The following is a 56,878-nucleotide window of genomic DNA, read 5'->3' as shown; positions in this document are numbered from 1 at the left end:
CGTGCAGATCGCGATGACGACGAACGGCATCCGCCTCCCGGAGTTCCTGCCCGGTCTCGTCGCGGCGGGGCTGAGCCGCCTGAACATCTCGATCGACACGCTCGACCGCGAGCGGTACCGGGAGCTCACGCGCCGGGATCGGCTCGGCGACGTGCTCGAGGGCATCGCTGCGGCCGCGGCGTCGCCGTTGCGTCCGCTCAAGCTCAACGCCGTCGCGATGCGCGATGTCAACGTCGACGAGCTCGTCGACCTCGTCGCGTTCGCGGTCGGCCACGGCGCGCAGATGCGGTTCATCGAGCAGATGCCGCTCGACGCGGGCCACACGTGGTCGCGCGAGCGGATGGTCACGCGCGAGGAGATCCTCGACGCACTGTCCGTGCGATGGGAGCTCACGCCCGTGCCCGGGCGCGGGGGCGCGCCGGCGGAGACCTGGCTGCTCGACGGCGGGCCGCACTCGGTCGGCGTCATCGCCTCGGTCACGGCGCCGTTCTGCGGCACCTGCGACCGGCTGCGGCTCACGGCCGACGGCCAGCTGCGCAACTGCCTCTTCTCGACGACCGAGTTCGACCTGCTGCCGATCCTGCGCGCAGGGCACGCGCCGGGCGTCGAGGAGCAGCACCTCGACGCGATGCTGCGCGGCTGCATCATCCGCAAGCTGCCCGGCCACGCGATCGACGATCCGTCGTTCCTGCAGCCCGCACGCGGGATGAACGCGATCGGCGGCTGAGTCCCGGTCGCCGAGCCGGAGCCCGGCGACCGGGAGCGGTCAGCCCGCTGCCGTGACGCGCTCCCACTCCGCGCGCCGCTGCGCCTGCAGCACGGGGTCGGGCACGGGCAGTGACGCGATGAGCCGGCGGGTGTACGCATCCTGCGGCGCGCCCAGCACGTCGGCGGTGCGGCCCTGCTCGGCGATGCGGCCCCTGTGGAGCACGACGACGCGATGCGCGAGCAGGTCGACCACGGCGAGGTCGTGCGTGATGAACAGGGCAGCGAAGCCGAATCGCTCCTGCAGCTCCGTGAAGAGCTCGAGCACGCGCGCCTGGACCGAGACGTCGAGCGCGCTCGTCGGCTCGTCGGCGATCACGAGCTTGGGCTCGAGCACGAGCGCCCGCGCGAGGCTCGCGCGCTGCCGCTGGCCGCCGGAGAGCTCGTGCGGGAACCGCCGTGCGACCTCGGGTGGCAGGTGCACCGCCTCGAGCAGCTCGGCGACGCGGTCGTCGGCCTCGCTCTGCCCGACGCCGTGCACGCGCAGCGGCTCGGCGACGCAGGCGCCGATCGTGAGCAGCGGGTTGAAGCTCGACGCCGGGTCCTGGAAGACGAAGCCGATCTCCCGCCGACGCGCCCGGAAGTCCCGTTCGCGGATGCCGTTGAGCTCCGCCCCGAGCACGCGCAGCGAGCCGCCCGTGACGGGAGCGAGCGCGGCCATCGCCCGGCCGATCGTCGTCTTGCCCGAGCCCGACTCCCCGACGAGCCCGAGGACCTCACCCGGGCGGATGTCGAAGCTCACGCCGTCGACCGCACGGAAGCCGCGCGCCCCGAAGCGTCCGGGGTACTCGATCTCGAGTCCCTCGGCGCGGACGACGGGCTCGGCGTCGGCGTCGCCCGTGTAGGGGCGATCGGCGATGGCGAGCCGCGGCACGGCCGCGAGCAGGCGCTGCGTGTACGCGTGCTGAGGTCGGGCGAACAGGTCGACCGCGCGCGCGGTCTCGACGATGTCGCCGCGATACATGACGGCGACCCGGTCGGCGAGATCGGCCACGACCCCCATGTTGTGGGTGATGAGGACGATCGCGGTGCCGAACTCGTCGCGGGCCCGGCGCAGGAGGTCGAGGATCTCGGCCTGCACGGTCACGTCGAGAGCCGTCGTCGGCTCGTCGGCGATGATCACCTTCGGGCCCAGGACGAGGGCCTGCGCGATCACGATGCGCTGCTTCTGCCCGCCCGAGAACTGGTGAGGGTAGTCGTCGACGCGGCGCTCGGGGTCGGGGATGCCGACCTTGCGCAGGATCTCGACGGCTCGCTCGCGCGCCTCCTTCTTCCCGATGCGCTCGTGGGCCCTGATGCCCTCGGCGATCTGCCATCCCACCGTGAAGACGGGATTGAGCGCGGTCATCGGCTCCTGGAAGATCATCGCCGCCTCGGTGCCGCGCACCGCGCGCAGGCGATCGGGCGACAGCGCCACGACATCCTGCCCCGACAGCACGACGGCGCCGTCGACGCGCGCGGTCTCGGGCAGGAGCCCGAGGATCGCGCGCGCCGTGACGGTCTTGCCGCTGCCCGACTCGCCGACGACGGCGAGCACCTCGCCGGAGCGGACGTCGAGGTCGATGCCGTGCACCGCGTGGACGTCGCCGCCATCGGTCGCGAACGTGACGTCGAGACCCTGGATGCGGACCGCGGACTGCTCCTGCGTCATGCGCTCACTCCTCCTTCGGCCGCCACGGCGGCCCTTTTCGCGACCGCACGGCGCGTGCGCAGTCGCGGGTCGGCGAGGTCGTTGAGGCTCTCGCCGACGAGCGTGATGCCGAGCACCACGAGCACGATGGCGACGCCGGGGAAGATCGACGTCCACCACACGCCGCTCGTGACGTCCTCGATCGAGCGGTTGAGGTCGTAGCCCCACTCGGCCGCCGCGGTCGGCTCGATGCCGAACCCGAGGAAGCCCAGCCCCGCGAGCGTGAGGATGGCCTCCGATGCGTTGAGCGTGAAGATGAGCGGCAGGGTGCGGGTCGCGTTGCGCAGCACGTGGCGCATCATGATCCGCCATGGCGACGCGCCGATGACCTTCGCCGACTCGACGAACGCCTCCGACTTGATGCGCACGGTCTCCGCGCGGACGACGCGGAAGTACTGCGGGATGAACACGACCGTGATCGAGATGGCGGCGGCGAAGACGCCGCCGACGAGGCTCGACTGACCGCCCGAGATGACGATCGCCGCGACGATCGCGAGCAGGAGCGTGGGGAACGCGTAGATCGCGTCGCAGATCACGACGAGCACGCGGTCGAGCCAGCCGCCGAGATAGCCGGAGACCACGCCGAGCAGGATGCCGATGAAGATCGACATCGCGACCGAGACGACGATCGCGAACAGCGCGGTCTGCGTGCCCCAGATGACGCGCGAGAGCACATCGAAGCCGCCGGCGGTCGTTCCGAGGACGTGCTCCGCGCTCGGCGCCTGTCGCGCGCCGAAGGTGCCGTCGGCATCCGACAGCTGCGAGAAGCCGTACGGGGCGAGCACCGGCGCGAGGATCGCCGTGAGGAGGAACACCGCGCAGATCGCGAGGCCCGCGGTGAGCATGCCCCGCTGGAGACCCACCGACTGCCGGTACGAGCGGACGACGGGGAGACGCGCGAAGAGGGATTCCTTCGTCATGTCAGTACCTCACCCTCGGGTCGATGAACGCCGCGATGATGTCGACGATGAAGTTGGACAGCGCGACGATGACGGCCAGCAGGGCGACGATGCCCTGCACCGCGACGAAGTCGCGTGCCCGGAGGAACTCGGCGAGCTGGAAGCCCAGGCCCGTCCACTCGAACGTCGTCTCGGTGAGCACGGCGCCGCCGAGGAGCATCGCGATCTGGAGGCCGATGACCGTCACGATCGGGATGAGCGCAGGACGATACGCGTGCGTCGCGACGAGGCGCCGCTCGCGGACGCCGCGGGAGCGCGCCGCGTCGATGTACGGCATCGACAGCGTGCCGATGACGTTCGTCCGCACGAGGCGGAGGAACACGCCCGCGGTGAGGAGCCCGAGCGCCAGGCCCGGCAGCACCGCGTGCGAGAGCACGTCGGAGATGTAGGCGGGGTTGCCGCTGCGGATGGCGTCGATCGTGTAGATCCCGGTCGCGCCGTCGAGGCGGTTGAGCCCGATCTCCACGCGCGGGGACGCGCGACCCGAGGTCGGCAGGACGCCGAGCCAGACCGAGAAGACGAGCTTGAGCAGGATCCCCGCGAAGAACACGGGCGTCGCGTAGCAGAGGATCGCGAACACGCGCAGCACGGCGTCGCCCCAGCGGTCGCGGACGGCCGCCGCGATCATGCCGAGCGGGATGCCGACCGCGAACGCCACGATGAGCGCATAGACCGCGAGCTCGAGCGTCGCGCCGCCGTAGCGGAGCAGCACGTCGCCGACGGGCTGGTTGTCGAGCGTCGTGCCGAAGTCGCCCACCGCGATGCGGCCGAGGTACTCGAGGTACTGCACGAGGATGGGCCGGTCGTAGCCGGCCGCCTCGATGCGCTCCTGGAGCTGCGCGGGCGTGAGCTGACCGCCGAGCGCGGCCGTGATGGGATCGCCGGTCGCGCGCATGAGCACGAACACGGTCGTCACGAGGATGAGGACGGTCGGGAAGATGAGCAGGAAGCGGACGAGCACGTAGCGCCAGAGGCCGTGTCCTCCGCTCGCACGCCGGACGAGCGACGCTGTGGTCGCCTCCGGCGGGGTGAGGGTGTCGGTCACAGGAGGTTCTCCATCATGCCGGAGAGGGCGGGCCGGAGGTCGTCCGGCCCGCCCTCTCCTCGGCGGTCAGCGCGTCAGGGGTGCGAAGCGCAGCTTGAACGAGGCGTCGAGGAGCACGCCCTCGATGTCGGACGCGCTGACGAGGGTCTGCGCGCCCTGGAGGTACGGCACGGTCGAGAGATCCTCGGCGACCATCGCTTGGATCTGCTCGATGAGCGCCGTGCGCTCGCCCTCGTCGGGCGTGACGGCCTGCTGGAGGATGAGGTCGTTGACCTCGGGGTTCTCGTAGTGGTTCACGAGGAAGTTCTCCGTGAGGAAGAACGGCGTGAGGTAGTTGTCGGCGTCCGAGTAGTCGGGGAACCATCCGAGCTGGTACGCGGGGTACACGTCGGCGACGCGGTCCTCCGAGTACTGCGTCCACTCGGTCGAGTTCAGCGAGACGTCGAAGAGGCCGTCCGCCTCGAGCTGCTTCTCGATGAGGGCGTACTCGTCGCCCGAGTTCGGCCCGTAGTGATCGGGGCTGTACTGCAGGCTCAGCGCGACGGGCGTCTCCACCCCCGCGTCGGAGAGGATCTGCTCGGCGCTCGCCGCGTCGGGGCCGCCGTCGCCGTCGCCGTAGAGGTCCTTCAGGACCTCGGTCGCGCCGATGAATCCCTCGGGAACGTACGAGTAGAGGGGCGTGTACGTGCCGTTGTAGACCTGCTCGCTCAGCTCGTCGCGGTCGATGAGCGACGCGACCGCCTGCCGCACGGCGAGCGCCTTGGCCTCGTCGGCGTCCTCCGTCTCCGAGCCGTAGGGCTGCGTGTGGAAGTTGAACACGATGTAGCGGATCTCGCCGCCCGGGCCCTCGTGGACCGTGAGCGCGTCGTCGCCCGAGAGATCGGCGACGTCGGCGGGGGACAGGCTGCGGTACGCCACGTCCACATCGCCCTGCTGCACCGCGAGCTTGAGGTTCGACGACTCGGCGTAGTAGTTCAGGATGACGCCGTCGTTCGCGGGCGCGTCGATGAGGCCCTGGTAGGCCTCGTTCGGCGTGAACTCGATGATCTCGTTGAACGTGTAGGACGTGATCGAGTACGGTCCCGCGAACGCCTCGGCCTCGACGATGTCCTCGTCGGGCGTGAGCGCGTCGGCGGCGAAGACGTCCTCGTCGACGATCGCGCCGGGGAAGCTCGTGAGGATGTACGGGAACACCTGGTCGTTCTCGGTCTTCAGGTTGAAGACCACGGTCGTCTCGTCGGGGGTGTCGATCGAGTCCAGGTTGTAGAGCAGCGACGAGGCGCCGTTCGGGTCGGCGATCGCGATCTGGCGCTCGAACGAGAACTTCACGTCGCTCGAGGTGAGCGGGTTGCCGTTGGCGAACTCGAGGCCCTCGGGCAGGGTCACCGTGTACTGCGTCGGCGACGTGAACTCGGCGCTCTCGGCGAGGTCGGGCACGACCTCCGTGCTGCCGGGTGCGGTGTTCACGAGGTACGGGAACACCTGCGTCTGCACCGCGAGCGACCCGTTGTCGTAGGAGCCTGCCGGGTCGAGCGTCGTGACCTTGTCGGTCGTGCCGACGAGGATCTGGTTCTCGCCCGCTGCGGGCTCCTCGCCGCCGCCGCCCTGGCCGCCCGCGCAGCCCGCGAGGGCGATCGCCGCGACGGCGGGGACCGCCGTGATCCAGGCCCGACGTCGGACGCCGTTGTGGACAGTCGTCATGGAACTTTCCTCTTTCCTGATGCTTCGCACATCGAAAGGAGCGCCGAACGGGTTCGTCGGCGCTGACCCGAGAATCCTCGCACAGGGTTTTCACAGCGCCGGGACCTGGGAAGTGAGCCGCCGCGGGTGTTTACAAGACCGTCACAAACCGCGGCCCGGCTTAGCATTGCGCTATGGGGATGGCACACGGCGGGCGCGGCGGGATTCAGGGGCTCACGAGAGCGGCGGCCGCCATCGCCCTCACCGCGATCCTGCTCGGCGCGGCGCCCGCGACCGCGGCGCCCTCGGCCGCGCCGACGCCGACGCCGACGGCGTCGCCGACCGACACCGCAGCGCCGTCGGAGACCGACGCGCCCGCCGAGGAGGGCGCGACCCCCGCGCCCTCGGAGAGCCCGAGCGAGGCGCCCACCGAGGCGCCGGAGCCGCCCGCGGAGCAGACCGTCCGCGTCGAGGCGGCCGATGCCGACGCGTACACCCAGCGAGCGGCGCAGATCGTCGCGGACATGACCCCCGAGCAGCGCGCCGGCACGGTGGTGATGGGGCACATCCCCTCGCGCGACGCCGACACCGTGCGCGCCTATCTCGCCGACAGCAATCTCGGCGGGTTCCTGCTCATGGGCGCGAACGTCGGCTGGGAGGAGCAGGTGCGCTCGCTCACCGACGCCATGGTCGTCGACCCGGCGCTGCCGCCCCTCATCGCCGTCGACCAGGAGGGCGGCTCCGTGTCGCGGCTCTACTGGGACCGCGCCGACTCCGCGCGTGCGCTGCGCGACGAGTCGCCGGGAGCGACCGAGGACGCGTTCGCGACGCGAGGCGCCCTCGTGGCGCGTGCCGGCATCGGCGTGAACTTCGGCATCGTCGCCGACACGACCGCCGACACGGGGTCGTTCATCTGGCGCCGCGTGCTCGGCGAGACACCGAGCGACGCGACCTCGCGTGTGGCCGCCGCGGTGACGGGCGAGGCCCCGTATGCGCTCTCGGCGCTCAAGCACTTCCCGGGTCACGGGGCCGTCAGCGAGGACTCGCACTTCACCATCCCCACGACCGACACGACGCTGTCGCAGTGGCGCTCGCGCGACGCGCGTCCGTTCTCCGCGGGCATCTCTGCGCAGGTCCCGCTCGTGATGACCGGGCATCTCGCCTACACGGCGGTCGACGCCGCGCCCGCGTCGCTCTCGCCGGAGTGGTACCGCATCCTCCGGGAGGAGCTCGGCTTCGAGGGCGTCGCGGTGACCGACGATCTCGGGATGCTCGTGCAGAGCCGCGTGCCTGCATACCAGGACCCCGTGCAGAACGCGGTCACCGCGATCTCCGCCGGGGCCGACCTCGTCCTCAGCGTCGCGAGCTCGAACGCGCAGACCGCTCCGGACATGGCCGCGGGCATCGCCGCGGCGGTGGCAGCGGGAACGCTCCCCGAGGAGCGGCTCGCCGAGGCGGCCACGCGCGTCGTCGCGCTGCGCCTGCAGGTCGCTGGCTCCGGGCGGTCGTTCCTGCCGTGCGAGGGGGAGTGCGCGGCGCCTCAGAGCTGATCGGATGATGGAGGCGCGCCCTGCCACGCCTCCAGGATCCGGTGGCGCAGCGCGTTCCCGCGCTCCGCGAACGCGCGCTGGCGCCGCACGTACTCCGCCTTGCCCTCGGGCGTCTCGATCGGCACCGGCTCGAAGCCCCAGTCCGCGAGGTCGTACGGCGACGCCTCCATGTCGAGACGCCGGATGTCTCTGGCGAGCTCGAAGGCGTCGAGCAGGAGCTCGCCGGGCACGAGCGGGCCGAGCTTGATCGCCCACTTGTAGACGTCCATCCCCGCGTGCAGGCAGCCGGGCTGCTCGCGCTCGGGCTGCCCGTCGCGCGTGAGGGCCTCTCGGTTGCGCGGGACGGCCTCGGGAGTGAAGAACCGGAACGCGTCGAAGTGCGTGCAGCGCAGCTCGTGCGCGTCGACGACGGCGTCGGTGCCGTCCTGGCCGAGCCGGAGGGGCTGCGGATGTCGGTGCGCACCCTGCCGGTAGACCATCGCCCACTCGTGGAGGCCGAAGCAGCCGAACTGCCCGGGGCGCGCCGCGGTGCGGCGCAGGATCGCGTCGATGAGCCCGACGAGCTGCGGCTTGGCTGCCTCGAACCCCGCGCGGTCGACGACGAGCCCGCCCGGATGCGCCCCCGCGGCGTACCAGCGCCACTGCGCGCGCTCGTCCGTGGCCGCGCCGTCTAGCTCGACACCCGCACCGGGGTGCCAGCGCCTCAGCACGGCGGGCTTGTACGAGTAGTACGTGAAGAGGAAGTCCCACACGGGGTGCTTCTCTCCGCGGATCGCGCGCTCGCGGTGCCCGGCGGTGAGGGCATCGGCGCGCTCCCGATGCGCCTCCTCTCGCGCGCGCCACTGCGCGCGCGAGAGGCGCGCGGGAGCGGCGGTCGCGACGGCGGGCATGTCAGCGCGCGAGGACGGCGGCCATGCCGCGGGAGAGGTACCAGGGATCGACGACCGCGGTGAGCTCGCGGGCCGAGTGCATCGAGAGGATGGGCACGCCGACGTCGACCGTGCGGATGCCCAGTCGGGTCGCCGAGATGGGCCCGATGGTCGAGCCGCAGGGGATGGCGTTGTTCGAGACGAACTCCTGCGTCGGGATGCCCGCGGTGCGGCACGAGGCCGCCCAGGCCGCGGCGCCGTGCGCGTCGGTCGCGTAGCGCTGGTTCGCGTTGATCTTCAGGATGGGGCCGCCGCCGACCACGGGCTGGTTCGCGGGGTCGTGGCGCTCGGCGTAGTTGGGGTGCACGGCGTGACCCACGTCGCTCGACACGTGCAGCGACGCCGCGTAGGCGCGCGCCCTCTCCTCGGGGCCGGCCCCGAGCGCGGTCGAGATGCGCACGAGCACCTCCTCGTGGAACGGGCCGGCCGCTCCCGAGCGGGAGGCGCTGCCGATCTCCTCGTGGTCGAACGCGGCGAGCATCGCGATCGCGGAGACGGGGCGGGCGTCGCGGATGGCCGTGACGGCGGCGTGCGCCGAGAGCAGGTTGTCGAGACGGCCCGACGCGAACAGTCGGCCGTCGGCACCGAACACGCGCGGCTCCTGGGTGTCGGCGACGACGAGATCGTACCCGTCGATGCGGTCGGGCGCCGTGCCGGCGAGCGACGCGAGCGCTGCGAGGATGTCGGCGCTCTCGCGGTCACCGAAGCCCCACACGGGCTGGGTGTGGCGCTGCTTGTCGAGGGCGAGACCCTCGTTCACCGAGCGGTCGAGGTGCACGGCCAGCTGGGGGATGCGCAGGAGCGCGCCGGTGCGCACGAGGTGCTCGTCGCCATCCGACGTCACGACCCGCCCCGCGAGCTCGAGCTCGCGGTCGAGCCAGGAGTTGAGGAGCGGCCCGCCGTAGACCTCGACGCCGAGCTGCCACCATCCGCCCGGTCCGAAGGTCGTGGGCTTCGGCTTGAGCTTGAAGCCGGGGGAGTCCGTGTGGGCGCCCACGATCGCGAACGGCGTCGTGGCGCCGGCGGCCTCGGGCACCGCGAACGCGATCGCGGAGCCGTCGCGCACGACGACATACCGCCCGCCGGGCGCGATGTCCCACGCATCCGTCTCCGCGAGTCGAGCGAACCCGCTCGCGACGAGGCGGCGGGCGATCTCCTCGGCCGCGTGATACGACGACGGCGAAGCCGTGACGAAGGCGGCGAGATCCTCGATGTGGGCGCGTGCGGCGGCGGGGACGGTCATCCCTCCAGGGTATCGACCGGTTCGACGGCGGCGGTCGTCAGTCGACCGGCTCGATGAGCTCGGGCGAGTCGTTGCGCACGTTGCCCACAGCCGCGCTCACGCGGTGGAAGGAGAGTCCTTCTGCGACGCGCGGCGCGTCGTCGAGCGCCGCGTCGAGGATGTCGAGGGGGTAGTCCACGTCGGTGTCGAGCCACGCGTCGGCGTGGTCGGCGTCGAGGAAGACGGGCATCCGCTGGTGGACGGAGCCGAGCTGGCCGATCGCGTCGCGCGTGAGGATCGTGAAGCTCAGCATCCAGCGGGCGGGGTCGTCGTCCGCCTTCGACGGATCCTTCCACCACTCGTAGAGGCCGGCGAGCAGCAGGGCCTCATCCTCCGACGGGTGGATGAAGAGCGGGATCTTGCCGTCCTCCGTGACCTGCCACTCGTAGTAGCCGCTCACCGGGACGACCGCGCGCCGCTTCTGGAGCGCGGGAGCGAACATCCGCTTCTCCTCGAGCTCCTCGGCGCGCGCGTTGAAGGCGCGCGAGCCGATCGACGGGTCCTTGGCCCAGGAGGGCACGAGGCCCCAGCGCGCCGGCTCGAGTCTCCGCGTCGGCGGGTCGGTCTTCGCGGAGTCGAGGACGATCGCGGCGCGCGCCGTGGGCGCCACGTTGAAGGAGGGCGCCGGCAGGTCGTCGGACACGAGGTCCACGCGCAGCTGGCCGACCAGTTCCGAGCCCACCCGGGCCACCACGAAGCGTCCGCACACGCTGGCAGGCTACGCCTTCAGGATGCCGACGGCTTCGAGCCGCTCGGCGAGCCCCGCACCGTCGTCGGCCGTCACCCACGGCACGCCGGCCGCGCTGTGGTCGTCGACGACCGTGCGGCCGCCCGCGAGCACCGCCTGAGCGGGCGAGAGCCGGCGGATGGCCACGGCCGAGACCGATGAGGGATGCTCGCGCGTGAACTCGGTGTAGATCTCGTCGTCGTGCTGCCCGTCGTCGCCGATGAGCAGCCACGCGATGTCGGGGAACTCGTCGGCGAGCCGGCGCAGGTTCGTGCGCTTGTGGTCGGTGCCGCTGCGGAACCACCGGTCGTGCGTCGGCCCCCAGTCGGTGAGGAGCATGGCGCCGGGCGGGAAGAGATGACGCGACAGGAAGCCCGTCAGGGTCGGGGCGACGTTCCACGCGCCCGTCGAGAGGTAGAGCATGGGGGAGCCCGGGTTCTCGCGCACGATGCGCTCGAGCAGCACCGCCATGCCGGGCACGGGCTGGCGCGCGTGCGTGTGCAGGACGAACGAGTTCCACGCCGCGAGCAGGGGGCGCGGCAGCGCCGTGACCATGACGGTGTCGTCGATGTCGGACACGATCCCGAAGCGGACAGCGGGGTCGACGACGAAGACCCTGCCCGGGGTGGGCGTGCCGCCCTCGACCGACATGTGGAAGGTCTGCCATCCCGACGGGAGGTCGGCGGGGATGACCGCGTCGACGACGCCGCCGCGGTCGGCGACCACCTCGTGCGTCTCGCCGCCCACGGTCACCGTCACCTGCGCGAACGCGATGGGGATGCCCGCGAACGAGCGCCAGCCGCGCACGCTCGCCGCCTCGCCCTCGGGCGTGTGCTTGGGCGCGGGGACGATGAGCACGCGGCCGACGACCCGGATCCATCCCTCCCCGCCGTAGCCGGAGAAGGGGACAGCGGTCGGCGTGCGGCCCTTCCGGCGCGCGACGCGCTCGCGCCACGCATGGAAGCGGCGCTCGAGGCGGGCGACCCAGTGGATCTTGCCTGGGGCGGGCGTCGTGGAGGGCATCGCCCTCAGTCTTCCATGCGCCCGGGTGCTCCGTCGGCGCCGGGCCCGGCGTGGTCCCCGGATGGGTCGTCGTCGCCCGCGTGGAGGTGGCGGTGCTCGAGGCGCGCGATGATCCGCTTCCCGAGGAGCACGAGCAGGAGGAACACCGCGATCGCGCCGACGAAGAGGTAGCCCGCGTAGTGCGCCTGGTCGGCGATCTCGCGGAAGCCGGTCGCGGCGCCCGCCGCGATCGAGACGTAGAGCGACGACCACAGGACGCAGGCGGGCAGCGTCCACGCGATGAAGCGCCGGTAGCCGTAGCCGCTCATCCCGACCGTGAGGGGGACGAGGGAGTGCAGGACGGGCAGGAATCGCGAGAGGAAGATCGCGATCCCGCCGCGCCGGCGCAGATAGCGCTCCGACCGCTGCCAGTTGCGCTCGCCGATGCGCCGGCCGAGCCAGGAGTGCCGGATGCGCGGCCCGAGCCAGCGCCCGAGAGCGAAGCCGATGCTCTCGCCGACGAGCGCGCCGAGCACGACGGCGGCGCCGAGGACGACCCCCTCGACGGGCGAGGCGACCGCGGTCGCGGCGACGATGACGACGGTGTCGCCAGGGACGACGAGCCCGACGAGGACGCTCGTCTCGAGCATGATCGCGAGCCCCGCGAGCGCGGTTCTCAGGACGGGGTCGACCGACCCCACGACGTCCAGGATCCACAGGAGGATCTCGTTGATCACGTGCCGAGCATACGAGACGACGGCGCGCGCTAGCCTGGAGTCTCCCGATCTCCCGCCGCGCGGCTCCCCGCGCGGCGCGTTTCGATTCCGATTGGCTTCATCGCACCGTGTCGCAGAACCCCGCAGAGCATCCCGAGAACGACATCCACGCCGTCCAGGCGAAGTGGCAGCGCTACTGGAACGACCACGGGACGTTCCTCGCCGGCGGGGACGCCGACACCCGTCCGCGCAAGTACGTGCTCGCGATGTTCCCGTACCCCTCGGGCGACCTGCACATGGGGCACGCCGAGAACTACCTCTACAGCGACATCGTCGCGCGCTTCTGGCGTCACCGCGGCTACAACGTGCTGCAGCCGATCGGCTGGGACTCGTTCGGCCTGCCCGCCGAGAACGCGGCCATCCAGCGCGGGGCCGACCCGAGCCGCTGGACGTACGACAACATCGCGCAGCAGCGCGAGAGCCTGAAGGCGTACGGCGTCTCGTTCGACTGGAGCCGCGTGCTCCACACGAGCGACGAGGACTACTACCGCTGGAACCAGTGGCTGTTCCTGCAGCTGCACGAGCGCGGCCTGGCCTACCGCAAGGAGAGCCCGGTCAACTGGTGCCCCAACGACCAGACGGTGCTCGCGAACGAGCAGGTCGTCGACGGCCACTGCGAGCGCTGCGGCGCCGAGGTCGTGAAGAAGAAGCTCACGCAGTGGTACTTCAAGATCACGGAGTACGCCGATCGCCTGCTGGACGATCTGAACCAGCTCGAGGGATTCTGGCCGCACAAGGTGCTGCAGATGCAGCGCAACTGGATCGGCCGCTCGGTCGGCGCCGACATCGACTTCGAGATCGAGGGCCGTGACGAGAAGGTCACGGTCTTCTCGACGCGCCCCGACACGCTGCACGGCGCCACCTTCATGGTCGTCGCGCCCGACAGCGACCTCGCCGCCGAGCTCGCGGCCGGCTCGTCGCCCGAGGTGCGGATGGCCTTCCAGGACTACCTCGACCAGGTGCGCAAGCAGACCGAGATCGAGCGTCAGAACACCGACCGGCCGAAGACCGGCGTCTTCCTCGACCGCTACGCGATCAACCCCGTCAATGGGGAGCGCCTGCCGATCTGGGCCGCCGACTACGTGCTGGCCGACTACGGCCACGGTGCCGTCATGGCCGTGCCCGCGCACGACCAGCGCGACCTCGACTTCGCGATCGCCTTCGACCTGCCCGTGCGCGTGGTCGTCGACACCACGGCGCCCGTGACCGGCGCGATCCCTGTGATCGAGGTCGACGAGGACGGCGTGCCGATCGACCCCATGCCGCTCGACGACCCCAAGGAGACGGGCGTCGCGCTCACGGGCGAGGGCCGTCTCATCAACTCGGGCGCGCTCGACGGCCTGTCGAAGCGCAACGCGATCACGCGCGTCATCGAGCAGCTCGAAGCCGCGGGAACGGGGCGCGCGGCCAAGCAGTACCGCCTGCGCGACTGGCTGATCTCGCGTCAGCGGTACTGGGGCACGCCCATCCCGATGCTGCACACGGAGGACGGCCGCGTCGTGCCGGTGCCCGAGGACCAGCTGCCGGTGCGCCTGCCGAGCGCCGAGGGCCTCGACCTCAAGCCGAAGGGCAAGTCGCCGCTCGGCGCCGCGACCGAGTGGGTGACGACGACCGAGCCCGAGACGGGCGCGCCCGCGCTCCGCGACCCCGACACAATGGACACGTTCGTCGACAGCTCGTGGTACTTCCTGCGGTTCCTGTCGCCGGGGCTGAAGGACGCGCCGTTCGCCCCGCAGGACGCCGACCGCTGGGCGCCTGTGGACGCCTACATCGGCGGCGTCGAGCACGCCATCCTGCACCTGCTGTACGCGCGCTTCATCACGAAGGTGCTGTTCGACATGGGCAGGGTCGACTTCACCGAGCCGTTCTCGTCGCTCATCAACCAGGGCATGGTCATCCTCGACGGCGCGAAGATGTCGAAGTCGAAGGGCAACCTCGTGCTCTTCAGCGACGAGCTCGCCGCGCACGGCGCCGACGTCCTGCGCGTCGCGCTCGCGTTCGCGGGCCCGGTCGAGGACGACAAGGACTGGAAGGACGTCTCGACGACCGGCGCGCACAAGTTCCTGCAGCGCGCGCTGCGCATCGCGCACGAGGTGTCGAGCCCGACCGACGTGGTCTGGGCCGAGGGCGACGTGGCGCTGCGCCGGGTCACGCACCGCCTGCTCGCGGAGGCGCCGACGCTCGTCGAGCAGACGAAGTTCAACGTCGTCGTCGCGCGCCTCATGGAGCTCGTCAACGCCATCCGCAAGACGATCGACTCGGGTGCCGGTGCGGCCGACCCGGCCGTCCGCGAGGCCGCCGAGGTCACGGCGATGGTCCTCGACCTCTTCGCTCCGCACACGGCGGAGGAGATGTGGGAGATCCTCGGCTACGAGCCCTCGGTGGGACTCGTCACGTGGCGGAACGCCGACCCGACGCTCCTCGTCGAGGACAAGGTCACCGCGGTCGTGCAGATCGACGGCAAGGTGCGCGCGACGCTCGAGGTGCCGGCCAAGATCGACGGGCCGTCGCTCGAGCACCTCGCACGCTCGGACGAGCGCATCACGCGGGCGCTCGGCGACCGCGCCATCACGCGCGCGATCGTCCGTCCGCCGAAGGTCGTGAGCTTCTCGACGAAGTAGGACGCGTTCGACGAGGCCGGCATCCCACGCGGGGTGCCGGCCTCGCCGTGTGCACAGGGTCGTGCGTGCGGCGCGTCGCGGCAGGAGGCGCTGCACGCCCCGAGTACGCCGAATCGGCCGCCGTAGCGTGGCGGAGTGACGGCAGAGACGGGCTTCCGCTCGCCGCGCGCCCGTCTCGGCGCCGGCGCGGTCGTCCTGCTCGTGCTGGGCGCTCTCGGGGTGACGGTCGCGCTCGGCGTGTGGCGCGGCGCGGCCTCGCCCGTCGAGGAGGTCGTCGTCACCCCCGCTCCGAGCGCGAGCGCCGTCGCGGTCGAGCCCGGGCAGCTGTACGTGCATGTGCACGGCGCGGTCGCCGAACCCGGCCTGTACGTGCTCGAGGCGGGCGCGCGCGTCGTCGATGCGATCTCCGCCGCGGGCGGCTTCGCCGACGATGCGGACTCGGGGGCGGTGAACCTCGCGCGTCCGCTCGCCGACGGCGAGCAGCTCGCGGTGCCCGTCGTGGGCGAGGCCCCTCCCGTGCCGCCGGCCGGAGGCACGGCCGCCCCAGGCGGCACAGGCGCGCTCGTCTCGCTCAACAGCGCGGACCAGGCCGCGCTCGAGACGCTGCCGCGCATCGGCCCGGCGCTCGCCGAGCGCATCATCTTGTGGCGCGACGAGAACGGCCCGTTCACGGCGATCGAGGACCTGCTCGCGGTGCCGGGGATCGGCGACAAGATGCTCGAGACGCTGCGACCGCTGGTGACGCTGTGACCGGCGTGCGCGACGTGCGACTCCTCGTGATCGCCGGGGTCGTGTGGGGTGCGGCGTTCGCGAGCGTGCTGTGGCCCGACGCCGCGACCGCGATCGCGGTCGCGCTCTGGTGCGTGTCTGCCACGGCATGCGGATGGCTGTGCGCGGCTCGCGGACGAAGGGCGCGTCGCGCGGCGGCGCCCGTGCTCGCGATCGCTCTCGCCCTGGGAGCCGCCGTCTCGACGCACGTCGGGCTCGCGGCCCCCGCGCGCGGCGAGCTGGTCGCTCTCGTCGCGCGAGCGGGCCGCGTCGTGGAGATCGACGGTGTCGTGTCGAGCAAGGTCCGGCCCCTGCGGGACGCGCTGTGGTTCGAGGTCGAGACCACCGCCATCCGCGTGGGCAGGGAGCAGCGCGCGGCGGCCGCCACCGTGACGGTCTCGGTCGAGCGCGACGCGCTCGCGGGTGCTGCGCTCGACCTGGGGTCGACCGTCGCGCTGCGGGGAGGCGCTCGGGCCGCCGACCCGGGCGACCGAGCCGTGCTCGTCCTGTTCGCCGACCGCGGCTCCGTCGTGCGCGGCCCGCCGCACGTGCTCGGGGTGATGAGCGACCGGCGCGACGGTTTCGTCCACGACGTCGCGGCGGGGCTTCCCGAGCCGGGCGCCGGGCTGCTCCCCGGCCTCGCGGTCGGCGACACCCGCGCGGTGTCGGCCGACCTCGACGCCGCGATGAAGGCCTCGTCGCTCACGCATCTGACCGCGGTCAGCGGGGCGAACTGCGCGATCGTGACCGGGCTCGCCTTCGCACTCGCGGCGCTGCTCCGATTGCCCCGGTGGGCTCGCGTCGGGGCGGCGCTCGCCGCGCTCGGGGGCTTCGTGCTGCTCGTGACGCCCGAGCCTAGCGTGGTGCGGGCGGCGACGATGGCCGTGATCGCGATGCTCGGGCTTCTCCTGGGCCGCGCGGGCGCGGGCGCCGCGGCACTGGGAGGCGCCGCGATCGTCCTGCTGCTTCTCGACCCGTGGCTCGCGACGTCGTTCGGGTTCGTGCTCTCGGCGCTCGCGACGGGTGCGCTGCTGCTGCTCGCGGGGCCGCTCGCACGTGGGCTCGAGCGCTGGCTGCCTCGCGCGCTCGCCCTGGGGATCGCGGTGCCGCTCGCCGCGCAGATCGCATGCGCACCCGTCATCGTCTTGCTCGCGCCCGCGGTGCCCGTGTACGGCGTCGTGGCGAACATGATCGCGGCGCCAGCGGCCCCGCTTGCGACGGTGGTCGGGATGCTCGCGTGCGTCCTGCAGGATGTGCCGGTGGTCGCCGACGGGCTCGCCGCGATCGCCTGGGTGCCTTCCGCCTGGATCGCGCAGACCGCGGTGCTGTTCTCGGGCCTGCCGACGGCCTCCGTGCCATGGTGGGGCGGCGCTGCCGGCTTCGCCTCGCTCGCGCTGGTCGGCGTGTGCGTGGTCATCGTGCTCGTGCGTCCCGAGACTGTTCCCGCGCGACTGCGGCGCGCTGCCGGCGCATCGCTCGCGGTCGTCGTGGGCGTCGTGTCCGGCTCGACGGCGCTCACGGGCGTCGCCGGGCCGCTCACAGCTCCGACGAGTTGGAGTGTCGCACTGTGCGACATCGGCCAGGGCGACGCCGTGCTGCTGCGCTCGGAGGGGGCCGTTGCGCTCGTCGACACCGGGCCCGAACCCGAGCGTCTCGCCTCATGCCTGAACCGTCTGGGCGTCGGGCGGATCGACCTGCTCGTCGTCACGCACTTCGATCTCGATCACGTCGGCGGGATCGCGGCCGTGAGCGGGCGCGTGGACACGGCTCTTCACGGCCCGCTCGGAGCGGATGGGGCGCAGTGGCTCGCGCACGTGGATGAAGCGCGCCTCGTCGACGCATCGAACGGGATGAGCGGCGTGCTCGGCGGCGCCGCATGGCGGGTGCTCTGGCCTCAGCCCGAGAGCCGCGCGTTCCCCGAGGGGAACGATGCGAGCGTGGTGCTCGAGATCGCGGGAGGCGGCATCCCGCGATCGCTTCTGCTCGGCGATCTCGGCGCGTCGTCGCAGTCGGCGCTGCGGGCGACCGGCGGCGTGTCGGGGAGGTACGACGTCGTGAAGGTCGCGCACCACGGCAGCGCGGATCAGGACGCCGAGCTCTATCGGATCGCGCGTCCCGCGCTCGCGCTCATCGGCGTGGGCGCGGACAACGACTACGGCCATCCGGCCGCGAGCATCCTCGCGGAGCTGCGGGCCGTCGGCGCCACCGTGGCTCGCACCGACGAGGACGGACTCGTTCTCGTCGGCCAGGGCGAGGACGGCGCGCCCTGGGTGTGGCGGGAACGGCCGCGCGAGCCGGAGCCCGCAGGGGAGCGAGGCGAGCTCTCTGCGACCAGCCTCACTGCGCGAGGAATCGCACGGGCAGGTCGGCGATGGCCAGGCCCGAGGCGCGGAGGGCCCTTTCGATCTCTCCCCGGTCGTCAGTGGGAGCGGCGATCTGCACTCGCTCGACGCCGTCGACCTGCGTGCCGCTGTCATCCGCCCAGAAGCTCGTGACCGAATGGTCCTCGACGAGCTCTCTCAGGAGCGCGACGTACTCGTCGCTCTCCCCGTCGGCGATCGTCACGGCCAGGAAGGGGGAGTTGACCTCGACGCTCCCGGCGCGGTCACGTCCGGCGGCCTCTGCGATCTCGTCGACGTGTCCGAGCAGGGGAAGCAGGTCGGCGAGCCCCGAGGCCGTCCCGTCGTCCAACGAGACGAGCGCGAACTGGCCGTCCTCCCAGACCGAGGGCTGGAGCGCGAGGCCCGGTGCGACGCGGTCGAGCACGTCGACGACGCGCACGGCGTCGAATCCGAAGTTGGGGCAGGGCGCAGCGCTCACCGACTGATTCGCGCTGCCCTTCACCGAATGCACCGAGACCTCGGCCGCGGACGGCGTCGTCACCGTGACCGACCACGACACCGGGTCGGGGTAGTCGCTCGAGCACGCGGCATCGAGAAGCCCGCGCAGCCCGCTCTGCTCGACCTCGACCCGCATCCACGACGTCGGCTGGGAGAAGGTCGGCGCCTCGACCCAGCGCTCCTTCTCGACGGCGACGACGCCCGGCAGTGAACCGATCCGGTCTTCGAGCGCGTCGAAGGCCGCGCTTGGGCGGGCGAAGTGCTCCTCGTTCACGATCCACGAGTACAGGGTGACGCCCGCGGCGACAACGGCGATGGCCGACAGGAGAAGGGCCGACACACGGATGGCCCTGGCGGCCGATGACCGCGGCGTCGTGGGCTGGGTGCGCGGTTCCACGTCGGCTCGCAGGGCGCAGTGCCAGGTCTCGTCGCTCGCTCAGATCCGCATCGAGCCGAGCGTCGCGAAGGCCTGGTCGCTCGGCACGATGCGCTTGCCGAGAGGCGTGAGCGTCACCGGGATGATCTTGATCTCCGCGATCGCGAGCGGGATGCCGATGATCGTCACGGCGAGCGCAGCGGCGCTCAGGATGTGCCCGATGACGAGCCAGATGCCCGCGACGAGGATCCAGATCACGTTGCCGATCGTCGACGCCACACCGGCCGTGGGGCGATCGATGACCGTGCGCCCGAACGGCCACAGCACGTAGTTGGCGATGCGGAACGAGGCGATGCCCCACGGGATGGTGACGATGAGGATGCAGCAGAGGATGCCCGCGAGGAAGTAGCCGATCGCGAGCGGCAGGCCCGCGAGCACGAGCCAGATGACGTTGAGGATCACGCGAAGCAGGGCCATGGCCCCATCATCGCAGAGCAGCACCCGGCCGCGGCCATCCGGCGTCCGGCACAATGGCTCCATGCCCGCGGACTCCGACGCGACCCTGAACGCGATCGCGGCCGAGCTCTCGGTCGTCCCGCCGCGGGATTTCGTCTCCGCGCGCGCGGCCCGGGCGAAGCAGATCGACGACCGGGCGCTCGCGTCCGAGGTGAAGGCGCTGCGCAAGCCCGTTCTGGCTGCATGGGCCGTGAACGTGCTCGCTCAGGAGCGGCGCGCGGAGCTCGATCGGCTTCTCGAGGTGGCTTCAGCGCTCCGCGACGCGCAATCGGCTCTGGACGCCCGCCGGCTCGCGGAGCTCGGACGGGAGCGCCGGAGCGTCGTCGAGAAGCTGACGGCGCTCGTGGCGCAGCTGGCGGAGGCGCGCGGGGAGCGGCTCTCACCGAGCACGGTCGAGGCCGTGCGCGAGACGCTCAACGCCGCGGTGTTCGACGCGGATGCTGCGGCCGCCGTCGCGTCGGGACGGCTGACGCGACCGCTCGAGGCCTCGGGTGGGTTCTCCGTCGACCTCGAGGGAGCGATCGCGGGTGGGGCAGCGGATGCGCCCGTCTCGCCGCCGCGGAAGGACCCGCCGCGCTCCGCGAAGGAGAGCGCCGCCGTCGCGCGGGCGAAGGCCGAGCGGGCCGTCCGTGCGGCCGAGAAGGATGCCGCGGCGTCGGCTCGCTCGCTCGCCGAGGTCACCGAGCGACGCGAGCGCGCGCACGCGAAGGCAGACGCGCTCGAGGAGCGCGTGGAGAAGCTGCGCCGCGATCTCGCAGCGGCCGAGCGGGATCTGGCCGAGGTGCTCGAGCGGATCGACGACCTCGACGCCCAGGTGGCGGACGCCGAGAAGCGCGACGCAGTGGCTCAGGCCGCGGTCGACGCGGCCCGTGCTGACCTCCCCGAGTAGCGGTCGCTCCCGGGTCGGTGTCGGCACGCGCCGGTAGGCTGGATGAATGGCCGCTGCACCCCGCAAGACCCCCGCGAAGGCGACGAAGGCGGCCATCCCGCAGCTGCCGTGGCGGCGTCCGGAGCCCGCGCCGATCGTGCTCGTGTCCGGGCCCGAGGAGGTCTGTGCCGAGCGCGCGATCGCGGGTGTGCGCGACTACCTCAAGGCAGAGGATCCGTCACTCGAGATCACCGACATCGTCGCGTCCGACTACACGTCCGGCATGCTGCTCGCGGTCACCTCGCCCTCGCTCTTCGGCGAGCCGCGCCTCGTGCGGGTGTCCGGCGTCGAGAAGTGCAGCGACGCGTTCCTCACCGAGGCGCTCGCCTACATCGAGGCGCCGCAGGAGGGCGCGACGCTCATCCTGCGCCACAACGGCGCGACCGTCCGCGGAAAGAAGCTGCTCGACGCCATCCGCTCGGGCGTCGGGGGCGGGGTCGAGGTTCCGTGCCCGGCCGTCAAGCGCGACGCCGACCGGTTCGACTTCGCGGCGGGGGAGTTCAAGGCCGCCGAACGGCGCATCGCCCCGAAGGCCCTTCAGGCGCTCACGCAGGCGTTCACGGGCGAGCTCGCCGAGCTCGCGGCCGCGTGCCAGCAGCTCATCTCGGACGTCGAGGGCGACATCACCGAGGACGTCGTGTCGCGCTACTACGGCGGACGCGTCGAGACGAACGCCTTCACGGTCGCCGACACCGCGATCGCCGGACGCTACGGTGAGGCGCTCGTCGCGCTGCGGCACGCCCTCGACTCAGGGGCGGATCCCGTGCCGCTCGTCGCCGCGTTCGCCATGAAGGTGCGCACGATGGCGCGCGTCGCGGGCTCGCGCGAGCCGTCGCGGCAGCTCGCGAACCGGCTCGGGATGAAGGACTGGCAGGTCGACCGCGCGCGCCGCGATCTCCAGTCGGGCTGGAACGACCGCGCGCTCGCGCTGGCCATCCAGGCGATCGCGCGGGCCGATGCCGAGGTCAAGGGCGCGTCGCGCGACCCCGTCTTCGCCCTCGAGCGGATGGTCACGGTCGTGGCGACGCGCGCTCCGTTCGGGCGCTGAGGCAGGACGCCGCGTACAGCAGAAGGCCCGTCCCGCTGATGCGGGACGGGCCTTCGACATGCACGCGGCTCAGAGCGACGAGACCTGCTTCGCGATGCCCGACTTGCGGTTCGCGGCCTGGTTCTTGTGGATGACGCCCTTGCTCACGGCCTTGTCGAGCTTCTTCGACGCCTTGGCGAGGGCGGCCTCGGCGGCGGCCTTGTCGCCGGCCGCGATAGCCTCGCGCGTCTTGCGGACGAGCGACTTCAGCTCGCTCTTGACGGCCTTGTTGCGCTCGCGCGCCTTCTCGTTGGTCTTGATGCGCTTGATCTGCGACTTGATGTTTGCCACGTCGAATGACTTTCGTTCGGAGTGATTCGGATGGTCGTCTGACGGCCATCCGAGTGTGCTTCTTCAGTTGCCGCGTGACGAGAGAGGGGCGTCGTACGGCTGTGTGGGTGGCCCCACACGCAAGCCAAGGGTCAATGCTACCAGGTCATGCCTGCGCGGCCGTGCTCTCGACGACCGCGATCGCGAGATCCAGCACGGCCGAGAATGCCGCGGGGCGCATCGTCGTCACGAGGTGCGTCGACCGCGGGACGACGATGAGCTCCGCGTGGGGCACGAGCCGCGTGAACAGTCGCTCGTGCAGGCGGAGCTGATCCCATTCGCCGTTGACGAACCACACGGGCATCGTCAGACGCGTGAGCGCGGTGCGGATGTCCAGGGTCGCGAGGCTCGCGAGGGCCGCGTCCTCGGAGCGGAGGGCATAGCCGCCCGCGCCGAGGTCGGTTCGCGTCTCCTCGGGGAGCGTCGCGCGGAGGATCCGCTGCACGAGCCACATGCCGTTGCCGGGCATCCGCTGCATGCCGCGCAGGAGCATCCGGTACAGCGCGAGCCCGGCGCCGCGGGGGAGCGCGGTCGCGCCCACGGCGACGAAGGCGGCGACGGGAGCGGCGTCGTCTCGCGCGAGATACGCCGTCGAGAGGATGCCGCCCATGGAATGCCCGACGAGCAGGACCGGGCCCGCCTCGCCGGCCGACCGGAGAGCGCGATCCAGCGTCGCGAAGGCCTCCTCGAGCGACCATTCCTCGTCCATGCGCGAGCCGTGGCCGGGCAGGTCCAGCGCGTGCACGTCGACGCCGCGTCGCTGCAGATGGAGGACCTGCGTGCGCCACATGGTGGCGGATGTCCGGATGCCGTGAACGAGGACGACCTGGACACCGCTCATGCGCGCCATCGTATCCGGACAGGCGAAGGGGCCGACGGCTTCGAAAGCCGCCGGCCCCTTCGGGTCAGAGAGGGAGGATCACTCCTTCTCCCAGCCCACGTTCTCCACCGGCTGGAGGCCGAAGAGGTCGAGGCCCGTGTAGGTCTCGGGGGTCAGGTTCGCCAGGCCCTCCTTGACCGTCATGATCTGCGGGCCGGCGTAGAGCGGGAACACGCCCCATGTCTCGGCCATGATCTCGGCCTCGAGCTTCATGCCCGCCTCGGTCTGCTCCTCCGCCGTCGGCAACGCCGAGACCTCGTTCGCGATGCGCTCGTCGATCTCGGGCGTGCTCGTGGACGAGAGGTTGAGGCCGCTGTCCGAGCAGTAGACCTGGCACATGTACGCGACGCCGTACGGGTCGCTCGACGAGAAGCCGAGCATGACGAGGTCCCAGTTCTTCGTCGTGAGGTCGTTCGAGAAGTCGGACGACGGACGCACCTCGGGAGTGATCGCGGCGCCCACCTCGGCGAGCTGCGTCTGGACGATGCGACCGCGCGCCTCGACGATCGGGTCGTCGCCGAAGAGCGGGAGCACGCCCTCGAGCCGGACGCCGTCCTTCTCGCGCACCCCGTCCTCGCCCATGACCCAGCCGGCCTCGTCGAGGATCGCGTTCGCCTCGTCGACGTTGTACTCCCAGCCCGCCTCGGTCAGCGCGTCGGTGTAGCCCTCCTGGAACGGGAAGAGCATCAGCGATCCCGCGTCGGGCTCGGTGTAGTCGAGACCGTTCCAGACGACCTCCTTGATCTGCTCGCGGTCGATCGCCATGAAGAGCGCCTTGCGCACCTCGAGGTCGGCGAACTGCTCGCGCTCCGCGTTGATCTGGATGAGGTTCGTCGCGGTCCGCTGTGCGCGGTAGGTGACGACACCCTCCATGTCGGCGACCTGAGCGAGGCGGTCCTCGGTGTTGGTCAGCGCCATGTCGATCTCGCCATTGCGGAACGCGTTGATCTCGGCCGTGTCGTCGAGCACGCGGAAGGTCACCTTGTCGAGGAGGGGCTCGTCGCCCCACCAGTTCTCGTTCGGGACGAACGTGATCGTGCCGCCGTTCGCATCGAACTCGTCGACCGTGTACGGGCCCGCGCCCCACTCGGGGTGCACCTGGTTGACGTACGCCTCGTTGAAGAGCTCGGGCGTGTTGATCGCCGGGTTGACGAGGTGCCAGAAGAGCCCGTCCGTCCAGGGATAGACCTGCTTGAAGGTCACGACCGCCTGGCGCTCGTCCTCACCCTGCTCGACGGACTCGATGAGCGAGTAGCCGTCGGTCGAGTTGGGGATGTAGCCCTCGTCGAGCGAGCGGTTGGCGATCCAGGTCTGGTTGTAGGCCTCCCACGTGATCGGGGTGCCGTCGTTCCAGACCGCGTCGGGGTTGATCGTGTAGGTGACGACCGTCTTGCCGTCGACCTCCTCGGTCGTCCAGTCGGTGAGGTAGTTGGGGTTGGCGTACGCCTCGCCCTCGGGCGTCATGAGGATCGTCTGGGGGTTGTACCACTCCCACAGCGTCGCCGTGTCGACCGAGCCGTCCGAGTGGTTCGCGTTCAGCTGCTCGGGGATCTCCGTGATCGGGAAGACCGCCTCGCCGCCCTGCTGGAGGTTCTCGCGGGGCTGCGGGTTGTAGTCGGCACCGGTGATCTCGGTGGCGCCCTCGTTGCCTCCGCCGGACCCGCCGCCGTTGCCGCCGTCGTTGCCGCCACCGGCACAGCCCGCGAGGACGAGGGCGAGCGCGCCGGCTGCGGCCGCCGCCCCGATCCACTTCTGCTGCTTCTTCATGGTGCTCCTTTCGCGCCTTGTAGGCGTCGGGATATGGGAGAGATGAGATCGAGGCTAACCGCGGGCCGCGCGCGCTTGTGAGAACGTGAGCGAGCCGTGACCTGCGGGTCTCGTCCCGAGCGGGGCGCGGCGCGCCGTCGTCTTCGCACGACGCGCCGTGACCCCACGATGGATCAGCCGGTGGACATCTGCCCGCGGCTGAGGAGATCGTGGTCGAGCTCGACGCGCGTCCGGCCGCGCTCCACCTTCGGATCGGGGATCGGGATGGCCGACAGCAGCGCCTGCGTGTACGGGTGCTGCGGGGTGTCGAACACGTCGTCGACGTCGCCGAACTCGACGAAGTCGCCGCGGTACATGACCGCCACGCGGTCGGCGAGGTGCCGGACCACCGAGAGATCGTGCGCGACGAACAGGTAGCTGATGCCGAGTCGCATCTTCAGCTCGTCGAGCAGGTTCAGCACACCGGCCTGGATCGACACGTCGAGCGCCGAGACCGGCTCATCGAGCACGACGAGCTTCGGCTCGGTCGCGAGCGCGCGGGCGATGCCGATGCGCTGGCGCTGACCGCCCGAGAACGCCTGCGGGAAGCGATCGCTGTGCGCGGGGTTCAGTCCGACGAGCCCCATGAGCTCGTCGACGCGCTCGTGCGTGCGCTCCTTCGAGGTGCCGATCGTCTGCAGCGGCTCCGCGATGATGTCGAACACCGTCATGCGCGGGTCGAGGGCGCCCATCGGGTCCTGGAAGACGATCTGGATGTCGCGGCGGGCCGCGCGCTCACGATGGCGCCCCTTGAGCTCGCGCACGCTCGTTCCGTTGATCCGGATGTCGCCGCCCTCGGGCGCCGCGAACTCCATGATCTCGAGGAGCGTCGTGGTCTTGCCCGAGCCCGACTCGCCGACGATCGCGAGGGTCTCGCCCTCCTTGATGTCGAACGAGATGTCCTTGACGGCCTGCACCTCGCCGACCTTGCGCTTGAGGATGCCCTTGAGGATCGGGAACGTCTTCGACAGGTGCGACACCTCGAGGACCGTCTTGCGCTCCTCTCGGGGCGTGCGCACCAGGTCGCTCTCGGGGATCACCGGCACGGGGTACACGGGGCGACCGCCGATCAGCCCCGCATGGATCTCGTCGGCACGGATGCACGCGGCGCGGTGGTCCGCGTCGCCGCTGACCTGGAGAAGCTCGGGCTCGCCGACGCGGCAGGCATCGAGCACGATCGGGCAGCGGTCGGCGAAGGGGCACGCATCCGGCAGGTCGATGAGCAGCGGCGGATTGCCCTTGATCGCGACGAGCGGCTGCTTCTCCTTCTTGTCGACGCGCGGGATCGCGCCGAGGAGGCCGATCGTGTACGGCATGCGCGTGTCGTCGAAGAGGTCGACGGCCGACGCCTGCTCGATCGGCTTGCCCGCGTACATGACGAGCACGTCATCGGCGATGTTCGCGACGACGCCCATGTCGTGGGTGATCATGATGACCGCGGCCCCGGTCTCGCGCTGCGCCGTGCGGATCAGATCGAGGATCTGCGCCTGGATCGTCACATCGAGAGCCGTCGTGGGCTCGTCGGCGATGATGAGCTTCGGGTTGTTCGCCATGGCGATCGCGATGACGACGCGCTGGCGCATGCCGCCCGAGAACTCGTGGGGGAAGGCCTTCATGCGGCGCTCGGGGTCGGTGATCCCGACGAGCGTGAGGAGCTCGATGCCGCGCTCCCACGCGCGCTTGCGGCCCATCCCCGCGTTGTGCACGACGAGCGCCTCGACGAGCTGGTCGCCGATGGTGTAGACGGGCGTGAGCGACGTGAGCGGGTCCTGGAAGATCATCGCCAGGCCGTTGCCGCGGATGGCGGACATCTGCTTGTCGGTCTTGCCGATGAGCTCGTCGCCCTGGAAGACGATCGATCCGGTGACGTGAGCGGTCTCGGCGAGGAGGCCCATGATCGCGAGCGAGGTCACGGACTTGCCCGAGCCGGACTCGCCGACGATGCCGAGGGTCTGGCCGGGGAGGAGGTCGAAGGAGACGCCGCGCACGGCGTCGACCCTGCCCGCCTCGGAGGCGAAGCTGACCCGGAGGTCGCGGACGGAGAGAACGGGTTCGGTCATGCGCGGCCTCCAGCCGCCGAAGTCGGGTCGAGGGCGTCGCGCAGTCCGTCGGCGACGAGCGCCATGGAGACGGTCAGCAGCGTGAGGGCGCCGGCGGGGAAGTAGAACATCCAGGGTGCGCTCGTGATGATCCCCGAGCCGGTTCCGATGAGGGAGCCGAGCGAGACATCGGGGAGCTTCACGCCGAAGCCGAGGAACGACAGGCCGGTCTCGAGCATCACGGCGCTCACGACGCCGAGGGTGAAGTTGATGACGAGGAGCGAGCCGATGTTCGGGATCATGTGGCGCAGCACGATGCGGAATCCGCTGACGCCCATGTAGCGGGCCGCCTGGATGTACTCGCGCTCGCGCAGCGAGAGGGAGAGCGTCCAGATCGTGCGGGCCGCGATGAACCAGTTCGTCAGGATGAGGATGATCGTGATCATCCTCCAGTCGCCCCCCGAGTCGTTCGAGATCATCGCGATGATGAGGAACGTCGGCACGGCCATGAGGAAGTGGATGACCGCGAGCGCCCCGCGCTCGTACCAGCCGCCGAAGTAGGCCGCGGTGGCGCCGACGAGCGCCGAGATGACCGTCGTGCCGATCGACACGAGCACGGCGATCATCAGCGAGCGCTGGAGGCCGACGACGACCATCGCGTAGAGATCGTTGCCCGAGTTGTTCGTGCCGAACCAGTGCTCGGCGCTCGGCGGATCGGACAGCGCCAGGAAGTCGAGCTCGATGTGGTCGTACTGCTGGAACACCGGCCCGACGACCGCGAACAGCGCGAGGAGCACGAAGATCACGAGGCCGCCCACGGCGGGCTTGTTGCGCATGAAGCGCCGCGTGTAGAGCGCGGACTTCCGCATCGGCTTGCTGCGGCCTGCGGTCAGCACCGTCTCGCTCGGCGGCGGGTTGTCGCCGTGCTCGAGCGGGTCGCGCATATCGGTCTGCATCGTCATGTCAGCTCACCCGCACTCGAGGGTCGAGGGCGACGACCGCGACATCCGCGAGCATCGCGCCGATGAAGGTCATGAAGGCGCCGAACGCGGCCGTCGCCACGGTCCCGTGGATGTCGTTCGTCGCGATCGTCTGGGAGAAGTACTGCCCCATGCCGCTCCAGCCGAAGATCGTCTCTGTGAGGATCGCGCCCGTGAAGGCGGCGGGGATATTGAACGCGACCTGCGTCGTCACGGGGATGAGCGACGTCCGCAGCGCGTGCCGGCGGATGGCCTGCGACTTCGTCAGGCCCTTCGCGCGCGCCGTGCGGACGTAGTCGGCGCTGATGTTGTCGAGCAGCAGGGAGCGCTGCAGGAAGTGGTAGCCCGCGTAGCCGGTCAGCACGAGGCCGAGGGTCGGCAGCGTGAGGTGCTGGACGACGTCGACGAGCATCGGGAAGAAGCCCTCGACGCCGAGGCTCGCCGAGCCGGTGACGTAGAACACGCGCGTGCCGACGGCCTGGTTGATCGAGATCGCGAGGAGCACGATGCCGAGCGCCGCGACGACCACGGGGATGTTCATCGTGATGATCGACGTCGCCTGACCGATCCGGTCCGCGAGCTTGTACTGCCGGGATGCCGTGTAGACGCCGATCGCGATGCCGACGACCGCGGTGAGGATCGTCGCACCGAGCACGAGCTCCGCGGAGATCCACATCCGGTACGCGACCTGCTCGTTCACCGAGCCGCCCGTCGGGCTCACGCCCCAGTCCCAGCGCGTGATGATCGCGGAGAGCCAGGTCCACCACCTCTCGACGAGCGGGACGGTGTCGCTGAGGTTGCGCGGCTCGAGCAGGGCGACGATCTGCTGCTCGGACAGCGGCGGGCGGCGGCCGACGTAGTTGCTGCGCGGGTCGAGGTAGAGCCACGCGAGGAAGTACGTCAGGTTCGTCGCCACGGCGATGATGAGCAGCCACCCCAGGATGCGGCGGAGCAGGTATCGGATCAAGGTCGTGGATTTCCTTCTTCGGACTGCGATCGCGCGCTTCTGGCGCGGTCATCGCACACGTTGAGCGTCGACTCTACCCCCGGTTGACTCAAGTCGACCATCCCGGGCGCACCGTGCCGAAAAGCGTTATCGATCTGTGCTGGTCTTGGCGGAAGTTGCGTCGGGATTTCTGGACGATGGGCAGAATGCCAAGGAGGGGCGGACCGCGGTCCGCCCCTCCTGGCCATCCTGCGCAGTCGCGTCAGCGCAGGACGAGCGTGCGCTCCCCGCTCTCCGAGGGAAGCATGCTCGCGGAATCCGGCGCGAAGACGGCGACGACGCGGTGGTTGCCGCGGGCCAGGTCGGAGGGCACCTCGAGCACGGCAGAGCCGCCGTCGAGCACAGCCGCACCCGCGGAAGCGCCGTCGATGAGGAACTCGACCTCGCCGGTCGCCGCGGCGCCGTCGACCGTCCGGACGGTGGCGGTGAGCAGGTTCGGCGCGCCCTTCTTCGCCTGACCGGGAGGCGTCGTGCGCAGCGTCGTGACGGTCTCCGCCGCCGGGGCGTCGGCGACGGCATCGAGCCCGACGATGACCGGGTCGTGGTCGCTCGAGCGGTAGGCGTCGGGCGCGTAGAAGAGCGTGCCGTGGCTGTTGTAGCGGCTGTACTCGAGCGCGACGGCCTCGCCGCTGTTGATCGACCAGATGTCCGCACCGGTCGCGAGCTCGGCGGCCGCCGGGTTGAGGAGCACATGGTCCAGGGAGCCCGAGAGCGCCTGGTACACGTAGCTGCTCTCGGTCGACCCGAACGCGCTCTCGGCGTCGACGTAGCCCGCCTCGTAGAGCACCTGCATCGGGTCCTCCTGCGTGTAGGAGTTGAAGTCGCCCACGAGCAGCGCGGCCTCGGCGCCCGTTCCCGTCGGGTCGCCGGCCATCCAGTCCGCGAGGGCCTGCGCCTGATAGACGCGCGACTGCGTGGATGCGCCCTGTCCGTCGCCCTGGTCCGCGTCCCCAGGCCACGGCCCTGCGGACCCCTTCGACTTGAAGTGGTTCACGACGACCGTGAAGGGCTCGCCGCCCGCGGCCGGCGCGAAGGTCTGCGCGATGGGCTCGCGCGCGTTCTGGAACGCGTCGATCTCGTCGTCGCTCGTGTCGAGCGCGGCGGAGGCGCCGACCGGGGAGACGAGGGCAGGCTGGTAGATGATCGCCGACGTGATCACGTCCTGCTCGCTCGCGTCGGGCAGGTTCGCGGGCGAGGGCACGAACGCCCACTTCTCGGTGCCCGCGGCCTCGTTCAGTGCGGCGACGAGCGTGGCGAGCGCCTCATCGGCGGGCTCGCCCAGACGCGCCGAGTTCTCGATCTCCATGAGCCCGACGACGCTCGCGTCGAGCCCCTCGATCGCGGCGACGATGCGGGCCTCCTGGCGGCCGAAGTCCTCCGCGTCCCACGCGCCGCGCTGATCGCAGCCCTCGTCGACCGTGACGCCGTCGCCCGCGCGGTCGCGGTACGGCACGCACGACGGGTCCTCGATCCCGAGGGTCGTGAAGTAGTTCAGGACGTTGAACGAGGCCACCGACACGTCACCGCCCACCGGCTCGGGGGCGGCGGTCCGGGTGTTCTCGAACACGACGCCGTCGACACCCGATCCGTCGGCGACGATCGGCTCCGTGGGGTTCAGCTTCCATGCGTCGTTGCGGAAGTCGACGATGTGGGGCTCCGCGAACGTGACGGACGCACCGACCCGGATGGGCTCGACGAGCGAGATGTACGCGGGCGTGAGGTCGCGGTTGCGCGAGAAGCTCGCGGTCGATCCATCGTCGAGGGCGATGCGCCGCGCGGCGTTGTCGGCCGCGACGGCCTCTGCCTCGGGCGAGCCGGGGCGCGCGACGTCGGTCGGCTGGCGCAGGGGATCCGGGCCCGCGGCGAGCACGACCTCCCCGAACGTGTTCGTCGCGTAGGTGTCGGAGACGGTGAACTCGCCCGCGGGCGCGACGAGCATCGACTCCAGGCGCTCGCGCTCCGCGTCGGTCGCGGGCCAGCCCACGACGGCGGGCTCGACCGGCGCGGCGTCGGCGACGATCTCGGCGCCTCCCGCGCCGACGACGAGCTCGGTCAGGCCGTAGTGCTCCTTGACCTCGCCGGTGACCCGCACGGTGTCGCCGATCGCGACCGCGTCCACGGTGGCGGCCGAGTAGACGAAGATCGCGTCCGACGCGACATGCGCGGCCGGATCGAGCTCGCCGCCGGTGCCGGGGGTCTGGAGGACGTATCCGTCGAACCCGCCCGTCGGGTAGTGGGCCGTGACGACGCCCGTCGTCGTCACCGTCTGGCCGACGAGGGGCGAGGCGTCGCCGGTGCCCTGGATCTCCGCGATCTCGACGGGCTCCCCGGGTGTCGGAGTGGGCGTGGGAGTGGGAGTGGGCGTCGTGTCGCCGCCGAGCGGCTCGGGCGTGGGCGCACCCGTGACGAAGTCCGCGCCGTTGTCGGCCGTGTTCGCGCCTCCCGTGCGGGCGATCGCCGTCGCGTTCGTCGTGGCGGGCGCTGCGGAGCCGGCGAAGTCGGTCGCGCCGCCCCAGCCCACGTAGTCCACGACGGGCGCCGCCGTCGCGAGGCCGGTCGCGCCCGACAGCGGCGTCACCTGCGAGACGAGCGCCACCTTGCCCTGGGATCCGCTCATCGCGATGCCGCCGTCGACATCCGCCTCCACATCCGGGAGGGCGGTGTTCGAGCCGTGGGCCTGCCCGACCACGAGCGTCTCGTCGGGCGGCAGCACGACATCGCCGAGCGGCGTGACCTGCCACGTCGCGCCCGTCGCCGAGGCGTACTGGACGCTCCAGCCGGCGAGGCTCTGCGGGGCGTCGGTCGTGTTCACGATCTCGACGAAGTCGCGGCTGAATGCGGCGCCGCTGTTGCCGCCGCCGCCGTACACCTCGTTGATGAGGACGCCGTCGCCGGGAGAGACGGCGGCATGAGCCGCGACGGGGGCGAGCAGCGCGGCCGCGACCGATGCGGTCGCTGCCGCGGCGCACAGGCGCCGGGTGCGGCGCGGGGGAGAGGACTGCTGCACGATGGTCTCCTTCGGATGTGCAGGAGGGCGCGGCGGTCGCCGCACGGGAGGATGTCAGGCAATCGTCGTCGCATGAACGGCCGGTTACCGGGATCTCGCGCGGAAGCGGCGGCGCGTCGCGCGGCGACCCGGGCACGCGCGACGGCGCGCGGCCCGTAGAATCAGACGGATATGTCCCCTCGTGCCACGACTCCGCTCCCGCCTGCCGCGACACCGCCTGAGCGCATCCGCAACTTCTGCATCATCGCTCACATCGATCACGGCAAGTCGACGCTCGCCGACCGCATGCTGCAGCTCACCGGCGTCGTGTCCGACCGCGACATGCGCGCGCAGTACCTCGACCGGATGGACATCGAGCGCGAGCGCGGCATCACCGTCAAGAGCCAGGCGGTGCGTCTTCCGTGGCAGCTCGACGGCGACACCTATGCGCTGAACATGATCGACACGCCGGGGCACGTCGACTTCACCTACGAGGTCTCGCGCTCGCTCGCGGCGTGCGAGGGCGCCGTGCTGCTCGTCGACGCCGCCCAGGGGATCGAGGCGCAGACGCTCGCGAACCTCTACCTCGCGCTCGAGAACGACCTCACGATCATCCCCGTGCTCAACAAGATCGATCTCCCCGCGGCCGACCCCGACCGCTTCGCCAAGGAGCTCGCAGACCTCATCGGCGGCGACCCGGCCGATGTCCTGCGCGTGTCGGGCAAGACCGGTCAGGGCGTGGAGGAGCTGCTGGACCGCCTCGTCGCCGAGATCCCGGCACCCCGGGGCGACGCCGATGCACCCGCCCGCGCGATGATCTTCGACTCGGTCTACGACGCCTACCGCGGCGTCGTCACCTACGTGCGGATGGTCGACGGGCGCCTCTCTCCGCGCGAGCGCATCCAGATGATGTCGACGCGCGCGACGCACGAGCTCCTCGAGATCGGCGTCTCCAGCCCCGAGCCGACGCCCTCGAAGGGCCTCTCCGTCGGCGAGGTCGGGTACCTCATCACCGGCGTGAAGGACGTCCGCCAGTCGAAGGTCGGCGACACGGTGACCAACCAGCGCACGCCCGCGACCGAGCCGCTCCCCGGCTACACCGACCCGAAGCCGATGGTGTTCTCGGGGCTCTACCCGATCGACGCGAGCGACTACCCCGACCTCCGCGAGGCGCTCGACAAGCTCAAGCTCTCGGATGCCTCGCTCGCGTACGAGCCCGAGACATCCGTCGCCCTGGGCTTCGGCTTCCGGTGCGGCTTCCTGGGGCTCCTGCACCTCGAGATCGTCACCGAGCGACTCTCGCGCGAGTTCGGGCTCGACCTCATCACGACGGCGCCCAGCGTCGTCTACGAGGTCACGACCGAGACCGGCGAGAAGATCGTCGTCACGAACCCCAGCGAGTACCCCGACGGCAAGATCGGGGCGGTGTCCGAGCCGATCGTCAAGGCCTCGATCCTCGCGCCCAAGGAGTACGTCGGCACCGTGATGGAGCTGTGCCAGCAGCGCCGCGGCACGATGCTCGGCATGGACTACCTCTCCGAGGAGCGCGTCGAGCTGAAGTACACGATGCCGCTCGGCGAGATCGTGTTCGACTTCTTCGACCAGCTCAAGAGCCGCACGCAGGGCTACGCGAGCTTCGACTACGAGCCCGAGGGCCAGCAGGAGGCCGACCTCGTGAAGGTCGACATCCTGCTCCAGGGCGAGCGCGTGGACGCGTTCAGCGCGATCGTCCACCGCGAGAAGGCCTACTCCTACGGCACGACGATGACCGAGCGCCTGCGCAAGCTCATCCCGCGCCAGCAGTTCGAGGTGCCCATCCAGGCCGCCATCGGCGCGCGCGTGATCGCGCGCGAGAACATCCGCGCGATGCGCAAGGACGTCCTCGCGAAGTGCTACGGCGGCGACATCTCGCGCAAGCGGAAGCTGCTCGAGAAGCAGAAGGAGGGCAAGAAGCGCATGAAGATGGTCGGCCGGGTCGAGGTGCCCCAGGAGGCCTTCATCGCCGCGCTCTCCGGAGACGTCGAGTCGAAGGCCGGGAAGTAGCCAGGGGCTGCGGTTAGGGTGGAAACCATGCGCCGGGAGACCTTCCGAGACGAGACGGTCGACTATGCCGCCGTCGGGGCGACGCAGGCTCCTGACCTGCTCCAGTACCCGCCGGAGCACAGCATCCCCGCGGCGTCCGCCTGGCGGATCGGCAGCGGCGAGGAGCGCTTCCGCACCGCGGTCGACGCCCTCCTGTCGTGGGGTGCGCTGAAGGGCGCGGGGCTCACGCTGAGCGACGTCCGGCCCGCTCCCGGCCCGACCTACACGGGCGTCAGCTTCGACGAGGCGGGCAACGCCGTCGCGCCGAGCCGATCGGATGCCGACCAGCGGTTCGACGCGGACGGAACGCCGTACGTCGGGGCGGGCACGACCGTCACCGTGCACGGCAAGGTGGGCGGCTCGCGCGCGGACGCCGAGCTGCGGGTCATCTTCGTGATCGAGGAGGCGCGTCGCGTGGGCTTCGCGCTCGGCACCGTCGGCGACTCGGTCGTGAGCGGCGAGGAGTCGTTCATGATCGAGTGGCGCGAGAACGACGAGGTGTGGTTCGAGGTGCGCGCGTTCGACCGCCCCATGACCTTCTGGAACCGCCTGTTCAAGACGCTCGTGCGCCGCCGCCGCAAGGCGCTCTTCGCGGGGTACCTCCGCGCGATCTCGCCGCTGTTCCACACCGGCTCCTGATGGCCGGCGCCCTCCCCGTCGGCGATCCCGCTCCCGCCGACGGCCGCCTCCCGCGCGATCTCCCGATCGATTCGGCGACGGATCTCGGGGTCTACCTGCACGTGCCGTTCTGCCGGGTGCGCTGCGGGTACTGCGACTTCAACACCTACACCTCCGAGGAGCTGCGCGGAGCCCGTCAGGACGAGTACGCCGACGTCCTCCTGCGCGAGGTCGCGCTCGCGCGCGACGTGCTCGCCGAGGCGGGCGCGCTGCGTCCCGCGCAGACGGTGTTCTTCGGCGGCGGCACGCCGACGCTGCTGCCCGCCGGCGACCTCGCGCGCATGCTCGAGGGGGTCCGCGGCGCGTTCGGCATCGCGGACGGCGCGGAGATCACCGTCGAGGCGAACCCCGACACGGTGACTCCCGCGGTCGCGGAGGAGCTCGCGCGGGCGGGGGTCACCCGCATGTCGGTGGGCATGCAGTCGGCCGTGCCGCACGTGCTCGCGGCGCTCGATCGCACGCACACGCCGTCGAACGTGCGGACGGCGGTCGATGCAGGGCGCTCGGTCGGGCTCGACGTGAGCGTCGACCTCATCTACGGCGCCCCCGGCGAGTCGATCGACGACTGGCGCGCGTCGCTCGAGGCCGCGCTCGCGCTCGAACCCGACCACATCTCGGCCTACGCGCTCATCATCGAGGACGGGACGAAGCTCGCGCGGCAGATCCGCCGCGGCGAGGTGCCCGCCCCCGACGACGACCTCCAGGCCGACATGTACGAGCTCGCCGACCGCATGCTCGCCGACGCGGGCTTCGCGTGGTACGAGGTGTCGAACTGGGCGCGCGGCGACGGCCGTCGCTCGCGCCACAACCTCGCGTACTGGCGCGGCGCCGACTGGTGGGGCTTCGGTCCGGGTGCGCACAGCCACGTCGCGGGTCTGCGCTGGTGGAACGTCAAGCATCCCGCCGCGTACGCGCAGCGGCTCGCCGCGGGGGAGTCGCCGGCCGCCGGTCGGGAGCGCCCCGACGCAGCCGCGCAGCAGCTCGAGCGCGTGCTGCTGCACAGCCGCATCCGCGAGGGGCTCGCGATCGACGCGCTGCCGGATGACGCGCGGCGTGCGGTGGCCGGCCTCATCGCCGACGGCCTCATCGAGCCGGGGGCGGCGCTCCGCGGGCGGATCGTGCTCACCCTCCGCGGCCGCCTTCTCGCGGACGCCGTGGTGCGGGCACTCACGGACTGAGGTCGGCCGAGCCGCGCAGGCGGCCGGCGCGCATGCCGTTCCCGGCCTCGGGTCGGTAGACTGGCACTCCGAGACATCGAGTGCCAGGAGAGGAGCGCGCACATGGTCAGCGACCGCGGACTGCAGGTGCTCCGGGCCATCGTGCAGGACTACGTCGACACGCACGAGCCGGTCGGCAGCCGCTCCATCGTCGAGCGGCACTCCTTCGGCGTCTCGGCGGCGACCATCCGCAACGACATGGCGCTCCTCGAGGACGAGGAGCTCATCGCCCAGCCGCATACGTCGTCGGGCCGCGTCCCGACGGACAAGGGCTACCGCGTCTTCGTCGACCACCTCGCCGAGCTGCGCCCGCTGTCATCGGCCCAGCGGTCGGCGATCGCGTCGTTCCTGGGCGACCCGGCCGACCTCGACGACCTCCTCGCGCGCACCGTCCGCCTCCTCACGCAGCTCACCGGACAGGTCGCGCTCGTGCAGTACCCGTCCTTCGCCCGGGCGAGCGTGACGCACGTGCAGCTCGTGCCGCTCGACGGCCGCCGCGTGCTCGTCATCATCGTGACCGACACCGGCCGCGTGTCGCAGCGCATCACGGGCCTTGCCGACGAGCTCGACGCGGAGTCGATCGAGCGGGTCGCCGCGCGCCTCGTGCCCCTCCTCGCCGGCCGCTCCGTGGCCGACGCGGCCGAGCAGCTGCAGCGCGGCGCCGAGCTCGCTGCCGCTCCCGTCAGCGCCGTCGATCGCGCGCTGCACAGGATCGCGCAGGCGGCAGCCGAGGAGCTCGACGAGTTCCGCCAGAACCGCCTCGTGCTGGCGGGCTCGGCGACCCTCGCGAAGCGCGAGCAGGACTTCCGCGGCAGCATCCATCCGCTCCTCGAGGCGATCGAGGAGCAGGTGACGCTGCTGCGGCTCATGAGCGAGATGGTCGCCGACGAGCAGGGTCTCTCGGCGAGCATCGGCCGCGAGAACGCGGCCTTCGGGCTCTCCGAGGCGTCGATCGTCGCGAGCGAGTACGACTCGGCCGTCGGCGCGGCGCGCATCGGCATCATGGGGCCCACGCGCATGGACTACCCCCGCAACCTCGCTGCGGCGCGGGCGGTCGCCCGCTACCTGACGAGGCTGCTGGACGAGGACGAGGGCCGGCGCTGACGCGTCGCCCGACGGATCGGAGCACGGGCGCACGACGCCCGCAGGAAGGCTGATGTGGCTGATCACTACGAGACCCTCGGCGTGTCGAAGGACGCGTCGCAGGAGGACATCAAGAAGGCGTACCGCAAGCTCGCGCGTCGCCTGCACCCGGATGTGAACCCCGCACCCGAGGCCGCGGAGGAGTTCAAGTCGGTCACGCACGCGTACGACGTGCTCAGCGACCCCGAGCAGCGCCGCCGCTACGACATGGGCGGCGACGAGTCGCCGTTCGGCGGCGCGGGCTTCGGCGGATTCGGCGACATCTTCGAGACGTTCTTCGGCGCCTCGGGCGGCGGTCGCGGCGGTCGGCCGCGCTCGCGCCGAGAGCGCGGACAGGACGCGCTCGTCCGCGTGACGCTCGAGCTCGGCGATGTCGTGTTCGGCACGCACCGCGACATCGAGGTCGACACGGCTGTGCTCTGCGAGACCTGCCAGGGGTCCTGCTGCCAGCCGGGGACGAGCCCCGCGACGTGCGACATCTGCGGCGGCACGGGCCACGTGCAGCGCCAGGTGCGCAGCCTCCTCGGCAACATGGTGACGTCGCAGCCCTGCGGCGCGTGCCAGGGCTACGGCACCGTCATCCCGCACCCGTGCGCGACCTGCGGCGGCCAGGGCCGCGTGCGCTCGCGCCGCACCGTGTCGCTCGACATCCCCGCGGGCGTCGAGACGGGCCTGCGTCTGCAGCTGCCGGGCTCGGGCGAGGTGGGCCCCGCCGGCGGCCCGAACGGCGACCTGTACGTCGAGGTCACGGTCGCCCCGCACCGGGTGTTCAGCCGCGACGGGGACGACCTGCTCGCGACCCTCGAGGTGTCGATGACCGACGCGATCCTCGGCACGACGACGACCATCGCCGGGCTCGACGGCGAGGTCGAGGTCGAGGTGCGCCCTGGCATCCAGTCGGGCGAGGTGCTGACGATCAAGGAGCGCGGGATCACCGGGCTGCGCACCTCGCGTCGCGGCGACCTGCGCGTGGGCGTCCAGGTCGTCACGCCGACGAAGGTCGATCACCGCACGCGTCAGCTCCTCGAGGAGCTCGCGCGGCGCACGAAGGCGCCCGCGCCGCGCCTGGCCGAGTTTCACCAGGGGCTGTTCTCGAAGCTCCGCGACCGGTTCCGCGGCTAGGGCCCATGGCGCTGCACTTCCACGACGAGCGCGCGGGGGCGGTCTCGCCCGGCGGCGAGCTCGAGCTCACGGGTGCGGAGGCGCACCACGCCGCATCCGTGCGCCGCGTGCGCGTCGGCGAGGAGGTCACGGTCACGGATGGCCGCGGCGCGTGGCTCGCGGGCACGTGCGAGAGCGTCTCGCCGCAGCGCGTCGTCGTGCGGATCGCCTCGCGCCAGGATCTGCCGCCCCAGTCCCCGCGGCTCGTGCTCGTGCAGGCGCTCGCGAAGGGCGATCGGGACGAGCTCGCGGTGCAGGCGGCGACCGAGCTCGGCATCGACGAGGTCGTGCCGTGGCAGGCGGCGCGCAGCGTCTCGCGCTGGCAGGGGCCGAAGGCGGAGAAGGGTCGCGCCCGCTGGGCCTCGATCGTCCGCGAGGCCGCGAAGCAGGCGCACCGGGCGTGGATCGCGGAGGTCTCGCCGATCGCGACGACGGCGCAGGTCGCAGAGCGCGCGGCGTCGGCGCGCGTGCTCGTGCTCGACCCGACCGCGCAGGCCGCCCTGACCTCGATCGACGTCGACGACGCCCGCGATCTCGTGCTCGTCGTCGGCCCCGAGGGCGGCATCGCGCCCGACGAGCTGGAGCGCCTCGCGGCCGCCGGCGCCGAGCGCGTGCGCCTCGGCGACACGATCCTGAGGACCTCGACCGCGGGCCCGGCGGCCCTCGCCGTCCTCAACGCGAAGCTCGGGCGCTGGTGACCGCGGTGGATAGACTCGACCGCATGAGCGAGCCGTCGATCTTCACGCGCATCCTGCAGGGCGAGATCCCGGGAACCATCGTCGCCGAGACCGAGCGCGTGTTCGTGCTGCAGGACATCAGCCCGCAGGCGCCCGTCCACCTCCTCGTCATTCCGAAGACGCAGGAGTACCGCGACGTCGTCGAACTCGCGGCGGGCGACCCCTCGCTCCTCGCCGAGATGGTCCAGACCGCGAAGGCGGTCGCCGAGGACCACGCCGGCGGGCAGTTCCGTCTGATCTTCAACACCGGCGCAGACGCGGGCCAGACCGTGTTCCACGTGCACGCGCACGTGCTCGCCGGAGAACTCCAGGAGAAGAGCCTCGTTGGCCACTGACCCCATGGGCGTCGCCCAGCCGGACGACGACGTCGTCACCCAGACCATCCACGCCGACGGCGTCGCGATGGTGCAGCTCCTCGGACCGCAGGACCGCCTCCTGCGCATGGTCGAGCGCGAGCACCCCGCCGTCGACGTCCTCGTGCGCGGCAACGAGATCACCCTGCGCGGGTCGGCCTCCGCCGTGCGCGCCGCGCGCGCCCTCGTCGACGAGCTGCTGCAGCTCACGCGCGAGGGGCACGACCTCGGCCCCGCCGACATCGCGACGTCGAACCGCATCCTCGAGCAGGGCGGGCCGCGCCCGAGCGAGGTGCTCGGCGAGGCGATCCTGTCGACCCGCGGCAAGGTCATCCGCCCGAAGACCCTCGGCCAGAAGAAGTACGTCGACGCGATCGACGAGAACACGATCGTCTTCGGCATCGGCCCTGCGGGCACGGGGAAGACCTACCTCGCGATGGCGAAGGCCGTGCAGGCCCTGCAGCGCCGCGAGGTGAACCGCATCATCCTCACGCGCCCCGCGGTCGAGGCGGGGGAGCGGCTCGGCTTCCTGCCCGGAACGCTGACCGACAAGATCGATCCGTACCTCCGGCCGCTGTACGACGCGCTCAACGAGATGATGGACCCCGAGCTCGTGCCGAAGCTCATGGCGAGCGGGACGATCGAGGTCGCGCCGCTCGCGTACATGCGCGGGCGCACGCTCAACGACTCGTTCGTCGTCCTCGACGAGGCCCAGAACACGACCCCCGAGCAGATGAAGATGTTCCTCACGCGCCTCGGGTTCGGCACCCGGATGGTCGTCACGGGCGACATCACGCAGGTCGACCTGCCGGGTGGGACGTCGGGGCTGCGGCTCGTGACGCGCATCCTCGACGGCGTCGACGACATCCACTTCGCACGGCTCTCGAGCGATGACGTCGTGCGCCACACGCTCGTGGGCCGCATCGTCGACGCCTACAGCGAGTACGACGAGAAGCGCGCCGCGCACCGAGCGGAGCTGGACGAGGCGCGCGAATTCGCGAACCGCGCCGAGCGGCGCGGTGCGTCGCGCACGGGCGGTCCGCGCGACCGCAAGCCGAAGCGGGGGATCCGATGATCGACATCAACAACGAGTCCGCCATCGCGGTCGACGAGAGCGTCCTGCTGCGTCTGACGCAGCACAACCTCGCGCAGCTGCACGTCAGCCCCGACGCCGAGGTCGCGATCGTCCTCGTCGACGAGGGCGCCATGGAGGCGCTGCACGTGCAGTGGATGGACGAGCCCGGCCCGACCGACGTCCTGAGCTTCCCGATGGACGAGCTCCGACCGGGCACCGACGACATGCCGACGCCCGCGGGACTCCTGGGCGACATCGTGCTGTGCCCGCAGGTCGCGGAAGGCCAGGCCGAGAAGGCCGGCCACTCGCTCATGGACGAGCTCATCCTGCTCACGACCCACGGGCTGCTCCACCTGCTCGGGTACGACCACGCCGAGCCGGAGGAGCACCGCGTCATGTTCGGGCTCCAGGATCGGCTCATCGCGAGCTTCGCCGCCGAGGAACGCAGACGCCCGCGCACATGATCGAGACGCTGCTGCTGATCGGGGCCGTCGTGCTCGTCGCGGTCGGGGGCCTCATGTCCGCACTCGACGCCGCGCTGTCGGTCAGCTCGCGGGCCGACCTCGTCGACCTCGCGACCGAGGGCCGCAACGCGCGGGCGCTCGCCCACATCGCCGACGACCCCGACAGCCACGCGAACGCGATCGGCTTCCTGAGGGTGCTCGCGGAGACCGGCGCCGCCGTGTTCGCGACGGTCGCGTTCATCCTGCTGTTCGACAGCGTCTGGTGGGCCGTGCTCGCGACGGTCGTCGTCATGACGGGCTTCTCGTTCGTCGCGGTCGCCTCGAGTCCGCGCTCCGCGGGGCGCCGGCATGCGGAGGCGCTGCTGTCCTGGTTCGCTCCGCTCGTGCGCGGTGTGCGCATCGTGCTCGGGCCCCTCGTGAAGGCGCTCGTCGTGGTCGGCAACGCGATCACGCCGGGCGGCGGCCGGCGCAGCTTCGAGTCGGAGGACCAGCTGCTGAGCATGGTCGACGAAGCCGCGTCGAACGACCTCATCGAGGCCGACGATCGCGACCTCATCCACTCGGTGTTCGACTTCACCGACCAGGTCGTGCGCGTCGTCATGGTGCCGCGCACCGAGATGGTCACGGTCGAGGCCGACGCCACCGCGCGCGAGGCCATGACGATCTTCCTCCAGCGCGGCATGTCGCGCCTGCCGGTGGTCGACGGGGAGATCGACGACGTCGTCGGGGTCCTGTATCTGAAGGACCTCGTCCTGCACGCGTTCCGCGAGGGCGCCGCGTGGCACGAGGGCACGACCGCCCGGGCCCTCGCGCGGCCTGCCGTGTTCGTCCCGGAGCAGATGCGCGCCGAGACGCTCCTGCAGCAGATGAAGCGCGACGCCGTGCACGTCTGCATCGTCGTCGACGAGTACGGCGGCGTCGCAGGCCTCGTGACCCTCGAGGACCTCATCGAGGAGCTCGTCGGCGACATCTCCGACGAGTACGACCAGCCGTCGAAGGAGATCGTCGATCTCCCGGACGGCACCTTCCGGGTGAGCGCGAGCCTCGGGCTCGACGAGGTGGGCGAGCTGTTCGGCATCGAGCTCGAGGACGACGACGTCGACTCGATCGGCGGGCTCCTCGGCAAGCACATCGGCCGCGTGCCGCAGCCGGGCGACATGGCCGAGGTCGAGGGCCTCATCCTCACCGGCGGCACGTCGCGCGGCCGCGGACGGGGGATCGCGACCGTGTTCGTCGACCGGAGCCCTGCTCTGCGCGCTGTCGACGAGGTGCGCGGCCGTCACCCGCGCACGGGCGAGCTCGCGCTGCCGGTGACGGTGGAGGTGCCGACCGTGCGCGAGCCGGCGAAGAAGAGCGGCGGCCGGAAGTCCGCGGCGAAGAGGAACGGCGGCCGCTCGGACGACGCCGCGAGGAAGGACGAACCCCATGACTGATTCCCCGGAGCACACGAGCCGGAGCGGGTTCGTGACCTTCGTCGGCCGGCCGAACGTGGGCAAGTCGACGCTCATGAACGCGCTCGTCGGCGAGAAGGTCGCGATCACGAGCGAGAAGCCGCAGACCACGCGCCGCGCCATCCGCGGCATCCTCAACCGCCCCGGCGGTCAGCTCATCGTGGTCGACACACCGGGCATCCACCGCCCGCGCACGCTCCTCGGCCAGCGTCTGAACGACCTCGTCGAATCGGTGCTCGGCGACGTCGACGTCATCGCCTTCTGCGTGCCCGCGCAGGAGAAGGTCGGACCGGGCGACCGCCGGATCGCCGAATCGCTCGACGGCTATCCTCGCGCGAAGAAGGTCGCCATCGTCACGAAGACCGACGCGTCGTCGCACGAGCAGATCATGGAGCGCCTCCTCGAGGTCGACGCCCTCCGCGAGGACTGGGCCGCGGTCATCCCCCTGTCGTCGATCACCGGAGAGCGCCTCGACGTGCTGACGGATGAGCTGCTCGCCCTCATGCCCGAGGGCCCTGCGCTCTACCCCGACGGCGTCGTCACCGACGAGTCGACCGAGGACCGCGTCGCCGAGATCATCCGCGAGGCCGCGCTCGAGGGCGTGCGCGACGAGCTGCCGCATTCGATCGCCGTCACGATCTCCGACATCGCGCCGCGGGAGGACCATCCCGAGCTGACCGACGTCTGGGCCGACCTCGTGGTCGAGCGCGACAGTCAGAAGGCCATCATCATCGGCCGGAAGGGCACGCGCCTCAAGGAGGTGGGCTCGCGGGCGCGAGCGCAGCTCGAGCCGCTGCTCGGCACGCGGGTGTTCCTCTCGCTTCACGTGCGCGTCGCGAAGGAGTGGCAGCGCGACCCCAAGCAGCTGAGGCGCCTCGGCTTCTGAGGCGATCGCTATGCGAGCCCGGCGTCGCGCGCGATCACGGCCGCGGCCATCCGGCTCGCGACGCCCAGCTTCGCGAGTACGTGCGAGACATGGCTCTTGACGGTCGTCTCCGATACGTGGAGCTCGCGCGCAATCTCGGCGTTGGACCGGCCGGCGCCGAGCCCGACGAGCACCTCGCGCTCGCGCGGCGTGAGCAGGTCGAGAGCGGCGGGAGGCTCGGGCCGCTCCGGCGCGCGTCCGACGCTCCGGATGACCCGCAGCGTCACCTCGGGCGCGAGGACGCCCTCGCCGGCCGCCACGCGGCGGACGCCCGCGATGATCTCGTCCGCCTCCGCGGTCTTCAGGAGATAGCCGGAGGCGCCTGCCGCGAGGGCGCCGTCGACGTAGGCGTCCACCGCGAACGTCGTGAGCACGAGCACGGGGAACCCACGTGCGGTCAGGGCGGCAGTCGCCTCGATGCCGTCGACGCGCGGCATCCGCACGTCCATCAGCACGACGTCGGGCTCGAGCGCCGCAGCCTGCCGGATGGCCACCTGACCGTCGGCGGCCTCGCCGACGACCTCGATGTCGGAGGCGGCGGACAGGACGGCCGCGATGCCGGCGCGCACCGCTGCATGATCGTCGGCGACAAGGACGCGGATGGTCATGCGGGCGCCCCCGTCGTCCCGGCTGTCGTCGACAGCGGCGCCTCCACCCGCACCCGCCAGCGCGCGTCGACGGGGCCGGCCGAGCCGCGCGCGCCGATCGCCGACCAGCGCCTCTCCATCAGGTCGAGCCCGAGTCCGCGAGCACCCGTCGACGGCGCGCCGACGAGAGGGTTGTCGATCTCCAGCACGGCGACGGACCCGTCTGCGTGCAGCGACGCGTCAACGGCAGCTCCCGGCGCATGGCGAGCGGCGTTGACGATCGCCTCTCGCCCGATCTGCGCGAGCGCGGCCGAGACGTCGGGCGCGAGCGGCGGGCGGTCGGAGGCGACGCGGAGCGCGACGCCGAAGGCGTCGGCGGTGCGCTGAAGGGCGCTCACGGGGTCGTCGGCGGGCGGCAGCGCCGGTTCCTCGCGATCGGCGGCGAGCAGGGAGATCAGCGCACGGAGCTCGGCGAGCGCCTCGCGGCTCGCGGTGCGCACCGCGTCGACGGATGCCCCGGTGCGCGCGTCGAGGCCTCCCCGCGCGCCGAGCGCGCTCGTCTGGAGCGAGATCGCGCTGAGGCGCGCGGCGATCTCGTCATGCAGCGCGGCCGCGAGTCGGGCGCGCTCGGCGCGCACGGCCGCGGTCCGGTCGAGCTCTGCGGCGTGGGCGACGGCGTCGGCGCGCTCGCGCTCGAGGCGGACCAGCGCGTCGCGCTGGCGCACCGATGTGCCCCACGCGATCGGGAGGCCGAGCAGCGCGCCGTAGGTGAGGAGGACCGCGACGAGGCCCTCGACCGGCGCGGCGATCGCCAGCGCGGCGAGGACGGCGACGGCGATCGCGAGGACGACGCGCATGCGGCGCGCATCGAGCACGAGCGCGGCCGCGTAGAGCGCGTCGAACATGGCGACGGTCGGCACGAAGGCGATCGATCCCGACACGAGGTGCACGCTGACGACGAGGATCGCGCCGGCCGTGGCGACGGAGACCGTCGGCAGACGCCGCTTGAGCAGGAGCGGGACGAGGCAGGCGACGGCGAGCACCCACGGCATCCAGGGCTGGCCGAGCGGGCGGCCGCCGTCGCCGCCCGGGACGACGCCCGCCCAGGAGGCGACGGCGCCGAGCAGGAGGACGATGCCCGCGTTCGCGAGGTCGCCCGCCGTCGAGCGGTAGCGGACGAAGGGGAGGACCCACTCGTCGAGGGGAGCGCGCGCCATGCTCCCATTCCAGCATCGATCCGGCTGCTCGCCCTCCTCCGAAAGACGGAGACGGCGGCGCGGAGACCGCCACCTTCGGCCGATGCGCGCCTGCGGGCGTCACGCGACGCTGTCGACATGGACATCACGACGATCGGCACCCTCGCGCTGCTCGCCCTCGCCGACTCGACGAGCTTCGGCACGCTGCTCATCCCCCTCTGGCTGCTGCTCGCGAGCTCGCGGCCCCACCCCTCGCGCATGCTCGCCTATCTCGCGACGGTGGCGGGGTTCTACCTGGCGATGGGCGTCCTGCTGTCGATCGGGGCCCGCCTCCTCCTCGACGGGATCCGGGACTGGCTCGCGTCGGACGGCGGCGCGATCGCGATGCTCGTCGTGGGCGGCGTGCTGCTCGCCGGCGCGATCCTCACCGGGACGAGGAAGGACGCCGGTCCGTCGCCGCGCCTGCTCGCCTGGCGCGAGCGCGCCGTCGGAGCGGAGGACGGGCCCATCCGCCCGCTCATCCTGCTCGCCCTCGCCGCGACGGCGATCGAGATCGCCACCCTGCTGCCGTACCTCATGGCGATCGGGATCATGGACGCCGCCCGGCTCCCGCCCGCCGCGCACCTCGGCCTGCTCGCCGCGTACTGCCTCGTCATGGTGGCCCCCGCGCTCGCGCTCCTCGTGCTGCGCGTTGTCGCGCACGCCGCGGTGGAGCCGCTCCTGCGTCGCGTGAACGCCTGGCTCACCCGGCAGGCAGGCGAGATGACCGCCTGGATCGTCGGGATCATCGGCTTCCTCCTCGTGCGCGCGGGCACGAGCCATTTCGGGGGCGTGAGCGACGTGTTCGAGCGCCTGCCCGACATCGTCGCGGGCTGAGTTCAGCAGCCTGCTCAGCAAGGCGCGTCGCGGTAGACCAGAGTGCTCAGGCAAGAGGGGAAACCCGCGGATCCGACTGTGCACTCTGCGTGTTACGGTAGATGCATGCGCTGTGGCGGTCTGCTTCTTCTTAGCTGCCGCGACGAGATCTCGATCTAGGGCCCCTCGTCGCGGAGCTTTCTGTCGGCCCGATCTCGTCTGCAGAACCCGGAAGAAGCATCGATCATGAAGAACAACCAGAAGCCCAGCGCCATGCCGATCCACCGCTATCGGCCCTTCCACGAGCAGATCGCCGTGGACCTCCCCGACCGCACGTGGCCGGGCAAGCGCATCGAGAAGGCGCCCCGGTGGTGCGCCGTCGACCTGCGCGACGGCAACCAGGCGCTCATCGATCCCATGAGCCCCGAGCGCAAGCGCGTGATGTTCGACCTCCTCGTCAAGATGGGATACAAGGAGATCGAGGTCGGCTTCCCGTCGGCCAGCCAGACCGACTTCGACTTCGTGCGCCAGCTCATCGAAGAGGACCTCATCCCCGACGATGTGACGATCCAGGTCCTCACGCAGGCGCGCGAGCACCTCATCGCCCGCACCTACGAGGCGATCAAGGGCGCGAAGCAGGCGATCGTGCACCTCTACAACTCGACGAGCGTGCTCCAGCGCGAGGTCGTGTTCCGCACCGACAAGCAGGGCATCATCGACATCGCCCTGGCCGGCGCGCGCTGGTGCAAGCAGTACGAGGAGACCGTTCCCGAGACGACGGTCTACTACGAGTACTCGCCCGAGTCGTACACCGGCACCGAGCTCGAGTTCGCTGTCGAGATCTGCAACGAGGTCATGAAGGTGCTCGTGCCGACGCCCGAGCGCAAGATCATCCTCAACCTGCCGGCGACGGTCGAGATGACGACGCCGAACGTGTACGCCGACTCGATCGAGTGGATGAGCCGCCACCTCGACAACCGCGAGAACGTCATCCTGTCGCTGCACCCGCACAACGACCGCGGGACGGCCGTCGCCGCGGCGGAGCTGGGCTACCTGGCGGGCGCCGACCGCATCGAGGGCTGCCTGTTCGGCAACGGCGAGCGCACGGGCAACGTCGACCTCGTCGCACTGGGCATCAACATGTTCACGCAGGGGATCGACCCGCAGATCGACTTCAGCGACATCGACCAGGTCAAGCGCACGGTCGAGTACTGCAACCAGCTGCCGGTTCCCGAGCGCAGCCCGTGGGCCGGCGACCTCGTGTTCACCGCCTTCAGCGGATCGCACCAGGATGCGATCAAGAAGGGCTTCGAGGCCATGGACGCGCAGGCGAAGGCCCAGGGCGTCTCGGTCGACGAGATCGAGTGGGCCGTCCCGTACCTGCCGGTGGACCCGAAGGACCTGGGGCGCTCCTACGAGGCCGTCATCCGCGTCAACTCGCAGTCCGGCAAGGGCGGCGTCGCGTACCTCCTGAAGGCCGACCACGCGCTCGACCTGCCGCGCAAGCTGCAGATCGAGTTCTCCGGCGTCGTCCAGGCGAAGACCGATCAGGAGGGCGGCGAGGTCACGAGCGACCAGATCTGGGCGATCTTCCAGGACGAGTACCTGCCGTCGCCCGTCGACGAGCAGCGCTGGGGCCGGTTCGAGCTGCTCGGAACCCGCTCGAACCGCGACGCGTCGGGTGAGGGCACGCTCTCGGTGACGCTCCGCGACGGCGACGCGACGGTCGAGGCGTCTGCCGCAGGCAACGGACCCATCGCCGCGTTCCTCGAGATCGTGCGCGAGCAGGGCATCGACGTCACGCTCTACGACTACGTCGAGCACGCGATGAGCGCCTCGGCCGACGCGCAGGCGGCCGCCTACGTCGAGCTGCAGGTCGACGGCGAGCGCCTGTGGGGCGTCGGCATCGACGGCGACATCTCGACGGCATCGCTCAAGGCGATCATCTCGGCCGTCAACCGCTCGATCCGCGCCCGCGAGGGCGAGCTCGTCGGGGCCTGATCCGGCGACATCGGAGCGGGTCGGGTCCTTCGGGGCCCGGCCCGCTCCGCATGTGCGGGATCAGTCGTCCTCGCGCGGCCTGGTGATGTCGTCGGGCAGGATGATCGCGCCGGTGTGCCCGAGATCGGCCGCGGCGGGGATGTCGCCGGCGGAGATGACGGGGATCTCGCGCGTCTCGAGCGCGACCCGGCGGCGGTTGAGGCGCCGCTGCTCCGGCAGCGACAGGTCGAACACCACCGCGAGCACGCGGATGATCGTCGTGAGCACGATGCCGAGGATCGCGGCGGCGACGATCGGCAGGCCGAGCGCGTACGAGACCGCGAGCGCGGCGTTGCCGACGACCGCGGCGACCGCGTAGAGCGACCCGACGTGCATGATCGCGACCGGGAGCCCCATCGCGATGTCGCGGATCACGCTGCCGCCGACCGCGGCGCACGCGCCGATGAAGATCGCGGGGATGAGCGGGATGCCGTTCGCGATCGCCTTCGCCGTGCCGAACGCGCCGAACATCCCGATCACGACCGCGTCGAGCATGACGATCACCTTGTTCAGGCGGTCGAAGATGCCCGCGAGCAGCATGCCGACGAGCGAGGCGCCCACGGCGGTCACGAGGTACCAGTTGTTCTGGAGGGTCGCGGGGGCGAGTCCGAGCAGGATGTCGCGGATGATCCCTCCGCCCATCCCGATCATCGTGCCGATGATCGCGACGCCGAGGAGGTCCAGTCGCGCGCGCCCGCGGAAGCCCGACGCGAACAGCGCGCCCTGGATGCCGCCGAGGCCGACGGCGAGGAGGTCGGCCCAGAGCGGGATCACGAAGAGCGGCTCGGTCACGCGTCCATCCTCGCGCACAGGCTCGATAATCGAACGGTGCCCACCTATCGAGACGAAGCCGTCGTGCTCCGCACCCACAAGCTGGGCGAGGCCGACCGCATCGTCACGCTGCTGACGAAGCAGCACGGGCGGGTGCGCGCCGTCGCGAAGGGCGTGCGCCGCACCTCGTCGAAGTTCGGTGCGCGCCTCGAGCCGTTCATGGTGGTCGACGCGCAGTTCTACATCGGCCGCAGCCTCGACATCGTGCAGCAGGCCGACTCGCTGGGCGCCTACGGTGCCGACATCGTCGCCGACTACGAGCGCTACACGGCCGCGAGCGCCATGGTCGAGGCGGCCGACCGCGTGAACGAGGCGGAGTCGACGCCGCAGCAGTTCTTCCTGCTCGTGGGCGCGCTGCGCTCGCTGTCGCGCGGCGAGCACGCTCCGAACGCGATCATGGACTCGTACCTGCTGCGCACGATGGCGCTCTCCGGATGGGCCCCCTCGTTCGAGGACTGCGCGCGCTGCGGCGCGGCGGGGCCGCACGACCGGTTCGTCGCGCAGCTGGGCGGCGTCGTGTGCGAGGCGTGCGCGCCGGCCGGCAGCCCCCGCGTGAGCCGGGCCACCCTGAGCCTCCTCGCGGCGCTTCTCGAGGGCGACTGGGAGCGCGTGGACGCCACGCCCGCGGGCGAGCTGTCCGCGGCCTCCGGTCTCGTCGCGGCGTACGCGCAGTTCCACCTCGAGCGCGCCATCCGCTCGTTCAGCCACGTCGAGAAGCACCGTTGACGACCCCGCGAGAGAGCACATGAGCCCCAAGCCCTACACCCACCCCGACGCCGAGCCGTACAAGCCCCTCGACTGGACGGGGCTCCAGCCGCCGGCGTTCGCCGGTCCCGTGCCGCACCATGTCGCGATCGTCATGGACGGCAACGGCCGCTGGGCGAACCGGCAGGGCCTGCCGCGCGTCGAGGGTCACCGACAGGGGATCGAGCAGCTGCTCGACGTCGTCGCGGGCGCGGTGCAGGCGGGGGTGAAGCACCTGTCGGTCTACGCGTTCTCCACCGAGAACTGGAAGCGCTCACCCGAGGAGGTGCGCTTCCTCATGAACTTCAGCCGGATCGTGCTGCACCGCTACCGCGACCAGCTCAACGAGTGGGGTGTGCGCATCCGCTGGGCCGGGCGCAAGCCGCGACTGTGGGGCTCCGTCATCAAGGATCTGCAGGAAGCCGAGAAGCTCACGGCCTCCAACAAGACGATGACCTTCACGATGTGCGTGAACTACGGCGGTCGGTACGAGATCGTCGACGCCGTGCGCGAGCTCGCGGAGGAGGTCAGGGCCGGGCGGCTCAAGCCGTCGGCGATCTCGGAGAAGTCGATCGCGAAGCGGCTCTACGTGCCCGACATGCCGGACGTCGACCTCTTCGTCCGCTCGAGCGGAGAGCAGCGCACGTCGAACTTCATGCTCTGGGAAGCCGCGTACGCCGAGATGGTCTTCCTCGACCGCCTCTGGCCGGACTTCACGCGCGAGGACCTGTGGGAGGCCATCCGCATCTTCCACAGTCGCGACCGGCGATACGGCGGGGCGGTCGACGCGCCGAAGGCGTGAGGGGAATGCCGACGCGTCGCGGCCCGTTGCATCCGGTGTGACGGATGCGATCAAGATCGACGTGTGGAGCGACATCGCCTGCCCCTGGTGCTACATCGGCAAGCGGAACCTGGAGACCGGGCTCGCGGAGGTGGCCGGCGACGACGACGCGCCGCGCGTCGAGGTGACGTTCCACTCGTTCGAGCTCGCGCCCGACACCCCCGTGGACTTCGACGGCTCCGAGCTCGACTTCCTCGTCGGCCACAAGGGCATGGCGCGAGAGCAGGTCGAGCAGATGCTCGAGCGGGTGACGGATGTCGCGGCGGGCGCGGGGCTCGCGTACCGGTTCGACATCCTGCAGCACACGAACACGGTCAAGGCGCACGAGCTCATCCACCACGCGAAGGCGAACGGGCGGCAGCTCGAGGTGACCGAGCGCCTCATGCAGGCCTACTTCACGGAGGGGCGCCACGTCGGGCGCATCGACGACCTCGTCGACATCGCGGCGGAGGCGGGGCTCGATCCGGATGGCGCGCGCGAGGCCCTCGAGTCGGGTCGCCACCTGCCCGACGTCCGTCGGGACCAGGAGCAGGCCCGCGCATACGGCATCAACGGCGTGCCGTTCTTCGTCATCGACGGGAAGTACGGCGTGAGCGGCGCTCAGCCGCCGCAGGCGTTCGCGCAGGTCGCACGCCAGGTGTGGGCCGAGCGCCGTGCGGCGGGAGAGCCCGCCGCCTGATCAGCGGGGGAGCGCGGCCTCGATCGCCTCGACGATCTCGGGCGCGTCCGGCTTGACCGGCGGCCGGAAGCGGCGCACCTCTCCCGAGGGGAGCACGAGGAACTTCTCGAAGTTCCAGGCGACCGGCCCGGCCAGGCCCACGCCGTCGCGGGTCTTCTTGAGCGCCCTGTAGAGCGCAGCGGCATGCGCGCCGTTGACGTTCACCTTCTCGTGGATCGGGAAGCTGACGCCCCACGTCGTGGCGCAGTAGTCGAGGATCTCCTCGAGCGACCCCGGCTCCTGGCCGAGGAACTGATTGCACGGGAAGCCGAGCACCGTCAGGCCCCGGTCGCCGTAGGTCCGCTGGAGCGCCTCGAGCTGCTCGTACTGCGGCGTGAGGCCGCACTTCGACGCGACGTTGACGACGAGCAGGACACCGTCGCCGTAGTCGGCGAGCGTCTTCTCGACGCCGTCGGCGTCGCGGAACGGGATACGGCGGAGATCATCGGGGGCGGTCATGGCCCCAGCCTAAGACGGCTGTGCACACTCGGCTCCGCCTCGGCTGGGGTCTGGAAGAATCGAGGGGTGACCACCGTCCTCACCCCTGCGCGCACGCTGCGGATCGGCCCGCTCGACATCGGCGTGCCCGTCGTGCTCGCCCCCATGGCCGGCATCACCAACACGGCGTTCCGCCGGCTGTGCCGCGAGTACGGCGGCGGCCTCTACGTCAGCGAGATGATCACGTCGCGCGCGCTCGTCGAGCGCAACGCCGCGACGATGCGCCTCATCCGGCACCACGAGTCCGAGAAGCCGCGCTCGATCCAGCTGTACGGCGTCGACCCCCAGACGATCGCGGCCGCCGCGCGGATCATCGCCGAGGAGGACAGGGCCGACCACATCGACCTGAACTTCGGCTGCCCGGTGCCCAAGGTCACGCGCAAGGGCGGCGGGTCCGCTCTGCCCTGGAAGCTCGGCCTGTTCCGCGACATCGTCGAGCAGGCGGTCGAGGCCGCCGGCCACATCCCGCTCACGGTGAAGATGCGCAAGGGCATCGACGCCGATCACCTCACGTATCTCGATGCGGGCCGCATCGCGGAGGACGCGGGCGCCGCCGCCGTGGCGCTGCACGCGCGGACGGCGTCGGAGTTCTACTCGGGCCACGCCGACTGGTCGGCGATCGCGAAGCTCAAGGAGGCCGTGACGAGCATCCCCGTGCTCGGAAACGGCGACATCTGGTCGGCCGACGACGCCGTGCGGATGATGGACGAGACCGGGTGCGACGGGGTCGTCGTCGGGCGCGGGTGCCTCGGGCGTCCGTGGCTCTTCGGCGACCTCGCGCGCGCGTTCGGGGCGCGAGGATACTCGGCGAGCGGAGCGAGCGGCCCCCGGTCGTTGAGCGAGCGCAGCGAGGCGAAGCACTCGGCGAGCGGAGCGAGCGGCCCCCGGTCGTTGAGCGAGCGCAGCGAGGCGAAACGCGAGGTCGACGCGACCCTCGGGTTCGTCGCGCAGGCCTTCCGCCGCCACGCGGAGCTGCTCGTCGAGTTCTTCGACGACGAGGATCGCGGATGCCGCGACATCCGCAAGCACGTCGCCTGGTACTTCAAGGGATACCCCGTGGGCGGCGACCTGCGTGCGCGACTGGCGACGGCGTCGAGTCTCGCCGAGATCGACGACCTGCTCGCCGAGCTCGACCACGACGCACCGTATCCGGGCGAGGCCGCGGAGGGCCAGCGCGGTCGCGCGGGCACGCCCAAGCGCCCCGTGCTGCCCGAGGGATGGCTCGACTCGCGCGAGCTGGGCGAGGCCGCGAGCTGCGAGCTGCGCGAAGCGGAGCTGGACACCAGTGGCGGCTGAGGGCACGGGCGCCGCGCCCCGCCCCGCGGGCTACACGGACGCCGATGCCGAGCGCTTCCACCGCGAGACGCATCGCTCGCAGCGCGATGACTTCGCGCGCGACCGTGCGCGCGTGCTGCACTCCGCTGCCCTGCGGCAGCTCGCCGCGAAGACGCAGGTCCTGAGCCCCGCGAGTCCCGCGGACTTCGCGCGCAACCGCCTCACCCATTCGCTCGAGGTCGCGCAGGTCGGGCGCGAGCTCGGCACCGCGCTCGGGCTCGCGGAGGACGTCGTGGACGCGGCATGCCTCAGCCACGACCTGGGTCATCCGCCCTTCGGGCACAACGGCGAGAAGGCGCTCAACGAATGGGCGTCCGAGATCGGCGGGTTCGAGGGCAACGCGCAGAGCCTGCGCATCCTCACCCGGCTCGAGTCGAAGGTGCTCGACGACGAGCGCTCGTACGGGCTCAACCTGACCCGCGCGACGCTCGACGCCGCGTGCAAGTACCCGTGGACGGTCGCCGACCCGGTGGCCGATCCGGGCGGGCGCCTGAAGTTCGGCGTGTACCCCGAGGACGAGGACGTGTTCCGCTGGCTGCGCGAGGGCGCCCCGGCCAAGGAGCGCTGCATCGAGGCGGAGGTGATGGACCTCTCCGACGACATCGCGTACTCCGTGCACGACTTCGAGGACGCGGTGGTGAACGGGTATCTCGATCTCGCCCACGTCAGCGATCCGGTCGCGCACCATCCGCTCATCGGCCAGGTGCAGCAGTGGGTCGGATACGACTACCCGCGCGACGAGCTCGCCGACGCCCTCTACCGCCTCACGCGCATCCCGATGTGGATGCGCGCCTTCGACCGTTCACGGCGCGACCTCGCCCGTCTGAAGAACCTCACGAGCGATCTCATCGGCCGGTTCGCCCGCGCCGCGGTGGACGCGACGCGTGCGGCCTACCCCGCGGCGTCGCTCACGCGATACGGCGGCCACGTCGTGGTTCCGCGCGAGATCGAGGTCGAGATCGCCGTGCTCAAGGGCCTCATGGGCGCGACGATCGTGACGATCGACGAGCGCCGGCACATCTACGCCGAGCAGCGGCGCGTGCTCAAGCGCATCGCAGACGCCCTGGTCTCGACGGACGCGCTGTGGTCGACCGGCGCCGACGCCCTCGAGCCGGCGTTCGCGGCCGACTTCCTCGCCGCCGACAGCGACGCCGCGCGCACCCGCGTGGTCGTGGACCAGGTCGCCTCCCTGACCGATCAGACCGCCGTCGCGTGGCACAACCGGCTCGTCGGCGAGGTCGACCCCGCCGAGGTCGGCATCTGGGCCCCTCGTCACGCGCGCCGCGGGGCGCCGTCGAAGGCCGCGCGCGCGTCGCAGGTGGCCTGATGCCGCGCATCCGGCAGGCCGACGTCGACGAGGTCAAGGCCCGGACGAACATCGCCGACATCATCGGGGAGCGGGTCGCGCTGAAGTCCGCGGGCGTGGGGTCGCTCAAGGGGCTCTGCCCCTTCCACGACGAGAAGAGCCCGAGCTTCCACGTGCGCCCTCAGGTGGGCTTCTACCACTGCTTCGGCTGCGGCGAGTCGGGCGACGTCTACACCTTCCTGCGCGAGATGGACCACGTCTCGTTCACGGAGGCCGTGGAGAAGCTGGCCGCGCGCATCGGCTACACGCTGCACTACGAGGACGGCGGGCCCGCGCCCGAGACGAGCGGCCGCGCACGCCTGTTCGCCGCGAACGCCGCCGCTGCGGAGTTCTTCCGCGCGCAGCTCATGTCGCCCGAAGCTGATGCCGCGCGCCGCTTCCTCGGGGAGCGCGGGTTCGATGCGGGCGCGGCGGCGCACTTCGGTGTCGGATACGCCCCCAAGGGCTGGGACCACATGCTCGACGCGCTCACGGCGAAGGGCTTCACGCGCGAGGAGCTGACGACGGCGGGGCTCGTCTCCACGAATCAGCGCGGAGGCGTCTACGACCGGTTCCGCGGGCGCGTGATCTGGCCCATCCGGGATGTGACCGGCCAGACCGTCGGGTTCGGCGCGCGCAAGCTCTACGACGACGACCAGGGCCCGAAGTACCTCAACACCCCCGAGACGCCCATCTACAAGAAGTCGCAGGTGCTCTACGGCCTGGACCTCGCGAAGCGCGACATCTCGCGCGGCGACCCTCGGCGGGTCGTGGTCGTCGAGGGCTACACCGACGTCATGGCGTGCCACCTCGCGGGCGTCACGACCGCGATCGCAACGTGCGGCACGGCCTTCGGGGCCGAGCACGTCACGGTGCTGCGCCGCGTCATGGGCGACTCCTCTGCCTCGGGCGAGGTGGTGTTCACCTTCGACGGAGACGCCGCAGGCCAGAAGGCCGCCATCCGCGCCTTCACCGACGCGAAGAGCTTCAACGCGCAGACCTTCGTCGCGGTCGCCCCCGACGGACTCGATCCGTGCGACCTGCGCCTGCAGCGAGGCGACGGTGCGGTGCGCAGTCTCGTCGACCACAAGGTCCCGATGTTCGAGTTCGTGATCGACCGCGCCGTCTCGCGGTTCGACCTCGGGACGGTGGAGGGCCGTGTCGGCGCCCTGCGCGCCGCGGCGCCCATCGTGGCCGAGATCCGCGACCGGCTTCTGCGCCCCGGCTACGAGCGCGTCCTCGCCCGGCGACTGGGCATGGATCCGACCGACGTCCACGGGGAGGTCGAGCGCGCCGCACGGCAGACGTCGGGCGACGCGCAGCGCCGCCCGGAGCCGGCCCGGACAGAGGTGCCCGAGAGTGAGGCCGCGCCCGTGGTGCGCGTGTCGCTCGCGACGCTGCCGCGCGGCACCGACACGGCCATCGAGCGCGACGCGCTCACGGGCATCCTCCAGTACGGGCACCGCGTCGAGCCGAATCTCCTGCATCGCGCGCTCTCCCTGCCGTTCCGCACGCCGGCGCTCGAGGCGGTGCGGGTGGCGGTCGAGGCCGTCGACCGCACGAAGATCGGATGGTCGGTCGCCGCGGTAGAGATGGTGCGGGAGCCCTACCGCTCGCTCGCGGCCGAGCTCATCACGCGCGACTTCCCGGCGCTCAACGAGGAGCGCGCCGTGCTCTCGGTGAACGATCTGTGCCGTCGCATCGTCCTGCGGGCGATCGATGCCGAGAAGAACGAGCTGCTCGGAGCGGTGCAGCGGGTGGCTCCCGAGTCCGAGGAGGGCCGCGCCGTGCGCGTGCGGCTGCGCGATCTCGACATCGAGCGGCGCCAGCTGCTCGACGAGTCCTAGACGGCAAGGCAGGATGGAACAATGCGCGTGCCCGACGACACCGAGAACGCCGTCCGCTGTGTCGACCTGAGCGTGTCCCGCTCGGGCCGCGGCCAGGCCATCCGCGCCGTGGACGGCGTGACCGCGACGCTTCCCGTCGGCGGGACCCTCTGCGTCTCGGGCCCGACCGGCTCGGGCAAGTCGAGCCTGGCCTCCGTCCTCGCCGGCACGCGCGACCGCTCGATCGCCGTGTCGGGAGGTGACGCGTTCGTCACGGGCATCTCGGTGCGCCGCCCCGGTCGCGCGCACCGCGTGCTGACCTATCGCACGGGCTACGTGCCGCAGGGCGGGGGAGCCGCCCTGCCCTCGCGCCTGACCGTCTCCGAGGTCATCACGGAGCCGATCACGTCACGCGACCGGCGCGTGAATCAGCGGGCCCTCGCGGTGCGCGTGGCTGCGCTGCTCGACGAGATGCACCTGCCGCTCGGCGCGGCCTCGAAGTTCCCGTACGAGCTGAGCGCCGGCATGCGCCAGCGCGTCGCGTTCGCGCGCGCGCTCATCCTCGATCCGCGGGTGCTCATCGCCGATGAGCCGCTCGCCAACATCGGGCTCGAGGTGCGGCACGTCATCTTCGACGCGATCATCCGCCGTCAGCAGGAGTGGGGGATGGCCGCGCTGCTCGTGACGAACGATGCGGACCTCGCGCGCGAGCTCGACGCCGATCGCCTCATCCTGCGCTCGGGGCACGTGGTGGCCGCCGGCGACGCCGAGCATCTGGACTGGACGCCGGGCATGAAGAGCACCGAGACGCTGCTCATCGCGTGACGACACGCCCGCGTGCACGGCTCGGTTTCCGTGTGCGCTTGCGCGTTTGCTAAGCTAGGGGAGTTGCCCCGCGGGGCGGCGAGTGATCCTCGGTAGCTCAATTGGCAGAGCAGCCGGCTGTTAACCGGCAGGTTCTTGGTTCGAGTCCAAGCCGGGGAGCTGAGAAGGGCCCGTCCATCGGACGGGCCCTTTCCCTTTCCCTTTGCCGTCGGCGCTTCAGCGCGTGACCCGCATCGGGTTATCGGCCAGAAAGAGTGGATGGGTCGGGTGTGTCATCCTCGTCCTGCCCACCCGGCGCGGGCCCAGAGGCCTTCGGTGGCGTCGAGGCCTTGCCCGTAGAGGGTGGGGGTGATCTGGTCGTCGTGGCGGGGTTCGGGTCGGGT

48 protein-coding genes and 1 tRNA gene (1 of these 49 cut by a window edge) are annotated in these 56,878 nt (G+C 71.4%); 28 read left to right on the top strand and 21 right to left on the bottom strand.

Annotated elements, in window-relative coordinates:
* A protein-coding gene (gene moaA, locus ACOWU6_RS12185; protein ID WP_421075847.1) for a GTP 3',8-cyclase MoaA crosses the window boundary here: on the top strand, window positions 1–727 show its 3' portion. Its footprint begins 290 nt before the window's first position; the window shows 727 of its 1,017 coding nt (coding positions 291–1,017); its start codon lies off the left edge, out of view; its stop codon occupies window positions 725–727.
* 39 nt (window positions 728–766) lie between these two features.
* On the opposite strand, the gene ACOWU6_RS12180 is transcribed toward moaA, so the two are convergent.
* From ACOWU6_RS12180 to ACOWU6_RS12165, 4 genes are all read right to left on the bottom strand, one after another.
* On the bottom strand, window positions 767–2,416 hold the full coding sequence (locus tag ACOWU6_RS12180; protein WP_421075846.1) for an ABC transporter ATP-binding protein: 1,650 nt from the start codon (window positions 2,414–2,416) through the stop codon (window positions 767–769).
* Window positions 2,413–3,375: an ABC transporter permease gene (locus ACOWU6_RS12175; RefSeq protein ID WP_421075845.1), complete on the bottom strand. Its 963-nt coding sequence runs from the start codon at window positions 3,373–3,375 to the stop codon at window positions 2,413–2,415. Before ACOWU6_RS12175 ends, ACOWU6_RS12180 begins: the two co-directional genes overlap by 4 nt.
* Before the next feature lies 1 nt (window position 3,376).
* Complete coding sequence (locus ACOWU6_RS12170; protein WP_282977801.1) at window positions 3,377–4,459, bottom strand: ABC transporter permease; 1,083 nt, start codon at window positions 4,457–4,459, stop codon at window positions 3,377–3,379.
* Between the two features lie 66 nt (window positions 4,460–4,525).
* Window positions 4,526–6,160: an ABC transporter substrate-binding protein gene (locus ACOWU6_RS12165; RefSeq protein WP_421075844.1), complete on the bottom strand. Its 1,635-nt coding sequence runs from the start codon at window positions 6,158–6,160 to the stop codon at window positions 4,526–4,528.
* Window positions 6,161–6,333: 173 nt separating this feature from the next.
* On the opposite strand from ACOWU6_RS12165, the gene ACOWU6_RS12160 reads away from it, so the two are divergent.
* The gene (locus tag ACOWU6_RS12160) at window positions 6,334–7,689 is read left to right on the top strand and encodes a glycoside hydrolase family 3 N-terminal domain-containing protein (protein ID WP_421075843.1); all 1,356 of its coding nucleotides are present in this window, start codon (window positions 6,334–6,336) and stop codon (window positions 7,687–7,689) included.
* Here ACOWU6_RS12160 and ACOWU6_RS12155 read toward each other — a convergent pair.
* From ACOWU6_RS12155 to ACOWU6_RS12135, 5 genes are read right to left on the bottom strand one after another with little or no spacing between them, the layout of a single operon-like run.
* A complete protein-coding gene (locus ACOWU6_RS12155) occupies window positions 7,680–8,579 on the bottom strand; it encodes a 3-methyladenine DNA glycosylase (protein ID WP_421075842.1) in 900 nt (299 codons plus the stop codon). The genes ACOWU6_RS12160 and ACOWU6_RS12155 overlap by 10 nt on opposite strands.
* A 1-nt stretch (window position 8,580) precedes the next feature.
* Entirely contained in the window at window positions 8,581–9,861 is a 1,281-nt protein-coding gene (locus ACOWU6_RS12150; RefSeq protein ID WP_421075841.1) for a M18 family aminopeptidase, read from the bottom strand.
* A gap of 37 nt (window positions 9,862–9,898) precedes the next feature.
* Complete coding sequence (locus tag ACOWU6_RS12145; protein ID WP_271171926.1) at window positions 9,899–10,609, bottom strand: SOS response-associated peptidase; 711 nt, start codon at window positions 10,607–10,609, stop codon at window positions 9,899–9,901.
* A 9-nt stretch (window positions 10,610–10,618) separates the two neighbouring features.
* Complete coding sequence (locus tag ACOWU6_RS12140) at window positions 10,619–11,650, bottom strand: App1 family protein (protein WP_271171925.1); 1,032 nt, start codon at window positions 11,648–11,650, stop codon at window positions 10,619–10,621.
* A 5-nt stretch (window positions 11,651–11,655) separates the two neighbouring features.
* Window positions 11,656–12,363: a DedA family protein gene (locus ACOWU6_RS12135; RefSeq protein ID WP_271172183.1), complete on the bottom strand. Its 708-nt coding sequence runs from the start codon at window positions 12,361–12,363 to the stop codon at window positions 11,656–11,658.
* A gap of 110 nt (window positions 12,364–12,473) precedes the next feature.
* Here ACOWU6_RS12135 and leuS point away from each other — a divergent pair, with 110 nt between their 5' ends.
* The 3 genes from leuS to ACOWU6_RS12120 all read left to right on the top strand — a co-directional run bounded on the left by leuS (window position 12,474) and on the right by ACOWU6_RS12120 (window position 18,289).
* Complete coding sequence (gene leuS / locus ACOWU6_RS12130; protein WP_421075840.1) at window positions 12,474–15,026, top strand: leucine--tRNA ligase; 2,553 nt, start codon at window positions 12,474–12,476, stop codon at window positions 15,024–15,026.
* Between the two features lie 135 nt (window positions 15,027–15,161).
* Window positions 15,162–15,776: a helix-hairpin-helix domain-containing protein gene (locus ACOWU6_RS12125; protein WP_421075839.1), complete on the top strand. Its 615-nt coding sequence runs from the start codon at window positions 15,162–15,164 to the stop codon at window positions 15,774–15,776.
* 5 nt (window positions 15,777–15,781) lie between these two features.
* Window positions 15,782–18,289, top strand: coding sequence for a ComEC/Rec2 family competence protein (locus ACOWU6_RS12120; RefSeq protein ID WP_421075838.1), 2,508 nt, complete (start codon window positions 15,782–15,784; stop codon window positions 18,287–18,289).
* A 781-nt stretch (window positions 18,290–19,070) separates the two neighbouring features.
* On the opposite strand, the gene ACOWU6_RS12115 is transcribed toward ACOWU6_RS12120, so the two are convergent.
* On the bottom strand, window positions 19,071–19,487 hold the full coding sequence (locus ACOWU6_RS12115; protein WP_271171919.1) for a YccF domain-containing protein: 417 nt from the start codon (window positions 19,485–19,487) through the stop codon (window positions 19,071–19,073).
* A gap of 61 nt (window positions 19,488–19,548) precedes the next feature.
* Here ACOWU6_RS12115 and ACOWU6_RS12110 point away from each other — a divergent pair, with 61 nt between their 5' ends.
* Together ACOWU6_RS12110 and holA are read left to right on the top strand one after the other, a co-directional pair.
* A complete protein-coding gene (locus tag ACOWU6_RS12110; protein ID WP_421075837.1) occupies window positions 19,549–20,415 on the top strand; it encodes a transposase in 867 nt (288 codons plus the stop codon).
* A 46-nt stretch (window positions 20,416–20,461) separates the two neighbouring features.
* Window positions 20,462–21,502 (top strand): DNA polymerase III subunit delta, encoded by a 1,041-nt coding sequence (holA, locus tag ACOWU6_RS12105; protein ID WP_421075836.1) that lies wholly within the window; start codon window positions 20,462–20,464, stop codon window positions 21,500–21,502.
* Between the two features lie 69 nt (window positions 21,503–21,571).
* Here holA and rpsT read toward each other — a convergent pair whose 3' ends face one another.
* From rpsT to ACOWU6_RS12070, 7 genes are all read right to left on the bottom strand, one after another.
* Window positions 21,572–21,832: a 30S ribosomal protein S20 gene (gene rpsT, locus ACOWU6_RS12100; RefSeq protein WP_271171916.1), complete on the bottom strand. Its 261-nt coding sequence runs from the start codon at window positions 21,830–21,832 to the stop codon at window positions 21,572–21,574.
* Between the two features lie 145 nt (window positions 21,833–21,977).
* Entirely contained in the window at window positions 21,978–22,712 is a 735-nt protein-coding gene (locus ACOWU6_RS12095; RefSeq protein ID WP_421075835.1) for an alpha/beta fold hydrolase, read from the bottom strand.
* Between the two features lie 78 nt (window positions 22,713–22,790).
* The gene (locus ACOWU6_RS12090) at window positions 22,791–24,518 is read right to left on the bottom strand and encodes an ABC transporter family substrate-binding protein (protein ID WP_324014784.1); all 1,728 of its coding nucleotides are present in this window, start codon (window positions 24,516–24,518) and stop codon (window positions 22,791–22,793) included.
* A 173-nt stretch (window positions 24,519–24,691) separates the two neighbouring features.
* Window positions 24,692–26,617, bottom strand: a complete 1,926-nt coding sequence (locus ACOWU6_RS12085) for an ABC transporter ATP-binding protein (RefSeq protein ID WP_271171913.1) — start codon at window positions 26,615–26,617, stop codon at window positions 24,692–24,694.
* Window positions 26,614–27,558 (bottom strand): ABC transporter permease, encoded by a 945-nt coding sequence (locus tag ACOWU6_RS12080; RefSeq protein ID WP_271171912.1) that lies wholly within the window; start codon window positions 27,556–27,558, stop codon window positions 26,614–26,616. Before ACOWU6_RS12080 ends, ACOWU6_RS12085 begins: the two co-directional genes overlap by 4 nt.
* A 1-nt stretch (window position 27,559) precedes the next feature.
* On the bottom strand, window positions 27,560–28,543 hold the full coding sequence (locus tag ACOWU6_RS12075) for an ABC transporter permease (protein ID WP_271171911.1): 984 nt from the start codon (window positions 28,541–28,543) through the stop codon (window positions 27,560–27,562).
* A gap of 241 nt (window positions 28,544–28,784) precedes the next feature.
* The gene (locus ACOWU6_RS12070; protein ID WP_421075834.1) at window positions 28,785–31,589 is read right to left on the bottom strand and encodes an ExeM/NucH family extracellular endonuclease; all 2,805 of its coding nucleotides are present in this window, start codon (window positions 31,587–31,589) and stop codon (window positions 28,785–28,787) included.
* Between the two features lie 171 nt (window positions 31,590–31,760).
* Here ACOWU6_RS12070 and lepA point away from each other — a divergent pair, with 171 nt between their 5' ends.
* From lepA to era, 11 genes are all read left to right on the top strand, one after another.
* Window positions 31,761–33,611, top strand: a complete 1,851-nt coding sequence (gene lepA, locus ACOWU6_RS12065; protein WP_282977780.1) for a translation elongation factor 4 — start codon at window positions 31,761–31,763, stop codon at window positions 33,609–33,611.
* 27 nt (window positions 33,612–33,638) lie between these two features.
* Window positions 33,639–34,289: a DUF1990 family protein gene (locus ACOWU6_RS12060; protein ID WP_324014789.1), complete on the top strand. Its 651-nt coding sequence runs from the start codon at window positions 33,639–33,641 to the stop codon at window positions 34,287–34,289.
* Window positions 34,289–35,506 (top strand): radical SAM family heme chaperone HemW, encoded by a 1,218-nt coding sequence (gene hemW / locus ACOWU6_RS12055; RefSeq protein WP_421075833.1) that lies wholly within the window; start codon window positions 34,289–34,291, stop codon window positions 35,504–35,506. Before ACOWU6_RS12060 ends, hemW begins: the two co-directional genes overlap by 1 nt.
* Window positions 35,507–35,608: 102 nt before the next feature.
* A complete protein-coding gene (gene hrcA, locus ACOWU6_RS12050; protein WP_271171906.1) occupies window positions 35,609–36,649 on the top strand; it encodes a heat-inducible transcriptional repressor HrcA in 1,041 nt (346 codons plus the stop codon).
* Between the two features lie 54 nt (window positions 36,650–36,703).
* Window positions 36,704–37,810, top strand: a complete 1,107-nt coding sequence (dnaJ, locus tag ACOWU6_RS12045) for a molecular chaperone DnaJ (RefSeq protein ID WP_324014794.1) — start codon at window positions 36,704–36,706, stop codon at window positions 37,808–37,810.
* A 5-nt stretch (window positions 37,811–37,815) separates the two neighbouring features.
* Window positions 37,816–38,547 (top strand): 16S rRNA (uracil(1498)-N(3))-methyltransferase, encoded by a 732-nt coding sequence (locus ACOWU6_RS12040; RefSeq protein ID WP_421075832.1) that lies wholly within the window; start codon window positions 37,816–37,818, stop codon window positions 38,545–38,547.
* 23 nt (window positions 38,548–38,570) lie between these two features.
* Entirely contained in the window at window positions 38,571–38,921 is a 351-nt protein-coding gene (locus ACOWU6_RS12035) for an HIT domain-containing protein (protein ID WP_271171903.1), read from the top strand.
* Between the two features lie 4 nt (window positions 38,922–38,925).
* Window positions 38,926–40,014 (top strand): PhoH family protein, encoded by a 1,089-nt coding sequence (locus tag ACOWU6_RS12030; protein WP_421075891.1) that lies wholly within the window; start codon window positions 38,926–38,928, stop codon window positions 40,012–40,014.
* A complete protein-coding gene (gene ybeY, locus ACOWU6_RS12025) occupies window positions 40,011–40,478 on the top strand; it encodes an rRNA maturation RNase YbeY (RefSeq protein WP_271171902.1) in 468 nt (155 codons plus the stop codon). The genes ACOWU6_RS12030 and ybeY overlap by 4 nt, the downstream gene beginning before the upstream one ends.
* Complete coding sequence (locus tag ACOWU6_RS12020) at window positions 40,475–41,911, top strand: hemolysin family protein (RefSeq protein ID WP_421075831.1); 1,437 nt, start codon at window positions 40,475–40,477, stop codon at window positions 41,909–41,911. Before ybeY ends, ACOWU6_RS12020 begins: the two co-directional genes overlap by 4 nt.
* A complete protein-coding gene (era, locus tag ACOWU6_RS12015) occupies window positions 41,904–42,815 on the top strand; it encodes a GTPase Era (protein WP_421075830.1) in 912 nt (303 codons plus the stop codon). Before ACOWU6_RS12020 ends, era begins: the two co-directional genes overlap by 8 nt.
* Before the next feature lie 8 nt (window positions 42,816–42,823).
* On the opposite strand, the gene ACOWU6_RS12010 is transcribed toward era, so the two are convergent.
* Window positions 42,824–43,462, bottom strand: a complete 639-nt coding sequence (locus ACOWU6_RS12010; RefSeq protein WP_271171899.1) for a response regulator — start codon at window positions 43,460–43,462, stop codon at window positions 42,824–42,826.
* Window positions 43,459–44,658: a sensor histidine kinase gene (locus ACOWU6_RS12005; RefSeq protein ID WP_421075829.1), complete on the bottom strand. Its 1,200-nt coding sequence runs from the start codon at window positions 44,656–44,658 to the stop codon at window positions 43,459–43,461. Before ACOWU6_RS12005 ends, ACOWU6_RS12010 begins: the two co-directional genes overlap by 4 nt.
* 117 nt (window positions 44,659–44,775) lie before the next feature.
* On the opposite strand from ACOWU6_RS12005, the gene ACOWU6_RS12000 reads away from it, so the two are divergent.
* Both ACOWU6_RS12000 and leuA read left to right on the top strand, forming a co-directional pair.
* Window positions 44,776–45,513, top strand: a complete 738-nt coding sequence (locus ACOWU6_RS12000) for a GAP family protein (protein ID WP_282977774.1) — start codon at window positions 44,776–44,778, stop codon at window positions 45,511–45,513.
* A gap of 225 nt (window positions 45,514–45,738) precedes the next feature.
* A complete protein-coding gene (gene leuA / locus ACOWU6_RS11995; protein WP_421075828.1) occupies window positions 45,739–47,493 on the top strand; it encodes a 2-isopropylmalate synthase in 1,755 nt (584 codons plus the stop codon).
* A 60-nt stretch (window positions 47,494–47,553) separates the two neighbouring features.
* Here the strand turns inward: leuA and ACOWU6_RS11990 are convergent, their stop codons facing one another.
* The gene (locus tag ACOWU6_RS11990) at window positions 47,554–48,324 is read right to left on the bottom strand and encodes a trimeric intracellular cation channel family protein (RefSeq protein ID WP_271171895.1); all 771 of its coding nucleotides are present in this window, start codon (window positions 48,322–48,324) and stop codon (window positions 47,554–47,556) included.
* Window positions 48,325–48,360: 36 nt separating this feature from the next.
* On the opposite strand from ACOWU6_RS11990, the gene recO reads away from it, so the two are divergent.
* The 3 genes from recO to ACOWU6_RS11975 are packed head-to-tail and all read left to right on the top strand — an operon-like array spanning window position 48,361 to window position 50,627.
* Window positions 48,361–49,089, top strand: coding sequence for a DNA repair protein RecO (gene recO, locus ACOWU6_RS11985; RefSeq protein WP_282977771.1), 729 nt, complete (start codon window positions 48,361–48,363; stop codon window positions 49,087–49,089).
* A 19-nt stretch (window positions 49,090–49,108) separates the two neighbouring features.
* Window positions 49,109–49,909 carry an isoprenyl transferase gene (locus tag ACOWU6_RS11980; RefSeq protein ID WP_282977770.1) on the top strand — a complete coding sequence of 267 codons (801 nt, stop codon included), beginning with the start codon at window positions 49,109–49,111 and terminating at the stop codon, window positions 49,907–49,909.
* A 37-nt stretch (window positions 49,910–49,946) separates the two neighbouring features.
* Window positions 49,947–50,627: a DsbA family oxidoreductase gene (locus tag ACOWU6_RS11975; protein WP_421075827.1), complete on the top strand. Its 681-nt coding sequence runs from the start codon at window positions 49,947–49,949 to the stop codon at window positions 50,625–50,627.
* Here ACOWU6_RS11975 and ACOWU6_RS11970 read toward each other — a convergent pair whose 3' ends face one another.
* Window positions 50,628–51,125, bottom strand: a complete 498-nt coding sequence (locus ACOWU6_RS11970) for a glutathione peroxidase (RefSeq protein WP_271171891.1) — start codon at window positions 51,123–51,125, stop codon at window positions 50,628–50,630. It abuts the gene before it with no gap.
* Between the two features lie 66 nt (window positions 51,126–51,191).
* On the opposite strand from ACOWU6_RS11970, the gene dusB reads away from it, so the two are divergent.
* The 5 genes from dusB (at window position 51,192) to ACOWU6_RS11945 (ending at window position 56,654) form a co-directional block, all read left to right on the top strand.
* Complete coding sequence (gene dusB, locus ACOWU6_RS11965; protein WP_421075826.1) at window positions 51,192–52,460, top strand: tRNA dihydrouridine synthase DusB; 1,269 nt, start codon at window positions 51,192–51,194, stop codon at window positions 52,458–52,460.
* Window positions 52,450–53,826: a deoxyguanosinetriphosphate triphosphohydrolase gene (locus ACOWU6_RS11960; protein WP_271171889.1), complete on the top strand. Its 1,377-nt coding sequence runs from the start codon at window positions 52,450–52,452 to the stop codon at window positions 53,824–53,826. Before dusB ends, ACOWU6_RS11960 begins: the two co-directional genes overlap by 11 nt.
* Complete coding sequence (dnaG, locus tag ACOWU6_RS11955) at window positions 53,826–55,691, top strand: DNA primase (protein ID WP_421075825.1); 1,866 nt, start codon at window positions 53,826–53,828, stop codon at window positions 55,689–55,691. Before ACOWU6_RS11960 ends, dnaG begins: the two co-directional genes overlap by 1 nt.
* A 21-nt stretch (window positions 55,692–55,712) precedes the next feature.
* Window positions 55,713–56,495 (top strand): ATP-binding cassette domain-containing protein, encoded by a 783-nt coding sequence (locus ACOWU6_RS11950; RefSeq protein WP_271171887.1) that lies wholly within the window; start codon window positions 55,713–55,715, stop codon window positions 56,493–56,495.
* Window positions 56,496–56,581: 86 nt separating this feature from the next.
* Window positions 56,582–56,654 (top strand) — tRNA-Asn (locus ACOWU6_RS11945).
* Window positions 56,655–56,878: the final 224 nt, after the last annotated feature.

Origin of the sequence: Microbacterium sp. SA156 (assembly GCF_049065455.1) — a bacterium.
Classification (GTDB): domain Bacteria; phylum Actinomycetota; class Actinomycetes; order Actinomycetales; family Microbacteriaceae; genus Microbacterium; species Microbacterium barkeri.
Note: the sequence above shows the minus strand (reverse complement) of the source record. Positions and strands in the feature narration are given on the sequence as shown.

What these genes read in the sequence shown, in the direction of transcription:
- ACOWU6_RS12090 (WP_324014784.1), bottom strand. Translation starts at nt 24,518, where the DNA reads ATGAAGAAGCAGCAGAAGTGGATCGGGGCGGCGGCCGCAGCCGGCGCG.
- ACOWU6_RS12150 (WP_421075841.1), bottom strand. Translation starts at nt 9,861, where the DNA reads ATGACCGTCCCCGCCGCCGCACGCGCCCACATCGAGGATCTCGCCGCC.
- lepA (WP_282977780.1), top strand. Translation starts at nt 31,761, where the DNA reads ATGTCCCCTCGTGCCACGACTCCGCTCCCGCCTGCCGCGACACCGCCT.
- ACOWU6_RS11980 (WP_282977770.1), top strand. Translation starts at nt 49,109, where the DNA reads ATGAGCCCCAAGCCCTACACCCACCCCGACGCCGAGCCGTACAAGCCC.
- ACOWU6_RS12060 (WP_324014789.1), top strand. Translation starts at nt 33,639, where the DNA reads ATGCGCCGGGAGACCTTCCGAGACGAGACGGTCGACTATGCCGCCGTC.
- ACOWU6_RS12020 (WP_421075831.1), top strand. Translation starts at nt 40,475, where the DNA reads ATGATCGAGACGCTGCTGCTGATCGGGGCCGTCGTGCTCGTCGCGGTC.
- ACOWU6_RS12095 (WP_421075835.1), bottom strand. Translation starts at nt 22,712, where the DNA reads ATGAGCGGTGTCCAGGTCGTCCTCGTTCACGGCATCCGGACATCCGCC.
- ACOWU6_RS12175 (WP_421075845.1), bottom strand. Translation starts at nt 3,375, where the DNA reads ATGACGAAGGAATCCCTCTTCGCGCGTCTCCCCGTCGTCCGCTCGTAC.
- hrcA (WP_271171906.1), top strand. Translation starts at nt 35,609, where the DNA reads ATGGTCAGCGACCGCGGACTGCAGGTGCTCCGGGCCATCGTGCAGGAC.
- ACOWU6_RS12085 (WP_271171913.1), bottom strand. Translation starts at nt 26,617, where the DNA reads ATGACCGAACCCGTTCTCTCCGTCCGCGACCTCCGGGTCAGCTTCGCC.
- ACOWU6_RS12110 (WP_421075837.1), top strand. Translation starts at nt 19,549, where the DNA reads ATGCCCGCGGACTCCGACGCGACCCTGAACGCGATCGCGGCCGAGCTC.
- ACOWU6_RS11950 (WP_271171887.1), top strand. Translation starts at nt 55,713, where the DNA reads ATGCGCGTGCCCGACGACACCGAGAACGCCGTCCGCTGTGTCGACCTG.
- leuA (WP_421075828.1), top strand. Translation starts at nt 45,739, where the DNA reads ATGAAGAACAACCAGAAGCCCAGCGCCATGCCGATCCACCGCTATCGG.
- holA (WP_421075836.1), top strand. Translation starts at nt 20,462, where the DNA reads ATGGCCGCTGCACCCCGCAAGACCCCCGCGAAGGCGACGAAGGCGGCC.
- dnaG (WP_421075825.1), top strand. Translation starts at nt 53,826, where the DNA reads ATGCCGCGCATCCGGCAGGCCGACGTCGACGAGGTCAAGGCCCGGACG.
- ACOWU6_RS12040 (WP_421075832.1), top strand. Translation starts at nt 37,816, where the DNA reads ATGGCGCTGCACTTCCACGACGAGCGCGCGGGGGCGGTCTCGCCCGGC.
- ACOWU6_RS11970 (WP_271171891.1), bottom strand. Translation starts at nt 51,125, where the DNA reads ATGACCGCCCCCGATGATCTCCGCCGTATCCCGTTCCGCGACGCCGAC.
- ACOWU6_RS12115 (WP_271171919.1), bottom strand. Translation starts at nt 19,487, where the DNA reads ATGGCCCTGCTTCGCGTGATCCTCAACGTCATCTGGCTCGTGCTCGCG.
- ACOWU6_RS12030 (WP_421075891.1), top strand. Translation starts at nt 38,926, where the DNA reads ATGGGCGTCGCCCAGCCGGACGACGACGTCGTCACCCAGACCATCCAC.
- ACOWU6_RS12080 (WP_271171912.1), bottom strand. Translation starts at nt 27,558, where the DNA reads ATGACGATGCAGACCGATATGCGCGACCCGCTCGAGCACGGCGACAAC.
- ACOWU6_RS12140 (WP_271171925.1), bottom strand. Translation starts at nt 11,650, where the DNA reads ATGCCCTCCACGACGCCCGCCCCAGGCAAGATCCACTGGGTCGCCCGC.
- era (WP_421075830.1), top strand. Translation starts at nt 41,904, where the DNA reads ATGACTGATTCCCCGGAGCACACGAGCCGGAGCGGGTTCGTGACCTTC.
- ACOWU6_RS12160 (WP_421075843.1), top strand. Translation starts at nt 6,334, where the DNA reads ATGGGGATGGCACACGGCGGGCGCGGCGGGATTCAGGGGCTCACGAGA.
- ACOWU6_RS12165 (WP_421075844.1), bottom strand. Translation starts at nt 6,160, where the DNA reads ATGACGACTGTCCACAACGGCGTCCGACGTCGGGCCTGGATCACGGCG.
- hemW (WP_421075833.1), top strand. Translation starts at nt 34,289, where the DNA reads ATGGCCGGCGCCCTCCCCGTCGGCGATCCCGCTCCCGCCGACGGCCGC.
- ACOWU6_RS12000 (WP_282977774.1), top strand. Translation starts at nt 44,776, where the DNA reads ATGGACATCACGACGATCGGCACCCTCGCGCTGCTCGCCCTCGCCGAC.
- ACOWU6_RS12035 (WP_271171903.1), top strand. Translation starts at nt 38,571, where the DNA reads ATGAGCGAGCCGTCGATCTTCACGCGCATCCTGCAGGGCGAGATCCCG.
- ACOWU6_RS12155 (WP_421075842.1), bottom strand. Translation starts at nt 8,579, where the DNA reads ATGCCCGCCGTCGCGACCGCCGCTCCCGCGCGCCTCTCGCGCGCGCAG.
- ACOWU6_RS12010 (WP_271171899.1), bottom strand. Translation starts at nt 43,462, where the DNA reads ATGACCATCCGCGTCCTTGTCGCCGACGATCATGCAGCGGTGCGCGCC.
- ACOWU6_RS12005 (WP_421075829.1), bottom strand. Translation starts at nt 44,658, where the DNA reads ATGGCGCGCGCTCCCCTCGACGAGTGGGTCCTCCCCTTCGTCCGCTAC.
- ACOWU6_RS12180 (WP_421075846.1), bottom strand. Translation starts at nt 2,416, where the DNA reads ATGACGCAGGAGCAGTCCGCGGTCCGCATCCAGGGTCTCGACGTCACG.
- ybeY (WP_271171902.1), top strand. Translation starts at nt 40,011, where the DNA reads ATGATCGACATCAACAACGAGTCCGCCATCGCGGTCGACGAGAGCGTC.